Origin of the sequence: Mycobacterium sp. UM_WGJ (genome assembly GCF_000455125.1) — a bacterium.
Classification (GTDB): Bacteria; Actinomycetota; Actinomycetes; order Mycobacteriales; family Mycobacteriaceae; genus Mycobacterium.
Map to the genome: position 1 here is coordinate 56,021 of NZ_AUWR01000032.1, position 48,007 is coordinate 104,027.

The 48,007-nt window shown below is 64.9% G+C and carries 46 protein-coding genes (1 of these 46 only partly in view); 20 read left to right on the top strand and 26 right to left on the bottom strand.

Features of this window, described 5'->3' with window-relative positions:
- Nucleotides 1–465 carry the 3' portion of an SDR family oxidoreductase gene (locus tag N416_RS0111440; protein ID WP_024442243.1) on the top strand. Its footprint begins 444 nt before the window's first position, so only the last 465 of its 909 coding nucleotides appear in the window; the start codon falls outside the window, past its left edge; it ends in the stop codon at nucleotides 463–465.
- Here N416_RS0111440 and N416_RS22580 read toward each other — a convergent pair.
- Both N416_RS22580 and N416_RS0111445 read right to left on the bottom strand, forming a co-directional pair.
- Nucleotides 451–903, bottom strand: coding sequence for a hypothetical protein (locus N416_RS22580; protein WP_081654539.1), 453 nt, complete (start codon nucleotides 901–903; stop codon nucleotides 451–453). The genes N416_RS0111440 and N416_RS22580 overlap by 15 nt on opposite strands.
- A 46-nt stretch (nucleotides 904–949) precedes the next feature.
- Nucleotides 950–1,777 carry an SDR family NAD(P)-dependent oxidoreductase gene (locus N416_RS0111445; RefSeq protein ID WP_024442244.1) on the bottom strand — a complete coding sequence of 276 codons (828 nt, stop codon included), beginning with the start codon at nucleotides 1,775–1,777 and terminating at the stop codon, nucleotides 950–952.
- 207 nt (nucleotides 1,778–1,984) lie between these two features.
- Here N416_RS0111445 and N416_RS0111450 point away from each other — a divergent pair, with 207 nt between their 5' ends.
- Genes N416_RS0111450 through N416_RS0111485 form a run of 8 tightly spaced genes read left to right on the top strand, consistent with a single transcriptional unit; the run spans nucleotide 1,985 to nucleotide 11,201 of the window.
- Nucleotides 1,985–2,797, top strand: a complete 813-nt coding sequence (locus N416_RS0111450; protein WP_024442245.1) for an ABC transporter permease — start codon at nucleotides 1,985–1,987, stop codon at nucleotides 2,795–2,797.
- Between the two features lie 12 nt (nucleotides 2,798–2,809).
- Nucleotides 2,810–3,658: an ABC transporter permease gene (locus N416_RS0111455; protein ID WP_024442246.1), complete on the top strand. Its 849-nt coding sequence runs from the start codon at nucleotides 2,810–2,812 to the stop codon at nucleotides 3,656–3,658.
- Nucleotides 3,659–3,679: 21 nt separating this feature from the next.
- Nucleotides 3,680–4,867 (top strand): MCE family protein, encoded by a 1,188-nt coding sequence (locus N416_RS0111460; protein ID WP_081654543.1) that lies wholly within the window; start codon nucleotides 3,680–3,682, stop codon nucleotides 4,865–4,867.
- The gene (locus tag N416_RS0111465) at nucleotides 4,864–5,898 is read left to right on the top strand and encodes an MCE family protein (RefSeq protein WP_024442248.1); all 1,035 of its coding nucleotides are present in this window, start codon (nucleotides 4,864–4,866) and stop codon (nucleotides 5,896–5,898) included. The genes N416_RS0111460 and N416_RS0111465 overlap by 4 nt, the downstream gene beginning before the upstream one ends.
- Entirely contained in the window at nucleotides 5,898–6,980 is a 1,083-nt protein-coding gene (locus N416_RS0111470) for an MCE family protein (protein WP_024442249.1), read from the top strand. Before N416_RS0111465 ends, N416_RS0111470 begins: the two co-directional genes overlap by 1 nt.
- Nucleotides 6,977–8,440: an MCE family protein gene (locus N416_RS0111475; RefSeq protein WP_024442250.1), complete on the top strand. Its 1,464-nt coding sequence runs from the start codon at nucleotides 6,977–6,979 to the stop codon at nucleotides 8,438–8,440. The genes N416_RS0111470 and N416_RS0111475 overlap by 4 nt, the downstream gene beginning before the upstream one ends.
- An 8-nt stretch (nucleotides 8,441–8,448) precedes the next feature.
- Nucleotides 8,449–9,654, top strand: a complete 1,206-nt coding sequence (locus N416_RS0111480; RefSeq protein WP_024442251.1) for an MCE family protein — start codon at nucleotides 8,449–8,451, stop codon at nucleotides 9,652–9,654.
- The gene (locus N416_RS0111485; protein WP_024442252.1) at nucleotides 9,654–11,201 is read left to right on the top strand and encodes an MCE family protein; all 1,548 of its coding nucleotides are present in this window, start codon (nucleotides 9,654–9,656) and stop codon (nucleotides 11,199–11,201) included. Before N416_RS0111480 ends, N416_RS0111485 begins: the two co-directional genes overlap by 1 nt.
- Nucleotides 11,202–11,247: 46 nt before the next feature.
- Here N416_RS0111485 and N416_RS0111490 read toward each other — a convergent pair whose 3' ends face one another.
- Nucleotides 11,248–11,760 (bottom strand): hypothetical protein, encoded by a 513-nt coding sequence (locus N416_RS0111490; protein WP_024442253.1) that lies wholly within the window; start codon nucleotides 11,758–11,760, stop codon nucleotides 11,248–11,250.
- Nucleotides 11,761–11,920: 160 nt separating this feature from the next.
- Between N416_RS0111490 and N416_RS22585 the strand changes: the two genes are divergently transcribed.
- The 4 genes from N416_RS22585 (at nucleotide 11,921) to N416_RS0111505 (ending at nucleotide 14,244) form a co-directional block, all read left to right on the top strand.
- Nucleotides 11,921–12,298, top strand: coding sequence for a hypothetical protein (locus tag N416_RS22585; protein WP_155943354.1), 378 nt, complete (start codon nucleotides 11,921–11,923; stop codon nucleotides 12,296–12,298).
- Nucleotides 12,291–12,692, top strand: coding sequence for a hypothetical protein (locus N416_RS0111495; RefSeq protein ID WP_024442254.1), 402 nt, complete (start codon nucleotides 12,291–12,293; stop codon nucleotides 12,690–12,692). Before N416_RS22585 ends, N416_RS0111495 begins: the two co-directional genes overlap by 8 nt.
- A 146-nt stretch (nucleotides 12,693–12,838) precedes the next feature.
- Nucleotides 12,839–13,621, top strand: a complete 783-nt coding sequence (locus N416_RS0111500; RefSeq protein WP_024442255.1) for a hypothetical protein — start codon at nucleotides 12,839–12,841, stop codon at nucleotides 13,619–13,621.
- A complete protein-coding gene (locus tag N416_RS0111505) occupies nucleotides 13,618–14,244 on the top strand; it encodes a hypothetical protein (protein WP_231384172.1) in 627 nt (208 codons plus the stop codon). The genes N416_RS0111500 and N416_RS0111505 overlap by 4 nt, the downstream gene beginning before the upstream one ends.
- Nucleotides 14,245–14,252: 8 nt before the next feature.
- On the opposite strand, the gene N416_RS0111510 is transcribed toward N416_RS0111505, so the two are convergent.
- Genes N416_RS0111510 through N416_RS0111530 form a run of 5 tightly spaced genes read right to left on the bottom strand, consistent with a single transcriptional unit; the run spans nucleotide 14,253 to nucleotide 19,371 of the window.
- On the bottom strand, nucleotides 14,253–14,870 hold the full coding sequence (locus tag N416_RS0111510; protein WP_036457730.1) for a PaaI family thioesterase: 618 nt from the start codon (nucleotides 14,868–14,870) through the stop codon (nucleotides 14,253–14,255).
- Nucleotides 14,864–16,411: an FAD-binding protein gene (locus N416_RS0111515; RefSeq protein ID WP_024442258.1), complete on the bottom strand. Its 1,548-nt coding sequence runs from the start codon at nucleotides 16,409–16,411 to the stop codon at nucleotides 14,864–14,866. The genes N416_RS0111510 and N416_RS0111515 overlap by 7 nt, the downstream gene beginning before the upstream one ends.
- Nucleotides 16,404–16,931, bottom strand: a complete 528-nt coding sequence (locus N416_RS0111520) for a flavin reductase family protein (protein WP_024442259.1) — start codon at nucleotides 16,929–16,931, stop codon at nucleotides 16,404–16,406. The genes N416_RS0111515 and N416_RS0111520 overlap by 8 nt, the downstream gene beginning before the upstream one ends.
- Nucleotides 16,932–16,939: 8 nt before the next feature.
- Nucleotides 16,940–18,589 carry an FAD-binding protein gene (locus tag N416_RS0111525; protein ID WP_051190243.1) on the bottom strand — a complete coding sequence of 550 codons (1,650 nt, stop codon included), beginning with the start codon at nucleotides 18,587–18,589 and terminating at the stop codon, nucleotides 16,940–16,942.
- The gene (locus N416_RS0111530) at nucleotides 18,586–19,371 is read right to left on the bottom strand and encodes an SDR family oxidoreductase (RefSeq protein WP_024442261.1); all 786 of its coding nucleotides are present in this window, start codon (nucleotides 19,369–19,371) and stop codon (nucleotides 18,586–18,588) included. Before N416_RS0111530 ends, N416_RS0111525 begins: the two co-directional genes overlap by 4 nt.
- Before the next feature lie 228 nt (nucleotides 19,372–19,599).
- Between N416_RS0111530 and N416_RS0111535 the strand changes: the two genes are divergently transcribed.
- Nucleotides 19,600–20,268 carry a PadR family transcriptional regulator gene (locus N416_RS0111535; protein WP_024442262.1) on the top strand — a complete coding sequence of 223 codons (669 nt, stop codon included), beginning with the start codon at nucleotides 19,600–19,602 and terminating at the stop codon, nucleotides 20,266–20,268.
- A gap of 7 nt (nucleotides 20,269–20,275) precedes the next feature.
- On the opposite strand, the gene N416_RS0111540 is transcribed toward N416_RS0111535, so the two are convergent.
- Nucleotides 20,276–21,955 (bottom strand): 3-ketosteroid-delta-1-dehydrogenase, encoded by a 1,680-nt coding sequence (locus N416_RS0111540; protein ID WP_024442263.1) that lies wholly within the window; start codon nucleotides 21,953–21,955, stop codon nucleotides 20,276–20,278.
- A 135-nt stretch (nucleotides 21,956–22,090) separates the two neighbouring features.
- Between N416_RS0111540 and N416_RS0111545 the strand changes: the two genes are divergently transcribed.
- A complete protein-coding gene (locus N416_RS0111545) occupies nucleotides 22,091–23,263 on the top strand; it encodes a Rieske 2Fe-2S domain-containing protein (protein WP_024442264.1) in 1,173 nt (390 codons plus the stop codon).
- A 354-nt stretch (nucleotides 23,264–23,617) separates the two neighbouring features.
- Here the strand turns inward: N416_RS0111545 and N416_RS0111555 are convergent, their stop codons facing one another.
- The 10 genes from N416_RS0111555 to N416_RS0111600 form a co-directional block, all read right to left on the bottom strand.
- Nucleotides 23,618–24,694, bottom strand: a complete 1,077-nt coding sequence (locus tag N416_RS0111555) for a hypothetical protein (protein WP_024442266.1) — start codon at nucleotides 24,692–24,694, stop codon at nucleotides 23,618–23,620.
- A 145-nt stretch (nucleotides 24,695–24,839) separates the two neighbouring features.
- Nucleotides 24,840–25,796 (bottom strand): alpha/beta hydrolase fold domain-containing protein, encoded by a 957-nt coding sequence (locus tag N416_RS0111560; protein WP_024442267.1) that lies wholly within the window; start codon nucleotides 25,794–25,796, stop codon nucleotides 24,840–24,842.
- Nucleotides 25,797–25,806: 10 nt separating this feature from the next.
- On the bottom strand, nucleotides 25,807–26,682 hold the full coding sequence (locus N416_RS0111565) for an SDR family oxidoreductase (RefSeq protein WP_024442268.1): 876 nt from the start codon (nucleotides 26,680–26,682) through the stop codon (nucleotides 25,807–25,809).
- An 18-nt stretch (nucleotides 26,683–26,700) separates the two neighbouring features.
- Nucleotides 26,701–27,207 (bottom strand): nuclear transport factor 2 family protein, encoded by a 507-nt coding sequence (locus N416_RS0111570; protein WP_024442269.1) that lies wholly within the window; start codon nucleotides 27,205–27,207, stop codon nucleotides 26,701–26,703.
- A gap of 106 nt (nucleotides 27,208–27,313) precedes the next feature.
- On the bottom strand, nucleotides 27,314–28,351 hold the full coding sequence (locus N416_RS0111575) for an acyl-CoA dehydrogenase family protein (RefSeq protein ID WP_024442270.1): 1,038 nt from the start codon (nucleotides 28,349–28,351) through the stop codon (nucleotides 27,314–27,316).
- Nucleotides 28,348–29,499 carry an acyl-CoA dehydrogenase family protein gene (locus N416_RS0111580; protein WP_024442271.1) on the bottom strand — a complete coding sequence of 384 codons (1,152 nt, stop codon included), beginning with the start codon at nucleotides 29,497–29,499 and terminating at the stop codon, nucleotides 28,348–28,350. Before N416_RS0111580 ends, N416_RS0111575 begins: the two co-directional genes overlap by 4 nt.
- Nucleotides 29,499–30,278, bottom strand: coding sequence for a crotonase/enoyl-CoA hydratase family protein (locus N416_RS0111585; RefSeq protein ID WP_024442272.1), 780 nt, complete (start codon nucleotides 30,276–30,278; stop codon nucleotides 29,499–29,501). Before N416_RS0111585 ends, N416_RS0111580 begins: the two co-directional genes overlap by 1 nt.
- A gap of 55 nt (nucleotides 30,279–30,333) precedes the next feature.
- Nucleotides 30,334–31,758: an aldehyde dehydrogenase family protein gene (locus N416_RS0111590; protein ID WP_024442273.1), complete on the bottom strand. Its 1,425-nt coding sequence runs from the start codon at nucleotides 31,756–31,758 to the stop codon at nucleotides 30,334–30,336.
- Nucleotides 31,759–31,783: 25 nt separating this feature from the next.
- On the bottom strand, nucleotides 31,784–32,902 hold the full coding sequence (locus N416_RS0111595) for a zinc-binding dehydrogenase (protein WP_024442274.1): 1,119 nt from the start codon (nucleotides 32,900–32,902) through the stop codon (nucleotides 31,784–31,786).
- A 205-nt stretch (nucleotides 32,903–33,107) separates the two neighbouring features.
- A complete protein-coding gene (locus N416_RS0111600; protein WP_024442275.1) occupies nucleotides 33,108–34,715 on the bottom strand; it encodes an acyl-CoA synthetase in 1,608 nt (535 codons plus the stop codon).
- A gap of 118 nt (nucleotides 34,716–34,833) precedes the next feature.
- Between N416_RS0111600 and N416_RS0111605 the strand changes: the two genes are divergently transcribed.
- A complete protein-coding gene (locus N416_RS0111605; RefSeq protein WP_024442276.1) occupies nucleotides 34,834–36,756 on the top strand; it encodes an NAD(P)-binding domain-containing protein in 1,923 nt (640 codons plus the stop codon).
- The gene (locus tag N416_RS0111610; protein WP_024442277.1) at nucleotides 36,753–37,640 is read left to right on the top strand and encodes an SDR family NAD(P)-dependent oxidoreductase; all 888 of its coding nucleotides are present in this window, start codon (nucleotides 36,753–36,755) and stop codon (nucleotides 37,638–37,640) included. The genes N416_RS0111605 and N416_RS0111610 overlap by 4 nt, the downstream gene beginning before the upstream one ends.
- A 14-nt stretch (nucleotides 37,641–37,654) precedes the next feature.
- Here N416_RS0111610 and N416_RS0111615 read toward each other — a convergent pair whose 3' ends face one another.
- Entirely contained in the window at nucleotides 37,655–38,281 is a 627-nt protein-coding gene (locus N416_RS0111615; protein WP_024442278.1) for a Dabb family protein, read from the bottom strand.
- Nucleotides 38,274–38,636, bottom strand: a complete 363-nt coding sequence (locus N416_RS0111620) for a hypothetical protein (protein WP_024442279.1) — start codon at nucleotides 38,634–38,636, stop codon at nucleotides 38,274–38,276. Before N416_RS0111620 ends, N416_RS0111615 begins: the two co-directional genes overlap by 8 nt.
- 102 nt (nucleotides 38,637–38,738) lie before the next feature.
- Here N416_RS0111620 and N416_RS0111625 point away from each other — a divergent pair, with 102 nt between their 5' ends.
- Nucleotides 38,739–39,977 carry an NADH:flavin oxidoreductase gene (locus tag N416_RS0111625; protein WP_024442280.1) on the top strand — a complete coding sequence of 413 codons (1,239 nt, stop codon included), beginning with the start codon at nucleotides 38,739–38,741 and terminating at the stop codon, nucleotides 39,975–39,977.
- On the opposite strand, the gene N416_RS0111630 is transcribed toward N416_RS0111625, so the two are convergent.
- The 5 genes from N416_RS0111630 to N416_RS0111655 form a co-directional block, all read right to left on the bottom strand.
- Complete coding sequence (locus N416_RS0111630; protein ID WP_024442281.1) at nucleotides 39,967–40,914, bottom strand: alpha/beta hydrolase; 948 nt, start codon at nucleotides 40,912–40,914, stop codon at nucleotides 39,967–39,969. The genes N416_RS0111625 and N416_RS0111630 overlap by 11 nt on opposite strands.
- Nucleotides 40,911–41,792, bottom strand: coding sequence for an IclR family transcriptional regulator (locus tag N416_RS0111635; protein ID WP_024442282.1), 882 nt, complete (start codon nucleotides 41,790–41,792; stop codon nucleotides 40,911–40,913). Before N416_RS0111635 ends, N416_RS0111630 begins: the two co-directional genes overlap by 4 nt.
- A 425-nt stretch (nucleotides 41,793–42,217) precedes the next feature.
- Complete coding sequence (gene bphC, locus N416_RS0111645; protein WP_024442283.1) at nucleotides 42,218–43,126, bottom strand: biphenyl-2,3-diol 1,2-dioxygenase; 909 nt, start codon at nucleotides 43,124–43,126, stop codon at nucleotides 42,218–42,220.
- 10 nt (nucleotides 43,127–43,136) lie between these two features.
- Nucleotides 43,137–44,318: an acyl-CoA dehydrogenase family protein gene (locus N416_RS0111650; protein ID WP_024442284.1), complete on the bottom strand. Its 1,182-nt coding sequence runs from the start codon at nucleotides 44,316–44,318 to the stop codon at nucleotides 43,137–43,139.
- Nucleotides 44,319–44,393: 75 nt separating this feature from the next.
- The gene (locus N416_RS0111655) at nucleotides 44,394–45,455 is read right to left on the bottom strand and encodes a ferredoxin--NADP reductase (RefSeq protein WP_024442285.1); all 1,062 of its coding nucleotides are present in this window, start codon (nucleotides 45,453–45,455) and stop codon (nucleotides 44,394–44,396) included.
- 169 nt (nucleotides 45,456–45,624) lie between these two features.
- On the opposite strand from N416_RS0111655, the gene N416_RS0111660 reads away from it, so the two are divergent.
- On the top strand, nucleotides 45,625–47,199 hold the full coding sequence (locus N416_RS0111660) for an NAD(P)/FAD-dependent oxidoreductase (RefSeq protein ID WP_024442286.1): 1,575 nt from the start codon (nucleotides 45,625–45,627) through the stop codon (nucleotides 47,197–47,199).
- 109 nt (nucleotides 47,200–47,308) lie between these two features.
- Nucleotides 47,309–48,007: acetaldehyde dehydrogenase (acetylating) (locus N416_RS0111670; RefSeq protein WP_024442287.1), on the top strand; the 699-nt coding region annotated here is incomplete at its 3' end.

The window sequence follows — 48,007 nt, forward strand, 5'->3', positions numbered from 1 at the left end:
CCGGTCGCGCCGTCGTTCGCGTACGCCGCGTCGAAGATCGCGGTATCGCACTGGGTACGCCGTAACGCCGTCCAGCCGTCGTGGGCAGGGGCAGGTATCCGGCTCAACGCGCTGGCACCCGGAGCGATCCTGACGCCGTTGCTGGAAAAGCAGCTCGCCACACCGGCCCAGGAGAAGGCCGTCCGCAGCTTCCCGGTCCCGGTCGGCGGCTACGGGGATCCCGCCCAGTTGGCAGACTGGATGCTGTTCATGCTTTCCGAAGCCGCCGACTTCCTCTGTGGCAGTGTGGTATTCGTTGACGGTGGCTCGGACGCCTACTTCCGCGCCGACGACTGGCCGCGCAGTCTGGGCATCTCGCGGGTACCGCGCTACCTGCTGCGGATGAGGTCGTTCGCGAGGACGTCGAAACTCAAGCCGGTCGAGACGCAACGGCCGTCAGTCCCGGGTCCATCAGAGGCGAGTTAACGTAAACGGGTAGCTCAGCACTCCGCCGGGCGCTCCATTGCAGCCGACCTCAAACGAGGATGTCAAGGTGCCTTGCAGTGTCGCGGCGTCCCACGAGTACACGTCATGTGTGGGGATTACGGGACCGTAATAGACGTTACCGCAACGCAATCCATCAGGAATGTCGACAGCCAGCGTGTATCGGCCATCGGCGAGGCGGGCGTCGCCGGAGTATTCGAAAGCTTTGGCCACGGGCATCGGGACCGCTTGGATGTGGGCGCAGTCATCCGCTGCCGGCAAGCAGTGCGATACCGCCCAAGCCCAGGTGTGGAAGTCGTAGCGGTCGGGCAGGATGAGTTGGTAGTTCGCGAAGAACGGTTCGGCATTGCCTGGGGGGCAAGCGAGTGCCCCGGCTGTTGCCACCGCTGCGAGCGCGCACAGCAGACCTGTGGCCTTCATTCTGGTCCTCCGTCGGTTGTCACTGGCTGGCGCTGCGCGGCGTCCCTTACATATGGGCGCCGCCGTCGATCCGGACCTCGGTACCGGTGACGAAGTAGGCGTCGTCGCTGCCCAACATGGCCACCACGCTGGCGACCGCGTCGGGGTGGGCGAAGATCGCGCCCCCATCGAGCGGGAGCATCGGTGCGACCTTCCCGAACAGCGTGAAATCGGCGTCCTCAGGCAGGCCGGGCCCGACGCTTTGACGCGACGCACCCGATCCATCGGTCATTCCCGACGCAATCGAGCCGGGTTGCACGCAATTGAATCTGATGCCGGCTTTGGCGAACTCCATGGCCCAGGCGTGTGTCATCGACAGCACCCCGCCCTTGGACGCGGCGTAGGCGGCCATGTACGGGTGAGCGAACTGCGCGGACGTCGAGCTGAAGTTGACCACCGCCGGCCGGTTGCCTTCGTGCAGCGCGGCGATGGCTTCGCGGGTGACCAGGAAAGTGCCGACGAGGTTGATCCGAATCACTTCTTCGAAGTCGGCCAGGGTGGTCTGGGCCAAGTGGGACGAACGAAGGATTCCGGCGGCGTTGACCAGCGTGTCGAGGCCGCCCAGCGACTCGACGGCTTGGGCCACGCCGGTGCGGACCGACTGTTCGTCACCGATGTCCATCACCACTGTCGACAGGCGGTCTGCGAACTGGCCGGCTTTGGCGACGGTGTCGGTCAATCCGTCGGCACTGATGTCGGCGGCGGCCACCTGGCCGCCTTCGGCGAGAATCCGCAGCACGCAGGCCTGACCGATGCCGGACCCAGCCCCGGTGATCAGTACTCGACGGTGCCGGTAGCGCGAGAGGCCGGGTGGTGGCTCGGTGGGCAGTGACACAGGGAACTCCCGTCGCCGTGGTGGACCGTGATGCGTCTGAACAGCAGATTACGTTCCCGTCCGATCCGCTCCGCCGCCGCGCGGCTTCCCGGTAGATGGGACGCCGAGTGTCGGCGGACACGTTCGGCTGTCAACGTGTCTGTGGCCGCCGAGCGGGCGGACCGGTGACAGGGTTCGGTCGAACCACCAGTGAAGGGTTTGCGGTACATGGTCAACAGTGCCCAGGACCACTGGTCGTCCGGCTTGCGGGTGCTCGGTACAGGCGGGGCCGGAACCATGCAGGCAGTCGGCGGACTGCTGGCCATGTCTGCCGACGCGGTGAAGTTCCTGTTCCGGCGCCCCTTTCAAGGCCGAGAACTACTGGAGCAGTCCTGGTTTGTGGCCCGGGTGTCACTGATGCCCACCGTCCTGGTCGCCATCCCTTTCACCGTTTTGGTCAGCTTCACGCTGAACATCCTGTTGCGCGAGCTCGGCGCCGCGGACCTGTCCGGAGCGGGGGCGGCCTTCGGCGCGGTCACTCAAGTCGGACCGATGGTCACCGTGTTGATAGTGGCCGGAGCCGGGGCAACGGCGATGTGCGCGGACCTGGGCTCACGCACCATCCGTGAAGAGATCGATGCCATGGAGGTGCTCGGTATCAACCCGGTTCAGCGGCTGGTGGCGCCGCGGATGCTGGCCTCGGGCATCGTCGCCCTACTACTCAACAGCCTGGTGGTCATCATCGGGATCCTCGGCGGCTACACGTTCTCGATCTTCATTCAAGGTGTCAACCCCGGGGCATTCGCTGCCGGGATCACGCTGCTCACCGGGGTCCCGGAGGTGATCATCTCGTGCGTGAAGGCGGCACTGTTCGGCCTGATCGCCGGAGTGGTCGCCTGCTATCGCGGGCTGACCATCAGCGGAGGAGGGGCCAAAGCGGTGGGGAACGCCGTCAACGAGACGGTGGTGTACGCCTTTATGGCGCTGTTCGTGGTGAACGTGGTGGTGACCGCCATCGGCATCCAGATGACCTCGGACTAGCCGGACATGGCGATGGCTGGTTTACGAGTGCTGCACCCGCAGCTGACGCGTGAGCTGAACAGACCGGTCGAGGTCATCGGCCGGATCGGCGATCACACCGCGTTCTACGGGCGTGCTCTGGGCGGAGTTCCACACGCGGCGTCGGCCTACCGTCGTGAAGTGATCCGCCTGATCGCCGAGATCAGCATGGGGGCAGGAACATTGGCGATGATCGGCGGGACCGTCGTCATCGTCGGATTTCTCACGCTGGCCGCCGGCGGAACGTTGGCGGTTCAGGGTTACAGCTCGCTCGGTGACATCGGCATTGAAGCCCTGACCGGCTTTCTGGCCGCGTTCATCAACGTCCGGATATCGGCGCCGGTGGTGGCCGGAATCGGCCTGGCGGCCACGTTCGGTGCCGGCGTGACGGCTCAGTTGGGCGCCATGCGGATCAACGAAGAGGTCGACGCACTGGAGACCATGGGCATCCGTGCGGTCGAATACCTTGTCAGCACCCGCATTGCGGCCGGGATGGTGGCGATCGCGCCGCTGTATTCGATTGCCGTGATCTTGTCTTTCGTCGCCAGCAAGCTGACCACCGTGGTGATGTTCGGCCAATCGGCAGGCCTGTACAACCACTACTTCGCCACGTTCCTCAATCCGACGGATCTGTTGTGGTCGTTTCTGCAGGCGATCCTGATGGCTATCGCGGTCCTGCTGGTGCACACCTATTTCGGTTACTTCGCCTCCGGGGGGCCCTCGGGAGTAGGGGTGGCCGTGGGCACGGCCGTGCGCACCTCACTGGTCGTCGTGATCTCGGTGACCCTGTTGGTGTCGCTGGCGGTCTACGGCTCCGACGGCAACTTCAACCTGTCGGGCTAGGGCGGCGTAGCACTGATGGCGATGACTTCGAAGGCACGACGAATTCTGCTGGGGCTGGCTTCCGTTTCGGTGGTCGTGGCCACCGTCGCGGTAGCGCTGGGATTCTTCCGGGGCAGCTTCACCAGGACGGTGCCCGTCACCGTGCTGTCGCAGCGCGCCGGCCTGGTCATGGACACCGGCGCGAAGGTGAAACTCCATGGGGCCCAGGTTGGCTCGGTGAAGTCAATCGAATTGCTACCCGACGGCCGGGCCGCGCTGCATCTTGCTATGAACCCGTCCTACCTGGACGTCATTCCGGCAAACGTGCGCGTCGGCATCTCCTCTTCGACGGTGTTCGGGTCGAAGTTCGTCGATCTGGTTCCGCCGGACCAGCCCTCGGGACGCTCCTTGCAGACCGGCCAGGTGCTCGACGCCGACCATGTCACGGTCGAGGTCAATTCGGTCTTCGAGCGGCTGTCCTCGGTGTTGCAGAAGATCGAACCCACCAAACTCAACGAGACGCTGGGCGCGCTCGCCACCGCCCTGGACGGCCGGGGGGAGCGGATCGGTCAGATGATGAGCGACCTCGAGGGGTTCCTGGCGCGAACCGATCCGAGCCTGCCGGCAATGCGACGCGAACTCACCGTCGCGCCCGACGTGTTCAACGCCTATGCCGATGCGGCACCTGACCTGACCGCCACCGCCGGCGCAGCGACCCGGATGAGCCAGACGCTCGTCGGCGAACAGCACAACCTGGACACACTGCTGCTCAGCGCGATCGGCCTGGCCGACACGGGCAATGACGTTGTGGGTGGCAACCAGCAGGCGATCGCCGATGTCATGCACCTGCTCGGCCCGACCACCGACCTCACCAACCAGTACCATGAGGCGCTGACCTGTGGGCTGGGCGGTGCCGTGGAGCTCGCCAAGGCGCCGGGCACACCGGTGCCCGGCGGTCTGCTCCTGCAGACCGTGGTTTTCGGGCAAGAGCGCTACCGCTATCCGCAGAACCTGCCCAAGGTCGCCGCCACCGGCGGACCCCAGTGCACCGACCTTCCCAAGGTCGGCTTCCAGAAGCAGCCACCGTTCGTCATCACCGACGTCAACGCCAACCCCGCGCAATACGGCAACGAGGGGATTCTGCTGAACTCCGACGGACTCAAACAGTTGCTGTACGGGCCGATCGACGGACCACCACGAAACGGCGGACAGATCGGACAGCCCGGATGAGCGGCCTCGGAAAGACGTCCGTCAAGTTCGGTGCGTTCGGTGTGACCATGGTCATGCTCACCGCTGTTCTTCTCGCGATCTTCAGCCAGTACCGGTCGGGTTCCACCAACGCCTACTCGGCGGTCTTCCAGGACGCTTCCAGCCTCAAAGTGGGAAACTCGGTGCGCGTCGCCGGAATTCGCGTCGGCACCGTACGCAAGATCGCGTTGCAACCCGACAACACCGTTCTCGTGGCCTTCGACGCCGACGACACCGTGCGGCTGACCGAGAGCACCAAGGTCGCCGTGCGCTACCTGAACCTGGTCGGCGACCGCTACCTGGAACTCATCGACGATCCCGGATCAACCAAGATCCGGCCGGCGGGATCGCGCTTCGGCCTCGACCGGACCGAGCCGGCCCTGAACCTCGACCTGCTGCTCGGAGGTCTCAAGCCCGTCATTCAGGGCCTCAACTCTGACGACGTCAACTCCCTGACCAGTTCGTTGATCCAGATCCTCCAGGGCCAGGGTGGCGGTGACCTGGAGTCGTTGTTCAGCAGAACTTCTTCTTTCACAAATGCGTTGGCCGACAACGGACACATCGTGGAACAGCTCATCGCGAATCTCGACGACACGCTGGCGGTGCTGTCCAAGGACGGAAGGCAGTTCTCCGGTGCGGTCGATGGCCTCGAGCGCCTGGTGAGCGGTCTGGCCGCCGACCGCGACCCGATCGGCAGCGCAATCACCGCACTGGACAACGGGACCGCGTCGTTGGCCGGACTGTTGACCCAGGCCCGCCGGCCGCTGTCGGGAACGGTTGATCAGCTGACCCGACTGGCCCCGTTGGTGGCGAACGAAACCGACCTGGCCCGGCTCGACTTGCTGATGCAGAAGACTCCCCAGAACTACCGCAAGCTGGTTCGCCTCGGCTCGTACGGCAGTTGGCTCAACCTCTACATCTGCGGTGTCTCGCTTCGGGTGACCGATCTGCAGGGCCGTACCGCTCACTTCCCGTGGGTAATCCAGAACACCGGAAGGTGCGGAGAACCCTAATGCTCAAGTACCGTGAATCATCGCTTTTCCGTTTGGGATTCGTCGGCGTCGTACTGGTCGTGCTGATCATCATGGTCGGGCTGCAACCCAAGCAGCTCTTGGCGATGGCGACCTCGATCAGATATCAGGCACTGTTCGCCGAGGCCGGCGGGCTGTCTGCGGGCAACACTGTGAAGGTGTCGGGCGTCAATGTCGGCACGGTCTCCGGGGTCGCCCTGGATCACGGCAAGGCGCGGGTCAGCTTCGCCGTCGACAGCCGGGTCCGGCTCGGCGTGGACACCACAGCGCACATCGGCATTGCAACACTCCTTGGTGAGCGGGTCTTGGTCATCGAGCCGCGCGGTCCCGGCAGTATCGGTGCGCGCGGCGTCATCCCCTTGGCCCGCACCGCGTCGCCGTACTCGCTGACCGACGCGCTCGGGGAGTTCACCGCGAACACGGCGGCGACCGACACCGCGACCATCAACCAATCTCTGGACACGTTGTCGGCGACCATCGAGCGACTGGCACCTCAACTGGCCCCCACCTTCGACGGGGTGAGCCGATTGTCGAAGTCGCTGAACAACCGCAACGAATCGTTGAGCGGCTTGCTCGCGTCCGCCGCCAGTGTCACCGGAATCCTGTCCGAACGCAGCGAGCAGGTGAACCGGCTGATCCTCAATGCCGACGACCTGCTCGCTGTGTTGCAGGACCGCCGCCACGCGATCGTCGATCTGCTTGCCAATACGTCCGCGGTGGCACAACAGCTTTCCGGTCTCGTCGATGACAACGAGCAGGAACTGACGCCCACGCTCACGCAGCTCAACAAGGTCGCGCAGATGCTGGAACGCAACCGCGACAATCTGGAGAAGTCCCTCAAAGGCCTGGCCAAATACCAGCTGACGCAAGGCGAGGCCGTCAACAACGGGTTCTACTACAACGGATTTGCGTCCAATCTGCTCCCGGGGCCGGCGATCCAGCCGTTCCTGGACTACGCACTCGGATTCCGCCGCGGAGTCAATGCCGGACAGCCACCTGACAACGCCGGGCCGCGCGCCGAATTCCCGTTCCCCTACAACGGGATTCCCGGAGGATCACGATGAGTGTCAGGACACTGCTCGACAGTCGTGGAAAGAAGCTCATCGCCGGCGGTATCGCGCTACTGCTGGCCGTTGCTGTGGTGTTCGTCGGCTATCAGAGGCTGCTGGGTCCGAGGACGATCGTCGTCTACTTCAAATCGGCAACGGCTATCTATCCCGGTGACGACGTCCGCGTGGTGGGCGTGCGGGTGGGCACCATCAAATCCATCGAGCCGTTGGGAACTCGCGCCCGGGTAGTCCTCGCGGTGGACCGCAACGTGCTCGTTCCCGCCGAAGCGAAGGCGATCATTGTGGCGCCCAACCTGGTGTCGGCTCGCTATGTGCAGCTGACGCCTGCCTATGAGTCCAGTCCGGCCGCCAGTGGGGCCACCCTGCCCGACGGCGCCGAGATCGGCGAAGACCGGACCGCCGTCCCGGTCGAATGGGACGAGATCAAAGAGCAGCTCACCCGGCTCGCCTCTGACCTGGGTCCGTCCAGCGGCGTGTCGGGTACCTCGCTGGGACGTTTCATCGACACCGCCGCTGACGCCATGGCAGGCAACGGTGACAATTTGCGTCAGACCATCACGCAACTGGCGGACGTCGGCCGGGTGCTGGGTAAGGGCAGTGGCGACATCGTCGGGGTGATCACCAATCTCCAGACCTTTGTCGCCGCACTGCGTGACAGCAATACCCAGATCGTCGAGTTCCAGGATCGCCTCGCCGATGTGACGAGCGTGATCGACGGCAGCCGGTCGGATTTGGACTCGGCTATCACCGAGTTGTCGGCCGTCGTCGCAAAGATCCAGCGATTCATCGCGGGCTCGCGCGAGCAGACCGTCGAACAGATCGAGCGGCTGGCCAATGTGACGCAGGTGCTCTCCGACAACAGCATGGTGGTCAAAAACGTGCTGCACGCGGCGCCGAATGCTTTGGTCAATGGCTATAACATCTACAACCCGGACACCGGTGGTCCCCGGGGATCCTTTGCGATGAACAATTTCGCGAATCCCGTCGCGACGATCTGTTCGGCGATCGCGGCTGTCGAAAACGCCACGGCCGAGGCGTCGGGTAAGGCGTGCGCGCAATACCTAGGGCCGGCACTACGCCTGATGAACTTCAACTATCTGCCGCTGCCCTTCAACGCCTACCTGGGGCCCGCTCCGAAGAACGTGATCTATTCCGATCCCGCGCTGGCGCCCGGCGGCGGGGGAACCGACCGCGGACCGCAGGAGATTCCGCCGGCGGTGTCGGCCTACACCGGTACCGGCGACGTTCCCCCGCCACCGGGGTGGACCGACCCGGCGCATCAGCCGGGGGCCTACGCCCCCGACGGCCTGCCCGCGCATCGACATCCGGCCCTCTACCCGGGTGCGCCCATTCCGCCCGGGGTGCCGCCGCCACCGGTGCCGGCCGCATCGGATGTGACTGAGCTGCTGTTGCCGGCAGGAGCCGGCCTGTCAGCCCCGGGAGGTGCGCCGTGACGAAGACCATGTCGATCCGAAGGCTGGCCACCGCAGCCTGCTGCGCGGCTCTGATCACGTCCGGTTGTTCCTTCGACGGACTCAACTCGTTGCCGCTTCCGGGCACGGTCGGAACCGGTGCCGACGCAGTGATCTACCACGTCAAGGTCGCGAATATCGGTACCTTGGAGTCGAATTCACCGGTGATGGTCGGTGATGTGGTTGTCGGAGCGATCCGCAGGATGACCGTCGAGAATTGGCGGGCTGACGTCGAGATCTCGGTCCGGCCCGACGTAGTCATTCCGGCAAACGCGGTCGCGGCCGTGGGCCAGACCAGCCTGTTGGGATCAATGCACCTCGCCTTGGACCCGCCCCTGGGCGAGGCGCCCACCGGGCGGCTGGACCCGGGAGCGACCATTGCGTTGTCCAAGTCCTCGACATACCCATCGACCGAGCAGACCCTGTCGTCGCTGTCGATCGTGGTCAACGGCGGTGGCCTGACTCGGATCGGAGACATCGTCCACAACTTCAACGCGGCCCTCGACGGACGGCAAGTTCAGATCCGGGACCTGCTGACCCGGATGAACACGGTGGTGACGCTGCTGGACAGTCAGCACGACAACATCATCGCCACGATCTCGTCGCTGAACCGGATGGCCGCGACGTTCGCCGGCCAGCGCGACGTTCTGACCGGCGCACTGAATCGGATCCCTCCCGCACTCGAGGTGTTGAACAGACAACGGCCGCGGCTGGTCACTGCGCTGGACAAGCTGGGCGACTTCAGCTCTACCGCAAACCAACTCATCAACGAATCGCAGGCCGACATCGTCCGCAACTTGGAGAATCTCGAGCCGACGGTGCGCGCCCTGGCCGACATCGGGCCGGACCTGACCACCGCGATCTCCTACCTGCCCACCTACCCCTACACGCAGGAATTCATCGACCGTGGCATCCGCGGCGACTACATGAACCAGTTCATCGTGTTCGACTTCACCATTCCCCGCATGAAGAAGGGCATCCTGCTCGGAACCAGGTGGGGTGACGTGGGGGCATCTATGGTGCCGGCGCCCGGGGACCCGTGGTACTCGACTTATACGCGGGACCCGCTGCATGCACCCCTGGGACCGCCCCCCGCCGAGGTGGCAACCCTGCCACCTTTGACCACCGTTGAAACCGACGAATCACCCACACAAGACGACCAGGAGTCGTCCACACCGGCCCAGGGCGGAAGCTGATGCTGACCCGTTTCGTTCGTAGACAACTGATCATCTTCTCCATCGCCTCGGTGATCGGTGTCGGCTCGATGGTCTTCGTCTACATGCAGGCGCCGGTCCTGCTGGGTATCGGCCGCATCTCGGTGAAGCTTCAACTGCCGACCACCGGAGGCTTGTACAAATTCTCCAACGTGACCTACCGGGGCGTGGAGGTGGGCAAGGTCACCGACATCCGGCCCACCCGCCTCGGCGCCCAAGTGTCGATGTCGTTGAAATCCTCGCCGAGGATTCCGGCAGATCTGCAGGCCAATGTGCGAAGCGTATCGGCGGTAGGCGAGCAGTACGTGGACCTGGTGCCGCGCACTGACGCCGGCCCCTACCTCGAAAACGGTTCCACCATCACCGCTGAGAACGTATCGTTGCCGAGGCCGGTCGGTCCGATGCTCGATCAGATGAGCGAGTTGGTGGGCAGCATCCCCACCGGCACGCTGGGGGTTGTGCTCGACGAATCCTTCAAGGCACTCAACGGAACCGGCAACGACCTCAGCGCACTGTTCGAGTCGTCGAGCACATTGGCCGCCCGGCTCGACGCGGCCGCTGACAGCACGCGCAGGTTGATCGACGACAGCCGGCCGCTGCTGGAGGGCCAACTCGAGAGTGCAGATGCGATCCGGACCTGGGCGCGCAGCCTGGCGGGGATCACGCGACAGGTGGATGCTCGTGATTCCGAAGTGCGGACCATACTTCGCGACGGATCTGGCGCAGCCGACGAAGCGTCTCGGCTGTTGTCCGAGATCAAGCCGACACTGCCGCTGCTGTTGGCCAATCTCACCACTGTCGGCCAGATCGGCCTCGTCTACCATCGATCGATCGAGCAGCTGCTCGTGCTGTTGCCGCCGTATCTGGCCGCCACCCAGTCCTACGGGTCTTCCCTGAACAACCCGACGGGCATGGCACTTTCGGAGTTCAGCCTCACTCTCGGCGACCCGCCGGCATGCACGGTGGGCTTCTTACCGCCGTCGTCATGGCGTTCGCCGGCGGACCTCAGCGATGTGGATACGCCGGACGGGCTGTACTGCAAACTGCCGCAGGATTCGGCCATTGGGGTTCGTGGTGCCAGGAACTTCCCCTGTATGGCTCAGCCCGGCAAGCGCGCACCGACAGTCGAGATCTGTGAGAGCGACAAGCCATTTGAGCCGCTGGCCATGCGTCAGCACGTCACCGGGCCGTACCCGATCGATCCTGCGCTGATCGCTCAGGGTATTCCCCCGGATGACCGGATCACCTTCGGGGACCAGATCTTCGGCCCTGCCGAAGCCCCCGCGGTGACCGCTCCGGGCGCCCCCCAGGGTGACCCGGCGCCACCGGCTGAAAAACCCGCTTCCCCGGAGGGAGGCGTCCCTGCTGCACCGAGCGGCTACGCCGCGGACACCAGCGGCCCCGCTGTGGCGTTTGCCACCTACAACCCGCGGACCGGGCAGTATGCGGCACCCGACGGCAAGGTGTACCGCCAATCAGACCTGGTCCGTCCGGTGCCGCAGAGTTGGGAAGACATGCTGCCGAGATGAGGTGGCGCCCACCGGGAGCGGTGGGAGATCACTGCGACCGGACGATTCAACCGATCTTGGTGAGTTTGAACGGCATGTTGATGTACACCGGCTTACTCGCGCCACACGCGCCGCTGGGGCCGGTGGTGGTGTCTTCACCGACCAGCATGGTCGACGTTGGATCGGCGTTCGCGCCTTCGGGCGTCATCGCCTTGAATCGGAAGGTCTGCAGTCCCGGCGCGGTGCTGCCGTCCGGACAGGGGACCCAGTTGTCGATGGGGCGTTTGACATACCACACCGAACTTCTCTGGTAGATGGGCGCTGTCCAGCTCTCGTCGCTACGCACCGTCCCGGTGCACTCACCCGGGTAGCTGCATTGGGTGCTGATGGTCCAGATGCTGCGACGGCTGGCCTGATCGTAGAAAACCTCGTTCTTGCGCGCCCATTCGCCGTTGGAGGTGGCGGTGTAGGTGCCGTTGAGGCTCCAATCGGGGTGATCGGCCTGCGCGACGGCAACGGAACCCGTGCCGGCGAGGGCCACTGCAGTGACGGTGACCGCGATGGCGGGCCCACGGGACATACCCTGCTCCTCGGATTGGTCTGGGGTACCCAGACTTCGGCGTCCGAAGTAAACCCCGTTCCCAGACGGTGGCACGTCAGTATGTCCGCTGAGTGGACCATCAACATCTCGCAACGGCAGCGCCCTGACAAAGTGGTCAAGCATGCGGGGAATAGCGCTGATGGCCGCGGCGGCCTCGGTCGTGGCATTGACGGCAACGGTCCCCGCCGGGGCAGATCCCGTCTCCTGTGATGACCCGTCGTGCGTACCCGGCCTGGCTACGGGCGTCGTCCTGGGCCAGCCGTGCCACGACACCGCCTACTACGTCTTCGGGACTGCTGTCGCGGGACCCTCCATTCAGCCGGACCGGCTGGTGTTCTGTGGATCGCCGCGACGCTACGAGCCGCGATACTTCCGGTCGCCCTCGATGGCGGGCGTCAAAGAACTGGGTTCAAGCTGTGCCGGATACGAGAGCTGGGTGGCTCAGGCACCTGACGGACTGTTTCTGAGCTGTCAGTCGAGGAACGGCGCCCCGCGATGGAGCCGCGGTGATGGCTAAGAAGGTGTTGGGGGTAGCCCTGGCGGTATTCGGCCTTCTCGGCGCGCCCGCCCACGCGGACCCGCCTGTTGCCCACGAGGTCGTCTACACCGTGACCACACGATCGCCGGTGGTCGCCGACATCTACTATCGCGACACCGAACCTCCGACGTGGGCGGACTACAGCCACAACCCCTATGAGTTCAGCCCTAAGGTCCGCGTCGAAGTGGGCCCGTCACACCCGTGGGTGCTGCATACCAGCCTGACCGACCCGCAGCGGTGGGCGATGGTGACGGCCACGAGCGGCCGTTCGGCGGCCGAGCCGATGTTTCGCTGCGAGTTGACCGTGGACGGGGTCGTGGTCGCCACCGCAGACGGCCCGAAGGGCGCACTGTGCGCGTTGCGCCACTGGTGATCGACTACCGAACAGTCCCGGCCCCGGTCGGGTGAACCCGCCCACTGGGTGGGAGAGCGTCACCGCGGCGGCGGCGGCCGGACTTAATGTGGCGATGTCGGCCGCAATCGGCCCGGTCCGGCGATGAAGGGAAACCGGTGGGCGCTATGTCGAAGACCGAGATCATGCGGGGTGGGGTTGAGTCCCCCGCACCGCACCCGGGCGTCGATTCCGGTGAATCGCCTGCCGAGGACGTCGTCGCACTTGTGGAACAAGCCGAAGCCGAGGCCGCCGCGGCAGAGGCCGTGGCAGCCCAAGCGCGCGCCCACGCCATCCGATTGCAGCAGCAAGCGCGGAATCTCGACCCGGTCTCTGAGACCGTGCCACCTCCCGCGCCACGCGTGGAGGCCGCTGCCGTTGAAGGCAATCCGTGGTGGCCGACGCGCACCCGAGCTCTGCTCTCCGGGCTCCGGCAAGGACAGCTGGCCACCGCCGGCATCGTGCTGTGTGCGTGCGTCCTGCTCGCGGCGAGCGCCTGGATGCTCAGCTCGCAGCGGACGGCGCAGGCGCATGAGCGCAACCGTGCAGAGTTCGTCGCCGCGGCGCGCCAAGCTGTGGTGACCTTGATGTCGATCGACTTCAACGACCCCCAGGGCAGTGTGCAGCGAATCGTCGACAACTCGACCGGCCCCTTCCGAGATGAATTCCTGAGCGCTGCAGACGACTTCAGTAGCGTCGCCAAGGACGCAAAGGTGACCACCAAAGCTACGGCGACGGCGGCCGCAGTCGAATCGATGACCTCGGACTCCGCTGTGGTCCTGGTGTCGGCCTCGTCCACTGTGACCAACGCCGCCGGTGCCGAGGAATCTCCCCGAAGGTGGCGTCTGACCGTCGACCTGCGGCGCGAAGGAGACCAGATCAAGATGTCAAAAGTGGAGTTCGTACCGTGACGGTTGACCAGGGCGCCGTTGCCGAGGTCGCCGAGGAAGGCGATATTCGGCCACCCACCGATGCACCGCTGAGCGCGGAGGATCACATCGACACCATCGCGCCGGACCCCTCAGTGGTCGGCGGAGCCAAGGCAATGTTCACCGCACGCCGCAAGCTGTTTTTCCTCGGTCTCATCCTGGCGGTGGCAGCACTGCTGGCGACCGTGCTCTATGTGACCACCTACCGTCCGATTCAGCAGTCCGGTGATGCGGCGGGCGACGCAGCCGTTCGCGCTGCGTCATCGGCGACGGTGGCGTTGCTGTCGTATGCACCCGAGACTCTCGATCAGGACATCGAACGGTCCCGCGGCCTGATGTTCGGCGACTTTCTGACCTACTACAGCAAGTTCACCACCGATGTGGTTGCACCGGCCGTACGCACCAAGGGAATCAAGGCGGCCGCCCAGGTGGTGAATGCGGGCCTGATGGAAATCCGGCCGAACGACGCGAAGGTGCTGGTGTTCCTCAATCAGGAGACGGTCAGCCGTGATCGTCCCGAGCCTGCGCTCACCGCCAGTAGTGTGGTGGTCAGCCTGGCCAAAGTCGATGCGAAATGGTTGATTTCGGCGCTTGACCCGGTGTGAATCTGCAGTCAGGCCTTGGGCTTGGGCCTGATGAAGACCCCCGCGGCATGAACAGTGACGCGGCCTTGCGGATCGAGGAGATGCCCTTCGGCGAACGTCTTCCCGCCGTCTTCGCGCTCCACCCAGGATTCCGCTCGTAATCTGCCCAGCGGCGTCGGCGCTAGGTAGCGAAGAGTCAAGGTGCCGGTGAAGGCGGGCTGTCCGGCCCGATGGGCGGTCGCACCCAATAGGTGGTCGAGTACGAGCGCGCACATGCCCCCGTGTACCTGTCCCGGTGGGCCCTCGTAGGCGGCACCCAGCACCAGATCGGCTGTCGCGCGCTGTCCCGATTCGTCAAGCTCGACGCGCAGCGGCGGTGCGATGGCGTTGCGCATGCCGATCGCCACATTGCCCCAGGCCAATGCCTGCCCGTCCGTCGCATTGCGTACCCCGAACGGTGCGGGGTCCAACCGAGATCCCAATATCTCACTGGCCTGTTGAATCAGTGCGTGCGCCCTGCGCACGTCAGACGCGTCGGCGCGGCTGCGGATGGTCACGTCGATGAGTCCACGCAGTGACTGGGTCAACGGTTCGAAGACGGCCTGCGCGCGCTGGACGTCGTCCGGTGTGATCGGTTCGCTCAGCATTCCTGCTCCTTTTCCGCCATGTCCAGCGCGGCAAGATGACTGAACAACATGGAGGCCCCGATCGGGTTGCCCCCGCCCGGATAGGTGGTTCCACTGACGGCCGCCATGGTGTTCCCAGCGGCGTAGAGCCCGGGTATGACGGAATCGTCATCGGTCAGCACCCTGGCATGGACGTCGGTCCGCAATCCGCCTTTGGTACCCAGATCCGAGACGCCGAATGCGGCGGCGTGGTACGGCGGCGTGTCGATGGGGACCAGCGGCGAGGCGCCCTCGGTGAACACCCGGTCGTAGGCTTCGCCGCCTCGACCGAAGTCCTCATCGACACCGGCTGCAGCCTGCTTGTTGAATCGCTCGATCGTCGCCGTCAGGTGTGCGCTGGGGACGCCGATGGCCTCGGCGAGACCGTCCAGAGTGTCCGCCGTATGCCACAGGCCGGCGAGGTGGTAGTCGGCGGCGTCGACCATCGACACATTGGTGGCGCCGACGGGGGGAATGCCGTCGGTCCGGTTGTCGTAGATCATCCAGAACGGCAACGACATCTTGCCGGCATCGATCTGCGCCAGCACGTCGCGCCCGAGCCGATCGTAGGGGGCCGATTCATTGACGAATCGGCGGCCATCCTGGTTGACGAAGACGCCACCGGTGAACCAGAGCGCGAACGCGGCCCGTCCATCGGGGTGAATCATCCCCGGTGACCACCATGCCTGATCCATCAGATCGACGTCTGCCCCTACCTCGATGGCGGCCCGGTGTGCGGTTCCGACATTGCCCGGTGCGCCCATGGTGTCCCGTGCGCTGCCGGGCACGCGGTACTGCGCACGCATGGCCGCGTTCTGCTCGAAACCTCCTGCGGCAAGCAGCACCCCGCGGGTGGCCCGAACCCGTACGGGTTTGCCGTCGTGCTCGACCACCGCACCGACCACGGTGCCGTCCTCGACGATCAACTCGGTGAGCGGGGCATTTCGCCAGCACACAGCGTTCGGGAATCTACCGAGTGCGGCCAGGAAGCGTCCGACCAGTGCGCGGCCGCCGGTAAGCAGGTCTGGGGCGGGGCTGTCGAGGCGCTCGGCATCGAGGGGCCCGCGCACCGACCCGCGGTGGCCGCCGAGTTCTTGATCGGGCAGCGGCACCGGGACGGTGTGACGGAAGCCGTCGGCGCGGGCGCCGGGAACCGACCCGTAGTAGTCCGGCCAGGGGAAGGCCGCGAACTCGAATCCCGGGTCCTGTTCCAGGTATTCGATCAATCCCGCACCACCGCGGACGTAGGCCTCCTGAAGGTCGTGCGGAGTGCGGTCGCCGACGACCGCATGGAAGTAACGCAGGGCCTCTTCGATCGTGTCGTCGGCGCCGGCACGTTGCAGCGCGGGATTGCACGGGTACCAGACCCCACCGCCACCGGAGTACGCGGTGGTGCCGCCGAACCGGTCGGTGGCCTCTACCAGCAGCACCGAAAGACCTTCGCGTGCTGCGGTGTAGGCGCCCGCCAAGCCTCCGCCGGAACCCGCGACGACCACATCGAAGACCGAATCGAAGTCAGTCATGCCACGCACCGTCGAATCTGCCGTATCCGCCGCGGTAGAACAGCAATGGACCACCTTCCTCGTGGGCGTGCAGTGCGGTGACACGTGCCACCACGATGGTATGGTCGCCGGCCGCGTGTTCGAATTCCATGTCAGCTTCGATCGAAGCCAGGGCTCCCCGCAGCGCGGGCGCCCCGTTTGCGCCCGGCAGCCAACTCACTCCCGCGAACTTGTCACTTCCGCGGGTGGCGAACTGTGTGCACACGTCTTGCTGGTACGCGGACAGGACGTTGACACACAGCGTGCCGACCTCCCGGATCCTGGGCCAGCTGCTTGATGTGTTGGCGGGGCAGAATGAGATATACGGCGGGTCCAGTGACACTGAGGTCACCGACTGGCAGGTGAAACCGAGCGGGCGCTGTCCGTCATGAGCGGTGATGACGGCGACTCCGGTGCAGAAGTGGCCCAGAACGCGGCGCATCTCCGGTGCGAGCGGTGCCTGCAGTTGACCGGTCGGGGTACTGGTGGCGTTGTCGGGCATAGGTCTCCTTAAGAGTCGTCCTCAGCGGCCAGGTTGAGCTCGGCGGCGGCATGCCCACCGGCTCGGCGTCCGCTGAAGACGCAGTCGGCGATCGAGAGCCCGCTGACGTAGCTGTTCGAGCAGATCCCGACGGCATTGCGGCCGGCCGCATAGAGACCGGGCACCGATTCTCCGTTGCGACGTTTCACCGCCCCGGTAGCTTCGTCCACGACGAGGCCCCCCAACGTCAGACCCGGAATCGGATAGAACATTGAGGAGTTCGCGGAGATGTTGATCGAATAGTAGGGCCCGGTCCGAAGCGGCGGACACAAAGAGGGGTCCTTGTGGGCGGGATCGCCAGTGCCCGAGTCGATTCCCCGGTTGTAGGCATCGACGGTCTTGCGTAAACCGCCGCCATCGATACCGTTCGCCCGGGCGATCCCGTCGAGGGATGCGGCCTTTTTGTGACCGGTGGTGAACAGATACAGCAGTTGCAGCCGCTGAAACATCTTGGTCTGCTCACGGACCTGGGTCTTGATCTTCTTCCACGTGGCCCGATCGTAGATCGCCCACCCGGTACCGCCGAACTCGCGCATCAATACGTTGCCGTGGGTGGCGCCGTAGAGGTCTTCGTTCGCGATGCGTCGCCCGTCCGCGCCGACGGTCAAACCTTCCAGAAATCCGCTGGGGGGCGCCAGAAAACGCCACGCGGTGACGTTGCCCATTTTGTCTGTCACACCGCCGGCGCTCAGTCCCAACGCGATCCCCGAACCGTCGTCGCCGCTGGTACCCAGGGGCGAGATGCCCATGAAATCGGGCGCGAACTCCTGCATCCACGTCCGGTTGTACACGAACCCGCCGGCCGCCAAAATAACTGCACTGCAACGCGCCTCTTGCTCTACCGCGGCCTTCGCCCACAATCGCTCGGCTCGCGCGACGGGGCGGCGGACCAGATGGGGCATCCAGTTGCCGATCTTGGCGGTGAGCTTGGTGAGCGCGGCATGCTCGCGCTTGCGGCGATGTGTGATGTCCATGGCACGGAAGCGAACACCCGCGACGCGGCCACTGTCATCCCTGATGAGAGCGTCTACGCGTGCGAGCGGGATGAAGTGCACACCTTTCGACATCGCGGACTGCCGTAAGTGCTCGAAGAGAACCTTGCCCGAACTCATGCCGGATGCCACCGTTCGGTGTCCCCGCGGCGCGGGCCGGGCGTGCTGCGCGTGGGGATACGCCTTCTCGTTTCCGGAGTAGTAGAGGTAGAACTCGTCGGTGGGGTAGGAGGTCTTATACGACGACACCGCACCGCCCCTGAAAGGGACTCCTTGTGCTTTGAGCCACTTGATCATCGCCGGACTTTCCCGACAGAACCGTGTGAGCGTGTCGTCACCGACCGCGTCGCCCACCTCTTGTTTGAGGTAGGCGAACATCATCTCCGGGCTGTCTGAATAGCCGCCGGCGTGTTGTTCGTCGGTGCCACCGCCGGCGTAGACGATTCCCCCCGAGAGTGCTGTAGCGCCGCCGCCGTAACTGCGGTCCAGCACCAGGACGCGCGCACCGCGATCGGCGGCCTCGATCGCAGCGCATGCGCCCGCAGCGCCGAAACCCACCACTATGACGTCGTAGTCGAGTGTCGGCGACAATGGCTTTCCTGCCGGGGTGTGGGAGTCAGCGGTCATAGCACGGACTTGATCTGCCTGGCGACCAGCTCGGTGGTGCGTCCGGGTGAGATCCGGCTCAGCGCACTGAGAATGGCCGCGTCGGTACCGACGAGCACCCGGAATCGGTTCTTCACGATGCCATCGATGATCTTCTTCGCCGCGGAAGCCGGGGTGGTAGAACGCACCTTTCGGCCGCCGGCATCGAGCATGTCGACACCAGAGTTCCCGGCCAGGTTGGTCGAGATGTTGCCTGGATAAACCGTCACGACATGAACATTGGTGTCACACAGCTCGGCATAGAGGCCTTCGCTGAACTGCTTGACGGCCCCCTTGCTCGCGCTGTAGAGCGTTTGGCTCGCGAAGGGCAGCAGCGCCGCCAGGCTTGACATGTTGGTCAAGTTGGCTTCGGGCCGATCCAGCAGGAGCGGCAGAAATGCGCGACACATATTGACCGTGCCGTTGAAGTTGACGGCCCAAACCCGGTCGATGTCATCAACGGCCAGATTCGTGAACGGCGCGAACTTGTGGATGATGCCGGCGATGTTGACGACACCGTCGATGTGACGGTGCGCCGCGGCCACCTCGCCTGGCAGCGCAGCGACGGCGAGTCGGTCAGTGATGTCCACCTTGTGGGTCGAGAATCCGGCTGAGCCGGCGACTTCAGCGGTGTCGGCCAACCCCGCTTCGTCGATGTCGACGGCGGCTACCCGCGCGCCGCGGCGAGCAAGGCCGACAGCGACCTGCCTTCCCATGCCATTTCCCGCTCCGGACACGACGAAGGTTCTTCCTTCGATCTGCATCCCCACTCCTCGTCTGATGTCCGGCTGGCGATCCGCGCCTGACCGCACGGTCGGTGCCGACGGTCGCTTGACCACCATCGAGTGTTGCAACGCATGAGAGCGGCAACAGACCCGTTTCCCGGCCAGCGGGCGGAACGTCGGCCCCCGGGTTCTCTCGGCGCAACGCAGGTTCCCGATCAGCGGTAGTTGCGGCATCTTGCGGGTGCCGGAGGTTGTTAGCCTTGTGAAGTGAGCGAAGCGACCGACAATGTCCCCGCCGGGCTGAGTGTGTCACCCACCGGATGGGCGTTGCTGGGGATGCTGTCGGGCGGGGACGAGCTGTCCGGTTATGACATCAAGAAGTGGTTCAATTGGACGGTCCGGTTCTTCTACTCCAGTCCGGCATACAGCCAGATCTATTCAGAGCTGAAGCGGCTTGAGCAGCATGGTTTGGTCACATCCCGCGTCGACGCCGGGGTACGCAGTCGGCGGATGTACCAGATCACCGATCCGGGGCTGACCGCGGTGACAAGGTGGGCCAACGAGGAGCCCGTGGAGCCCCCCACTCTCAAGCACAACCCGTTGCTGCGGGTCATTTTCGGTCACCTGATGAACCCCGGCCGGCTGCGGGAGGTACTTGACGCTCACGTCGCTCACGTCGAGCAGATGCACCAGGCCGCGGCCACCGAGGCTCGGTGGACTGGAGAGGAGCCGGCCTGGTCCTACGCGCGACTGGCGTTGCGGTGGTCCGAGGACTACTACGCGGCTGAACGGGATCTGGCGCTGCAGATGATCAAGGACTTGGACGAGGTCGACGAGATCTTCGCCAAGGGCGGCGAAGACGTCACCAAATTCCCGATGCGCGACTACTGGTACGAGGTCGAACGGCGTATCGCCGCCGAAGACGACCCGGCATAGGGACGGCTCAGTCGAGTCTGCCGGCCGCGTGCAGTGCCGCGATGTATCCGAAGACCAGGCCCTGTCCGATCGTCGCACCGGCCCCCGGATAGCTTGCGCCGAACGCGTTGGCGGCGGTGTTTCCGATGGCGTAGAGGCCGTCGACGGCAGATCCGTCCTCGCGCAACACCTGCCCGCGGACGTCGGTGCGCAGTCCGCCGCAGGTGCCCAGGTCGCTGAGAACCACCTTCACGGCGTAGAACGGCCCCGAGCCGACGCGACGCATGTTGGGATTCGGGGCGATCGTCGGGTCGCCGTAGTAGCGGTCGTATGCACTCGCGCCTCGGCCGAAGTCCGTATCAACGCCTGCGTCGGCCATCCGGTTGAAGCGATCGAGCGTGGCAGCCAAGGTCGACGGATCAACGCCGATCGCACGCGCAAGTCCCGGCATATCGTCGGCCCGGTGCGCGATACCCGCGTCGTACCACGTGGTGGGGATCGGCATCCGAGGGAACAGTTCTGCGGCCATCACATAGCTGTTGCGGTACTTCTGATCAAAGATCATCCACATTTCTTCGACGGGGTTGCCCGCGCGTTCACGTTCGAGCAGCTGCTGTCCAAAAGACATGTAGTCGATGGCTTCGTTGACGAATCGCTGCCCGTTCTGGTCGACGAGTAGGCAACCGGGAAGGGAACGTTCGGCGAGCATCACCGTCGGCTCGCCGCCAGGCAACGGCGCGAAGGCCGGAAACCACCATGCCTGGTCCATCAACGCGATGCTGGCGTCGCAGGACTCTTGGGCGAGGCGAATGCCGTCGCCGACATTGCCCTCGGCGCCGAGGCTGGCATGCTCGGCGAGCCGTTCGGACTGAAACTTGTGTCGCCAGTCCATCCGATGGTCGAAACCGCCGGCCGCCAGCACGACACCACGCCGAGTCGTAACGGTCACCGTGCTGCCGTTGCGGTTCACCACCGCACCGACAACGTGGCCGTCCTCGACAAGCAGCTCGGAGACCGGCGAGTCGGTCCACACCGGGATCCCGGCACGCACGACGCCGGCGAACATGCCTGCGGCCAATGCCTGGCCGCCCGCGGCGTATCGCCTGCGCAAAGCGAGCCCCCCGATGCCCTGGAAGGCACGAAGCAGGATTCGGGGCCACGACTTTCGTGGCACGCGGACCATCAGGTTGAGCCAACGATAGTCAGCGCCGGTCACTGGCATGGGAAACGACGACTTCATCACGCCGGGGCGCAGCCGTGCCAACTCCGGACCGAGTACGGCGGTGTTGAACGGGCGGCATTCGCAGGTCCGCCCGATTGCGCTGCCGCCCGGCCTCTCCGGGTGGTAGTCCGAATAGTCCTTGGCCCACTGGAATTTCATCGGGGTGGTGCGCCGCAACATCTGAACCGTCGGCCCGCCGTAGTAAAGGAACGTGTGTGCCCGCTCGTGAGCTGACGCATCCCCGATAACCGAGTCGAGATAGGTGCGCCCCGCGGCCAGCGTGTCGTCGGAACCCGACTCGGCAAGTATCGGGTTGGCCGGCATCCAGAACGCGCCACCCGAACGCGCCGTCGACCCCCCGACGTAAGAGGTCTTCTCCACGATCAGTGTCGACAGGCCCGCCTCGTGTGCGGCAAGTGCCGCCGCCATTCCGGTACCAGAACCAACGATGAGTAGATCGACAGTGATGTCGTGTGGATCGGTCACCGGCCGATTGTCGGCCTGATGGCTGCGAAATATCGTCGCTCTGCCCGGTCAGTGGAACGCTGCTCGGTTCATCACATCGCGCGGTGCTAGAACGAGAAGGGTTCCTGCAGGCGATGAACAGCGAGGATGGCCGGAATGACACCGTCAGGGCACGACTGCTCCGAAGAGGTCCGTGAGATCGAGGCGCAGGCGGCGCCGGAACGGTATGCGCGAGGTTGGCATTGCCTGGGTCTGACCCGTGATCTGGGCGACGGGAAACCGCACTCGATCAACGCCTTCGGCGGCAAGTTGGTGGTTTTCCGCGGCGAGGACGGCAAGATCAATGTACTGGACGCCTACTGCCGGCACATGGGTGGCGATCTGTCCGACGGGGAGGTCAAGGGCAACGAGATCGCCTGTCCGTTCCACGACTGGCGCTGGGGCGGCGACGGCCGGTGCAAGAAGATTCCCTACAGCCGAAGGGTTCCCAAGCTGGCCCGTACGGCAACCTGGCCAACCATGGAGCAGGACGGCATGCTGTTCGCCTGGAACGACCCGGAGAAGAAGGCGCCGCCCCCCGAGGTGACGATTCCGCGCATCGACGGCGTCGGGGGCGATCGGTGGACCGATTGGCATTGGTACAGCACGGTGGTCCACACCAATTGCCGTGAAATCATCGACAACATCGTCGACATGGCGCACTTCTTCTACATTCACGGGGGCCTTCCGACCGCCTTCAAGAACGTGTTCGAGGGGCACATCGCCACCCAGTACTACAAGAGTGAAGCGCGACCGGACCTTGGCTCGGGTGAGGGTGCCGCGATCCTCGGAACGACATCGGTGGCGTCCTACTACGGTCCCTCGTTCATGATCGACGATCTGACCTACCACTACGAGCACAGCGACCAACGAACGGTCCTGCTCAACTGCCATTATCCGATTGACGCGAATTCATTTGTCCTGCAATACGGCATCACCGTGGAGAAATCGGAGGGTCTGCCGGAGGACGCTGCGATGCAGATGGCCATCGCGCTCGGTGATTTCGTGAAGATGGGCTTCGAACAGGATGTGGCCATCTGGCGACGTAAAGCCCGGATCGACAATCCGCTGCTGTGCGAAGAAGACGGACCCGTCTACCAGGTGCGCCGGTGGTACGAGCAGTTCTATGTCGACGTCGACGACGTCACCAGTGACATGGTTGATCGATTCGAGTTCGAGATCGATACCACCCGTCCGCGCGAGGCGTGGATGACCGAGGTGCAGGACAACATCGCTGCCAATCGGCTGCCTCGCCTGGTAGGTCTGACACCCGCAGATCATGCGTCCTGACAACCGGTTGAGCGACGCGCCGATGACTCCGGTGATATGCGGATCATGCGGCGCGCGCGTCCTGGCTCGCAAGAGCAGCTGGGAACAGACCAGTGTGCAATGGAACGGCGCTGCCATAGCCCGGTGTCAGGAACGGTGGAGCGCGCATCCCTCGGTCCACGGAACGGACCTGAGGCCGGGCACCTTCCTGGCGTGCGAACGCTTGCGCACCTCGATCGACGAGGCTGTCGGCACGGGTTCGTTACCGGTGTTCGACGGGCTCTGATCGCCGCCGGCCGTCGTGGCCTCCACTGGTGACCGATTGTGGTGTGGTCCCGCCGACTGAGGCGGGACCACACCGGAAAGCCCTACAGCTCAGGTGAATTGGAATGCGCTCAACGGCGCTTCCTGCGGATACACCGCGGGCCCGCCGAGGTCATAGCCTGCGTTGAGTGCGCCGATGAACGCGGCGTCGTGCAGTGGCTCGCTCGGGATGTCGAGTTTGTAACCCCGCTTGCTCAAGTCATCCACCATCATGTCGATGGCCTTGTCGACGGTCAGATCGTCGGAGTGGTCCATGTTCTTCTTCAGCTCGTCGTAGTCCCGGTAGACCTCAGAGGACCAGTGCACCAGGAAGCGGAGTTCGCTGGTGTGATGGCGCGCGATGACGTCCTCGCCGTTCTTGAGCACCCAGTGATCGCGAGAGGCCGGGTCGCCGTCGAACATCGTGTCGAATGCCAGTTCGGCAGGCACCTGCTGTTCGATCGGGCCGTTCGCCTCGCCCCGGTGTACCAGCATCTCGTTCTGCACCACGACGCCCCGGTTGTACACCGGCGGCTGAATACGTTTGGGCGCCTTGAGCGGGCCGTCGGGCCAATAGGTGAACCCGCTAGCCTCGTCCAGCGAGAACCAGGTGATGACCTGTGCCATCTTGATCAGGTAGTCGGCGAACAGGCCGGACTTGCCCATCACGCTGACCAGCCAGGTCGGGGCGTTTTCGTAACGCACTCCGCGGAAGCTCGGCGAATCGATGTGGCCCGGGTCGCGATTGGCGCACGGGCCATTGATGTTGAACAACATCATCTGGGGCTTGGCGTACTCGGCCTGCCAGTATGACTTGGCCATTTCGAGGAAGTCGGCCTTGTAGAAGCAATCGTGTAGCTCCGGGTAGAGCACTGTCCCGTGGTTCGCCAGAAAGCCGCGAAAGGTGGGCGTCAAGAACAGATCCAGGGTGGGAGTGAAACCCTCTGGAAACTTGCCGCTCATGGTGGCGATGAGTTCCTCGGGGGAAGCGAAGTGCTGGGCGATGATCAGACTCCACGGCCCGTCTTTGCGTACGACGTCCAGGAGGCGCTCACGCTGGTCCTCGGTGTAGACATCGGCAATCTCGCGGGGTGGCGAAGCGGGGCGCAGGATGTCGGAAAGCTCCATCCGCCGCTCTTCGGTGAGCATCACAGGGACTCCTCTTCTGTAGTTCCGGCGCTGAACCACACGCCCATTGCTGAACTCGATTGTGTGCCGCGCCACCGTTTTCCCGAACCCCTGGTGTCCGATCATCGGGACGTTAGTCGGGCACCCGGATACCGAGCTGAACCGCCTAAAACGGCATGGGGTAGGCGAATTTGGCGCGCAGCAGCGCCCCGATCTCTGCCATTGCCAACCGCCCTCGAGCGGTCGCATCCGACCGCATCAGAAAGCCGTGGTAAATGCCCGGGTAGCGGGTGATCGTGGTCTGCACTCCCGCATCGCGCAGGCGGCCGGCATAGCGCTCACCCCAGTCGGCGATCGGGTCGAGCTCAGCGGTGACGACGATGGCCTGGGGCAGGCCGCGCAGGTCGGTTGCGTAGGCCGGGACGCGGCGGACATCATGAGCGGAACCCGCGCCCTGGTCTGCCAGTTCATGCAGGTAGACGATGTCGTCGTGGGTCAGCATCGGCGCCGTCACGTCGCGCAGCACCGAGGAGGCCGCCATGTCGCGGTCCACGCCGGGATACATCAGAAGCTGAGCGAAGATCGGCGGGCCACCATGGTCACGCACCGCCAGGGCGACGGCTGCGGCGACACCGCCGCCGGCGCTGTCGCCGGAGATGACCAGTCTGTGCCGGTCCAGGTCCAGATCGGTCGCGTGGGCAGCGGTCCACTCGAGGGCTGCCAGCGCGTCCTCGAACTGTGCGGGCGGGGGATTCTCCGGAGCCAGTCGATAGTCGACGGCCACCACCACCGCACCGCTCGCGGCCGCCATCGCCCGGGCCATCGGCTCGAATGAGTGGTTCGAACCCATGACCAGTCCGCCGCCATGAAGGTGGACGATCACCGGCGACGGAGCCTCATCGAGCTGCGGACGGTAGACCCGCAGCGGAATAGGGCCGCCCGGCCCGGCGGCTGTGGCGTCGATAATGTCGGACATCTCCGGCATATCGGGAGGTAGCGGTGCGGATTCCAAAGACGCGCGCACCGCGTCGAGGCCACGGTCTCGAATCGGTGTCGGCGGGCCGAATGCCGCAACCCTGGCGGCGGCATCGGGGTCCAACGCGGGGATGTGCGGCCCGTTCACGGTGGGGCTCCTAGTGTTTGGCGGGATCGAAGCGACGTTTATCCCGCAAAGCCGGCGGCACCAGGGTGCGCAGCGCTTCGGCCCGCTCGGCCATCGCCGAACGCACATAGTCGGGCTGCGTCAACACATAGAACGCGCCTTGAGCAGATTGTTCGAAAATCACTTCGGCGGCTTCGAGGGGGTCCATCGCCCCGGCCTTGATCGCCAACATCGCGTCGCGTTGGGCGTCGGCGGCAGCGACATCGGCGCCGTCGAGGTCGGTACTGACACCGCCTGCCGCCTCGAAGATGTTGGACTTCACAGCTCCGGGCAGCACCGCCTGGACATGAATGTGGTCATCATGTCCGGCCAACTGGACTTCCAGACGCAGACACTCGGTCAGTGCCAGGACCGCGTGCTTGCTGACGATGTAGGGGGTCTGCAGCGGGACGGCTGCCACGCCGCCGATTGACGACAGGTTCCAGATCCAGGCCGGTCCCCCCGCGGCGATCATCGTGGGCAGAAAGGCCCGGACGCCGTGGAATACCCCGCTGACGTTGATGTCCATCACGCGGTTCCAGTTGGCTACCGGTGTATCCCAGAGATATCCGAACTGCTCTACACCGGCATTGTTGACCAGCAGTCGTACCGGTCCGACGTCGCGATAAGTGCGCTCCGCCAGGGCGGCCACCGCTTCGGGGTCGCGGACGTCGCAAACCACATCGACCGCCGAACCGCCGTCGGCGACGATCTCGTCGCGCAACGCCGCAATGGCAGCGCCGTCGACATCGGCCATGACCAACGACATGCCCAGCCGGTGAGCGTGACGGGCCAGGCCGGCACCGATGCCGGCGCCGGCTCCGGTGATGACGGCGACTCCGCCGCCGAAGACGTCGCGTGCGTTCAAGGCACTTATGCCCACCGGTCAGGTGCTCGCCGAGGCGTTCTCGGCGCCGGGAAGCCCGCTGCCGACCAACGGTTCGGAGTTCGTGACATCGAGGATCACCGACATCGTGGTGAATTCAAGCCCGCTGGGACTGCTGCCCCCACGGCGAACGCCGACCTCGGTGACTCCGCTGGACACCGCGAACGGAACGAAGTTGGTGACCTGATTGACGAAGATGTAGAAGCGCGCGTAGGTGACGTCACCCTCGTGGTGGGTGATGTGCAGGTTGGTGGTGTGGTGACGCAGGGGGTATGGGCTGGCATTGCGGTGTTCGATAAGCCACGGCACAACCTTCGCCGCACCGGTGAGGTTCGCGGCGAGGGATTCTTCGAAGGGGCATGCTCCGGAGTCACTTCGGCTGAGGTAGGTGGCATCCTCGGCGAAAGCGGCGCCCATCTTCGGGTAGTCAGCCTGGTCGTAGTGGTACCAGAATTCGCCGATGAAGTTCTGCAGCGCGTCCAGCGCGATGCTGTTGTCGGTGCTCACGTGACATGTCTCCCAAGTATTGGCGTGCGGAAACCAAGTGCTCCTTGGAGTCAACCGCCGATCGGCCGGGTGCGACACGGTGGTAACCGGTCAGTGGAACATCGGGTCAGTCGGTTATCACGCTCCACAGACCCGACGACCCGGCGGCGACCGCAGCACGCGTCACCTCCTCGTCCCAGTGACGGACGGATCCGAACTCCGAACGCCAGGCCAGTGCGGCCCGGGTGTACTCGTGCAGCCGGTGCTCGACGGTAGTGCCGATGGCGCCGAAGATCTGGTGGCCGTTTCGAACTGCCACGGAGCTGGCGTGCCCGGCGCATGATCGCGCCACCGCGACCAGGAATCCCAAGCCTGGTGCCGACCAGTCGCTGCCGACCGCCGCTGCCAGGGCGGCTTCGGTGGCCGCGCGGGCGAGTGCGGATTCCGCGGCGATATCGGCGATCAGATGCTGGATCGCCTGGAACTTCGACAGGGGCCGTCCGAATTGGATTCGTGCCGTGGCGAACTCGACGGACAACTCAAGAATGCTGTCCAGTGCTGCACAGACCTGGATCGCTCGCACCAATGCAGACTTCAGCCGCAGCTGTGCAACCAGCTCAGCGGAGACCGCTGATCCGCTCAGCGCGGCGACGTCGGCGGTGACGGTGTCGCGAGGCTCTCCGATGAGGTTGACGCCCGGCGTGATCCGCAGGACCGTGGCATCCACATCAGCCATCTGATAGCCCGGTCCGTCAGGCCAGACCACCACGATCCGGTCGGCCGTCGACGCCCACGGCACCAGGGTCGCGGTGCCGGACCCATCGAGAATGCAGACGGTGCGCGCGGCTGCGTCGACCGGATCGCCGACGGCTTCGAGAAGCCAGCAGGCCAACACATCATGTTCGGCCAACGGAGCGCGCACACCGTGGCGAACCGCCGCGGTGATCAGCTCAGCGGCCTCGTACCAGCCCGCACCGCTTCCCCCGGACTGTTCCGAACCCGACAGCCGGACCAGCCCTAATTGGTCCAGGCTCGACCACAATCCGGCGTCGCGGGTGATCGGTGCACCGTGCGGATGGGTTTCGCGGTGTTCGGCCAACACCGCATCGATCATCTTGACCAGGTCGAGGTCGATGGTGGTGTCCTTGGCTTGCGAGTTGGTCATCGTAGCCCCAATCCGCGCGCGATCACGCCGCGCAGTACCTCGTTCGTGCCGCCACGCAGTGTGAAGCCGGGGCGTTGATCCACCGCGGATCGGATCAGTTCGCGGTACCGGGACCCGCTGGGGGAGTCATCGCCGGTGTGCAGGTCGCTGAAGTCAGCGATGTCGCCTTCGGTGGTCGTGCCGAGCACCTTGACCACCGCGGCTGCGACGTCGGCGGGCTCACGTCGTTCCAGTGCTCCTGCGACGGCAGCCGACATCCGGTGCAACCCTGCGACCCTGGCTACCAGGCGGCCCAGATCGGCGTCGCGGTGGATCGTTTTGCCGGCCATACCTTCCGCGGAAGCGGCCAACAGAGGGAAGGTGGAGAGCAGTCGCTCGGGCCCGCTTCTTTCGAAGCTGAGTTCGGAGGTGACTTGGTGCCACCCGTCACCGATACCACCGAACACCATGGTGTCGGGCACGAATGCGTCGTCGAGGATGACTTCGTTGAAGTGGTGGCCGCCGTTCATCGAGATGATGGGCCGTACTTCGACGCCGGGGCCGTCAAGCCTGACGATGAATTGGCTGAGTCCGGCGTGACGGTGGGCAGGATCGACCGGGGCGGTGCGGGCAAGCACGATGAATGCGTGGGCGCGGTGTGCTCCCGAGGTCCAGACCTTTGTTCCGGTCAATTCCCAGCCGCCGTCGGTCTGTACCGCCCGGGTGCGCACGCTGGCGAGATCCGAGCCGGAGTCTGGCTCGCTCATTCCGATGCCGAAGAAGCACGTACCGGCGGTGATCTTCGGTAGGAACTCGCGTTTCTGCGCTTCGGTGCCGTACTTCAGCAGTGCGGGTACGATCTGCCGATCTGCGATCCAGTGTGCGGCTACCGGCGCTCCTGCTGCCAACAGCTCCTCGGTGACGACGAATCGCTCCAGAAACGACCGTCCGTGTCCGCCATATTCTTTCGGCACAGTCATGCCCAGCCAACCCCGCGCCGCCAGCGCCGCGGTGAAGGTTTCGTCCCAGCCGCACAGCCAGGCGTCGACCGTCGGGGTGAAGCTGCCTGCGGCGAGCTGTTCGGCGAGGAACATCCGGACTTCCGATCGCAGCGCCGCGGTGTCCGCTGACTCCGAGGCGGCTGCGGGGACGAGTCGGGGGAGTGCCATCAGACGCTCCGCCACTTAGCGATGCGCCGCTCATGCTCGGCGTCGCGATGCGCCAGGGGTTGCATCGCAGCGGCCATGGCCAGCGTGGATTCCAGTGCACCGGTTCGGGACTCCTGCAGTAGGCGCTTGGCCATTCGCAGGGCATGCGGTGGGTTCTTGGCGATCCGCTCTGCGAGATCCCTTGCCGCGGTCATGAGTTCGTCGTGGGGAACCACTCGACTGACCAGCCCCCAGGAGTGCGCGGTCTCCGCGTCGATGCGGTCGCCGGTCAGTGTCATCTCGGCGGCCCGCTCGTAGCCGATGGCCCGTTGCAGAAACCAGGTGCCGCCATCGCCGGGAACGAGGCCGATCTGCACGAAACTCTCGGCGAAGGACGCGCGTTCGGAGGCGACCCGGATATCGCACATCGTGGCCAGGTCGCAGCCGGCGCCGACCGCCGCGCCGTTGACCGCCGCGATGATCGGGACCTCGAGGCGGGCCAGCGCTCTTGGCAGGCGCTGTATTCCGTCGACGTAGGCGTGACGTTGCTCGATCGGTTCGAGGCCGAACATGCCCTCACGGTTGGCCATGTCCTTGACGTTGCCGCCGGCTGAGAAGATCTTTCCTTCACCGGTGAGGATCACCGCCCTGACGCTGGTATCGGAATTGGCGGAATCGACTGCGCCCTCGAAAGCAGTGATGAAGTCGTGGTCGGTGATGGCATTGCCGAGGTGTGGCAGGTTGATGGTCCAAACCTGCACGGCGCCTTCGGATGTGATGGCCAACGGCCCGGCAGTCATGGTCATGATCGGAGTACCTCTGTTCTTACTGGGGCGCGCTGTGGGTGGCGTCGGGCTAGGGCAGCTGCAGTGACTTGATCTGTAGGTACTCCTCGAACCCGATACGACCCAGCTCCCGTCCTATCCCGGACTTCTTGTAGCCGCCGAATGGTGCTGCGGGGTTGTACTTGCCGCCGTTGATATCGATCTGACCGGACTCTACCTCGCGGGCGAAAGCCATCGCAGTGTCGTCGTCGGCGGCCCACACGGCACCGGACAGGCCGTAGGGCGTGCCGTTGGCGATGCTCAGCGCCTCGTCGGTGTCGCGGAACGGAATGACGGCCAGCACCGGCCCGAATACCTCTTCCTGGCCCAGTTCGGAGTCTGGGTGGACGTCGGCGAAGGCGGTGGGGGCGACGTAGTAGCCCACATCGCGCAGCTTCTGGCTGCCGCCGGTCACCAGCCGGGCGCCGTCCCGCGGCGCCCGCTCGATGAAGCCGAGCACCGATCGGTACTGAGCTTCCGACGCCGACGGACCGAGCCGGGTGGCCGGATCCCACGGGTCCCCGACTGTGTACTTCGACACCGCTGCCTGCACCAGCTCCAACGCTTCGCTGTAGCGGGACAGCGGCACCAGCATCCGGGTCCAAGCCATGCAGGTCTGGCCGCCGTTGAGGAAGGCATTCCCGACACCCACCTTGACCGCGGTGGCTAAATCGGCGCCGTCGAGGATCACATTGGCGGACTTGCCGCCGAGCTCCAGAGCCACCTTCTTGATGGATTTACCGGCCAGTTCCCCGACCCGGCTGCCCACGGCGGTGGAGCCGGTGAAAGAGACCAAGTCCACATCGGAATGGGCCGACATCCGCTCGCCGATGATCCGGCCCGGTCCGGATACCAGGTTGACCACACCTGGTGGCAGCCCGGCTTCCGCGATGGCGTCGACGAACTCGAACACCGACAGGGGCGCTTCGTTGCTGGGTTTGAGTACGACGGTGCAACCGGCCGCGATGGCGGGCAGGACCTTGGCGACCACCTGGTAGAGCGGATAGTTCCATGGCGTGATCGCCGCGACCACACCATAAGGCTCGCGAACCACCAGGGAGTTGCCGATCCGCTCCTCGAAGTCGAACGTGGCCAAGGCGTCGGCGAATCCGCGGGCGACGGCAAGAGGCACCTGGGTCTGCACGCTCTGCGCGATCCGGATCGGGGCTCCCATTTCGCGCGTGATGGTTTCGGCGATATCGGGCAGCCGCTTTTCCATGGCGGTGATCACCGCGTCGAGACGCTCGCGTCGTTCGGCGACGCTGATCAGCGGATCGAACGCTGCGCGCGCTGCGGTGACCGCGGCGTCCACGTCGGATTCGGAACCGTTGGGGACACAGCCGCAGACCATTTCCGTTGCGGGATCGACGACATCGATCGTGCCCGTGCCGTCGGGGTCGACCCACTGCCCGTCGATGAAGAGCTTGGTGCGCGTGTAGACGTGGTTGTAGCTCATGTTTGCTCTCCGCTCAGCTGTGGTTCTACAGGACGATGCTGGCCCGGACATCGCGTTTGTCTTCTGCGGCGGCGAAGGCATCGTTGATGTCGTCGAGTGAGTAGCAGGCGGTGGCGAGCCGTTCGAACGGCAACTTGTGCTGATATGTCGCCAGGAAGTCCAGGGCCCGAGATAGCACGGCCGGGTCGTAGAGCGATACCCCGACCATGGACTTGTTGCCGAACACGAAACGCGATGGATCGAACTCGAAGGACTTGCCGATGTTGATATTGCCGATCTCGACATAACGGCCGAACTGACCGAGCAGCTTGAGGCCCTCGTCGATCGCCGAGGGGTGGCCGACCACCTCGACCACCACGTCGGCGCCGTGCCCATCAGTGAGCTTGCGGACCAGCTTGGCCCGTTCCTTCTCCGTGGTGACCTCGGTGATGTCGATGACGACGTCAGCCCCGAACGCCTTGGCCAATTCGAGTCGCTCCGGGACGCCGTCGATGGCGATCACCCGGGCGGCGCCACGGGCCTTGGCCACTGCGACGGCATACAGACCGAGCGCACCGGCTCCCTGGACCACTACGTATTCGCCCAGTTGCTGATCGACCCGTTCCAGGCCGTACATCACCTGCGACAGAGCGCAGTTGGCGCCGGCAGCGATCTCGTCGGAGACGGAGTCCGGGACGGTGTAGACCACCGCGCCGGCCGGTAGCAGGAAGTAGTCGCCGTAGCCGCCGACGAAGTACGGTGGTTCATCGGCGCGGCCCAGCATCGCCATCTTCAGGTTCAGGCAAGCGTTGCGGCGACCGGCCAGACAGTTGCGGCAGGTGTGGCAGCAGAAGAAGTAGGGAAACACCACTCGCGTGCCGACACTGAGCTGTTTGCCGTTGGAGTCGGCGGTGACGCCATCGCCGAGTTCTGCCACCGATCCGACCATCTCATGGCCGAGAACGGTGGGAAGTTGCCCACCGAGGCCGCGGGTGGCGAACGTTCCGTGCCAGGCGTGGACATCGGAACCGCAGATGTTGGCCCGGGTCACTTTGATCAGGATCTGGCCGGGACCGACTTCGGGGACCGGGACGGTGTCTAGTTGGAACGGCTTTCCGGGTTCGTCGAAGCGTGCGATGCGTCCGGTGTCGTGGTGTGGACTCACAGCTGAGTTCCTCTCATGCGAAACAAGATTCAATGTCAGTCGACCGAATCGGTGGTTGCGCCGCTGCCACAAGCGGCGCAGCGCCCATTGCGGCAGGCTATGCGGCTCGCGGACCACGGCCCAGGGCGCTTCCCGCCCAGCGGTCAGTGCGGATCTCGCACCGCGATGGTGACGGTCTTCGAGCGGACGCGTTGCGTACTGCGTCCTATCGGGCTGGACGAGGAGCCACTGCTTCCACCACCATCTCCTGGGCGCTGAACCGCTCGCGCAACAGGCGCTTCAGCAGTTTTCCACTCGGATTTTTGGGTAGCGATTCGACGAAGAACAACCGCTTGGGTGTTTTGAATCCGGCCAGATGCGTGCGGCAATGGCGTAGAAGTTCGCTTTCGGTGAGCGCGACGCCTTCGCGGACCACCACGGCGGCGACCACCGCCTCCACCCATCGTGGGTCGGGCAGACCGAATACCGCAACCTCCTCGACGCCCGGGTGACGGTAGAGGACCTCTTCGACTTCCCGGCTGGCGACATTCTCGCCGCCGCTCTTGATCATGTCCTTCTTGCGGTCCACCACGTGTAGCAGCCCGTGGGTGTCGTAGTAGCCGAGGTCCCCGGAGTGGAACCAGCTGCCGCGGAAAGCGTCCGCGGTCTTCGCCATATCGTCGAGGTAGCCCAGCATCAGGTGCGGGCTTCGATGGACGATCTCGCCCACCACGCCGGCGTCCACCGGGGTCCCCTCGTCGTCGACGATCGCGGTTTCCACGTTGATCACCGGTCGGCCCGCCGAACCGGCGTGTGCGTCCTGATCTTGTGGTCCGAGTGCCGATGCTAGCGGTGCCATCTCGGTCTGGCCGTAGAAGTTCCACAGACGCAGTTCGGGAAGTCGCTCACGCATTTCGGCCAGGATCTCGGCCGGCATCGCCGAGGCGCCGTAGTATCCCTTGACCAGCGTGGAGAGGTCCACAGAATCGAAGAGCGGGGACCGCAGTAGCGAGATCCACACCGTCGGTGGGGCAAAATAGCTTGTGGCACCATAATTTTCGATGGTGTGCAACACCAGTTCTGGCTCCGGTCGGGGAAGAATGACACTGGTGGCGCCGAGGTAGGCAGCGGGGATCAAGAAGTTGTCGAGTTGCGCACAGTGATACAACGGCAGCGAGTGGACGGCGATGTCGGTGCCCTCCATCGAACCGGCGATGATCGAGCTGATGTAGTTGCCCATCAGGCTGCGAGTCGAGTGCATCGCGCCCTTGGGATGCGCCTCGGTCCCGCTGGTGTACATCAGCCGGATCATCTGGTCGTCGGCGACATACGGAGCGGGAGCCACCGAAGCGGTTGCCAGCCAGCGGTCGAAGTCATCCCAGCCGGGCGGCGACGTCTGGCCGGGCAGCACGATCGCCGCAGTGGTGCGCACGCTCCCGCCGAGCTGCATCGCGGTGAGGGCGGTGGGCACCAGATCGGCTTCGACGATCATGCCGGCGACTTGGCTGTGCTCCAGGATGAACGAGATCTCTTCGGCGGTCAGCATGAAGTTGATCGGCACCAGCACGACGGCGGCGCGAGCGGTCGCGAACGCCAGCACCGCGTACTGCCAGCAGTTGTGGGCCAAGACCGCGACGCGGTCGCCGGGTCCGAAGCCGTTGTCCTGCAACGCGGCCGTCGCGCGATCGACCAGCCCCTCGAATTCGGCGAAAGTCAGACACACATCGCCGTCGATCACGGCGATCTTGCCCGGTTCTTTGCGGGCCGAGCGGCGGGGGATGTCACCGAGCGCGTGACTGCGCGTCGACCTCAGGACGGCATCGAGCTCGTTCATGTCCCGGACTGTAGGCCGGCGGCGCCGGTTGCGGGCACGCCGCGTCCCGCTGAGTAGACACGGCCCGGACGGATCGCCGGCGACGGCCACATACTCGGGGCACAAGCAAGGAGGTTCGATGACGACCGATGCGACCGTGACGGCAGACCACACGGGCTCGGATCCCGCCGAGCTGCGCTCTTACCTGCGTCAGGCCGACGCCGGGGTGTTGGTTGCGGTGTTGGCCCAGCTGACCGGCGATCCCGCCGTCGTCGACCGGTTCGCCGAGAAGATCTCGTTCGAACCCGACCCGCCGGAGCAGATCGGTGTCACCGACGACGAAACCCGCGAGGCGCTGGTGGAAGCGGTGATGATCGCACTCGACCAACCACGTCCGGCCGGTGCACTGCCGATCGATGACCCGGCGCTGTTCGCCCGGATCGCACCGCTGGCGCTCGGGACCGAGGTGGCCGGCGAGTATGTGGGCCTGCTGCTGGAACAGGGTGGGTTCCACCCGTCGCAGCCGGTGCTGCCTCGGACCGCTGAGCTTCCGACGGACTTCAAAGTGGTCATCATCGGCGCCGGGATCGCGGGGATGGCTGCGGCGCTGGAATGCGCTGATGCCGGAATCAGTTACGAGATCATCGACCGCAACGACGAGGTGGGTGGTACCTGGTACACCGCCGTCTACCCGGGCATCGGTGTCGACACACCCTCGGCCTACTATTCGCTGTCGCGCGACATCAACGCTGGGTGGTCGAGCTACTACCCGCAAGGCGCTGAGTACCAGAAGTACCTGGAGTCGGTCGCCACCCAGAACAATCTGCGGGACCACACCCGATTCAGCACCGAGGTGGAGGCGCTGTGGTGGGACGAGGACCGTCAGCTGTGGCAGATCCACGCTGTCGGTCGCGACGGCACCCGTGATGTCAGCTATGCCAATGTGGTGATTCCGGCCGTCGGCTACCTCAACCGCCCGCGGTGGCCGGAACTGGCGTGCAGGGAATCCTTCGCCGGTGTGAGCATCCATTCCGCCGAGTGGGATCCGGACTTGGATTTGCGTGGCAAGAAGGTGGCGATCATCGGTGCCGGATGCACCGCGGTGCAGATCGTCGACGCCTGCGTCGGCGAAGTCGAGCACCTCACGGTGTTCCAGCGTCAGCCGCATTGGGTAGCGCCGCGCAAGCGACTCACCGACGATGTGCCCGAATACCGTCGATGGCTCAACACCCACATCCCGTTCTACGCCAACTGGAATCGGCTCAAGTCGTTTTGGGGTACCGCCGACAACAACTATCCGGTGATCGTGCGAGATCCGGAATGGGCGGCTCACCACCTGTCGATCTCGCCGGCCAACGATGTGTTGCTGCGGATGTGCCTGGATTACATCGACCGGATGTTCGGGGCCGGTTCGGACTTGGCCAAGAAGGTCACTCCTGACTTCGCGCCGTACGGCAAGCGCATCATTCGCGACCCCGGAGGCTACTACGCTGCGCTGACCAAGCCGCATGTCGATGTGGAGGCCAGCGAGCCCGCGCGGGTCAACGAGCGTGGGATCGTCACCCAGGACGGCCGGCAGATCGATCTGGACGTCATCATCTACGCGACCGGCTATTACCTCGATTTCTTGTCGACGGTCGATATCCGGGGCCGCGGCGGCATCAAGCTCAGAGACGTCTGGGGAGACAGTCCGAGTGCCTACCGCGGCGGCATGGTCCCCGGTTTCCCAAACATGTTCATCTCCTCGGCACCCAACTACAGCCCGGGTCACGGGGGCGGGCACAACTTCGGTGTGGAGGTGATGGTGCACTACGTGATGGAATGCCTCCAGCTGATGGCGCAGCGGGGCGTGCCGACCATCGAGGTCACCCCGGAGGCGTTCGAGAGCTACGTCGGCGAGATCGATCGGGCGATGGCGGACACCGTCTGGTGTCACACGCCCACCGCACACACCTACTACCGTTCCGGCGGAGGACGAATAGTCACCGCCTTCCCGTTCCGGCTGATCGAGGTGTGGCAGAGCCACCGCGCTCCGATCGAGGAGGATCTCATCCTCCGATGACCGGATTACTCAGCGGGAAAACCGTATTGGTGACCGGAAGCAGCCGAGGAATCGGGCGGGCAGTCGCTCAGCGACTGGCCTCCGAAGGGGCGACGGTAGCGGTGACCGCGCGCTCTCATCAGCCGTCGCCGTCGACTCGTGCGGGCCACACGGAGGCTCTGCCAGGCACTATCGCCGAAACCGTCGAACTGATCGAGGCTTCCGGTGGCACGGCATTCGGCATCGCCGCCGATCTGGAGGACGCCGACCAGCGGGCCGGCTTGATCGGGGAGGTGGTCGAGCGGACGGGCCGCATCGACATCTTGGTCAACAACGCCGGATACGCCGACTACTCGGTGATCGAGGCCATGCCTATTCAGACCTTCGACCGCACCGTCGATCACTATATGCGGACACCGTTTGTGCTGATTCAGCAGGCAATTCCGCACATGCGACGGCAAGGTGCGGGCTGGATCGTCAACATCGGATCCGTCACCGGCCTCTCTCCGGCGCGCCCCTACCGCGAGTACAACAAGTCGTCCGGAGACGTGATCTACGCGTCGATGAAGGCGGCACTGCACCGGCTCACCCAAGGTGTTGCTGCTGAACTGCTGGACTCCAACATCGCCGTCAACGTCGTGGGACCGTCCAGCGCGATCCGGACACCGGGCGCAGACAGCCTCATACCCGATTCTTTCCCGACCGAGCCGGTGGAGTATCTGGCGGAAACAGTCTTGGCGATGTGCCACCTACCAGCCGCCGAGCGCACCGGTCTCGTCGCGTTCAGCCTGCACTATCCCTGGTCGCAGCAGCTCGCCGTGCACAGCCTGGATGGCGCCACAGTGCTCCCGCCACTGGAACCGCCCACGGCCGCCAATCCCAACATTCTGCCCGCCGGAATGTGATGTAAGGCGCGCCGTCACGGCTGTAGGACGGTGCGGTCGATTGCGCAGAAGCTGTGGCACACCCGATCGCGAACGATCACCTCGGTGGTCTCCGGGTCGAACCACCGGTCCACCACGGCCCAGTGAATCGGGTGCATGAGGTAGGGGCCCATCAACCCCGCCGTATCAGTGAATTCCTGCTCGAAGACGTGCGTCCATTCGGTGTCGCCCGTCGGTTCGGTCACGCGGCTCAGCTGCCACGCACAGATGGTGGGGACATAGCCGGGCATCGACTTGAGCTCCGACTCGAACCGAGCCAGCGTCTGCGGTGATGTGCCCGGCTGAACCCTCAGCAGGAGCGTCCGGTACAACGTCGCGGGATTGCCGGTACCGATCGGCGCGCCCTCGTACGTAGCGCCGTTGATTCGGGTGATCGCCGGGTCGGTCAGCGCTGCCGCCAGCCGCGCTTCGGCGATATGCCACGCTGATTCGTCCGGGAAACGCAGGTGCACCAACACATCCCCGCCGTTGCGTGACCCGCTTTCGGTCGGTTCGACGATCCATCGCAGCGCCCCGCTGTGGTCGGCCACCGCGCGGATGTCGTTGAGCAGCCGATCGCGTTCGCCGGGTTCGACATCGAGTAGTCGCGTGACGTTAAACATCGGTCGCAGTCATCTCGCAGAGTGTGTCGACGTCATCTGCCGCGGCCGCCACCGAGCGGCTGCGTTCGACCACCAATTCTTCGATAGCCGACCACCATTGCCCCAATTCGGGATCCGGACGTCCCTTCCAGGTCATCCGCCACCAGCTCAGCGGGTCGGGCAGTGACCAGGTGATCGTGATGGTGTTCGACTCGCCGGCGAACCAAATGGGTGGACTGACGAGCACACTCTGCAAAGTCATTCCGCGTGCCCTGGCGCCGGGCGCGTACTCCGCGAGATAGCGATCGACGAATCGTCGCGCCAGCCCGGGCCTGGTCACGATCCGGTCGATGACGAAGACTTCACCGCCAGCCATGCAGACGAGGCTAGGGGCAGCCCGGTCGTGAGACCGGCTACAGTCCCGGACATCGGGAGACAGCCGTTGACGGACACCGTTGGCAGCGAGGACGGTTAGCCGATGAACGATCTCAGCATGAATCCGTTCGCCCCGGCTCAGCTCGGTCCGGTCCGATTGCGCAATCGCGTCATCAAGGCCGCGACCTCGGAAGGCCGTTCGCCCGACGGATTGGTCACCGACGATCTGATCGACTTCCACCTGAGCTTCGCCAGGGGCGGTGTCGGCATGACCACCGTCGCGTACTGCTGCGTGTCCCCGCAGGGAGCCAGCGCGCCCGGGCAGATCGTGATGGACACCAAGGCGCTCCCCGGTCTCAAGAAGCTCACCGACGCGGTGCACGACACGGGTGCGGCTATCTCCGCACAACTCGGCCACGCCGGCGTCGTCGCACAGAAGAAGCTCACCGGTGTTTCCGCGATCGCGCCGAGCCGCTTCATCAATCCCAGCTCGTTCGCCTACTGCCGCGAGATTCGACGCGACGAAATATTCGCTGTCATCGATCAGTTCGGTGCGGCGGCACAGGTGGCCGTCGCCGCCGGCTTTGACGCTGTGGAACTACATTTCGGCCACCTCTATCTGCCGAGCTCGTTTCTGTCTCCGCTGATCAACCGGCGTAAGGACGAGTACGGCGGAGACATCGACGGCCGTTCACGATTCGTACGGGAGATCGCGCAGCGAGTTCGCGACGTCGTGGGCAAGCGGATCGCGGTGATCGCCAAGTTGGATATGGACGATGGCCTGCCAGGCAGCATCTGGATCGACGAGGCGCTGCGTACCGCACAGTTGTTGGACGCCGACGCGACGCTGGATGCCATCGAGCTGACGCAGGGCTCGTCGGTGTTCAAACCGATGTACCTGTTCCGGGGTGATGTACCGGTGCGCGAATTCGCCCGGGTGATGCCGCCGGCGCTGCGCCCCGGGGTGCGGGTGATGGGGAAGTGGGCGATGGGCAGCTATCCCTATGAGGATCTCTACATGCTTTCCGCTGCCCGTCAGTTCGTTCCGATCATGGGCAACACCAAGTTGATTCTTCTCGGTGGCATCACAAACCGCGACCATCTGGTGACCGGGATGCGTGAGGGCTTCGACTTCATGGCGATGGGCAGGGCACTGCTGCGTGAGCCGGATCTGGTCAACAAAATGATCGGGGATCCCGAGGTGCGTAGCCGCTGCGACCACAACAACAAGTGCATGGTGACCGTCTTCAAGCGCACGCACTGCGTCCTCGACCCGCACCAGCGCTATGGCCACGTAGAGCCCATGACGGTGCCGTCCGAAGGACCGCCGGCTACGTCGTGACCGGCGGACCCAGGAGTTCAGTCAGTGACGCGCATGCCTGGGCCCTGGCCCGCCCGCAGATGTCGAGCGTGGGCATGGTCATGAAGCCGTGCACGCCGCCTTCGAAGTAACGCACCGCGGTGGGAACGCCCGCACGGCGGAGCGCCTCGGCGTAAGCGCGGCCCTCGTCACGCAACGGGTCGTGGCCCGCTATCACCGCGACCGTCGGCGGCAGACCGGACAGGTCCGGGGCGTGCAGGGGGGACGCGTAAGGGTGGGACCGATCAGCCACGGTAGGCACGTATTGATCCCAGTACCACTGCAATGCGGGCTTTGGGTTGTAGTAGCCGCGGCCGAACTGGCGATAGGACGGCGTGTCGAAGTCGGCGCCGATCACCGGGTACAGCAGCAGCTGACCGCTCAGGTGCGGCCGCCCGCGGTCACGGGCCATCAATGCAGTGACGGCGGCAAGGTTGCCGCCGGCACTGTCGCCGCCCACCAGCAGCCTGTTCGGGTCGCCACCGAGCTCGGCGATATGGTCTGCTGCCCAAACGGTGGCCGCGTAGACGTCCTCGGCCGCGGCGGGCCACTGTCCTTCTTCCGGCGCCCGCCGGTAGTGCACGGAAACCACCACGGCGGAAAGTTGATTCGCAAAGTCGCGGCACAGGTCGTCGTGGCTGTCCAAGTCGCAGAACACCCAGCCGCCGCCATGGGCCCATACCAGGGTCGGGACCGCGTCGGTGTCTACGGCCCACGGGCGGTAGACACGGACCTGGAGTGGGCCTTCCGGGCCGGCGATGATTCGGTCGTACACCTGCGCCACGGGCCTGGGGTCGGCGGCCGCCGTGAAACGTGCGCGGATGGCGGCTCGGGCTTCGGCCCCGGTCATCGTATGCACCGGCGGGAATCCCGCGTTCAGGGCTTCGATGATTTTTGCGATCTGCGAATCCAGGATCATGCGAGCTTGAGTGCCCCGGTACGAGCTGCCGGTCGCGCGGCAGGCCCTGCGCGCAGCGGTCGCATCTGCTGCAGAGTGGGGGACACTCGAACGGGGCCGCAGTCGACCGCTTGCCAAATGCCCATCGCGGCGATCCGCACCGGAGCGACCAACCGCTGGTCCAGCTTGATCCGGTTCATCGGCCCGCAGACCGAGATCGCGGCGACCGCCTCGCCCGGGTCGCCGATGGGGGCGGCGACGCAGCCGAAGCCGGGCAGTGACTCTTCCCGGTCGAACGCGAAGCCGTGAGTGCGGACTTTGAGCAGTTCGCTGCGAAGTTGGGCGTGGGTGGAGATCGAGTACTTGGTCCGCCGGGGCAGTCCATCGGAGTTCAAGACGTCGATGTCACCCTCGTCGGCAAACGCCAGCATTGCCTTCCCCACCGCGGTGCAGTGCGCCAGTTGGCGGCCACCGACGCGGGTCGGAATTGCCGCGGTCATGCGATCGCCGACCTTGTCCATGTAGACGACGTCGGGTCCGTCAAGGACGGCGAGGTGCACCACCAGGCCGGTCGCGGCGTGGAGTTCGTGCAGTTTGCGGAGCGCGGCCTTGTGCAGGCGATCCTGGTGCACCGCCAGGGATCCCAACTCGACGAGGCGCATGCCCAGTTCGTAGTCCCGGCCGCTGCGGCGCAGCCAGCGCAGCTGGACGAGACGCTCGAGCATGCGGTGCGCTGACGAGCGGGGAAGCCCGGTCCGGCGCACGATCTGGGCCAGCGTCAGGCGGCCCGGCCCGTCGAAAGCGTCGAGGACCAGGGATACCCGGTCAATGACGGCGCTGGGAGTTTCGTTCGGCGCATCCTTGGCGGCGGTCACGGGTAATGCGGCTGTCGCGGGCATGGGGATCCTCCGGGGTACATGCCTATTAGGCATATGACTAATGGTCATATCTCTACCACATCGGTGTTGCTGTTGTCACACTTCCGCTCGAATTCGAGTGCGCGCACGACCGTCGGCCTGCACGCCGCCGGTCTCACCAGCAACGCGGCATGGCATAACGGGGCTGCGCGTCCGGGTTCACGCCGTGCGCGGTGCGCGCGTTAAAGGACGCCGCCGTGGCCCGCAGCGCACCGGGCGCCGACCCCGTCTCTCTCCAGATCAACGACGGTGTCGGCGACCCAGGTGGACGGATGCATCATCAGTTTTCGATGATCAGAAACGCCTTGTTGTCAGTGGTTGGCGTCAGCTGCCCGACTCGAGGGCACGCCGCAGTCGAGCGGCCGATCGACGCCGGCGGGTGGCCGGCCGGAAGGGGAAGCCAGGGATTACGGCCGCATCGCCGCAGGCAGGTCGTCAACCCACCGGTGGCCCCAGTAACTGTCTGCCGTGATCTCTTCGGCGGTGTAGTGGGTGTCATCGACCCGCATGCCGTCGGTGCCGAACTCGATGTCCCAATCTCCCGGTGCGCGAACGTAGAACGACACCATCTTGTCGTTGGTATGCCGCCCCAGTGTCGACGACAGCTGAAAGCCGTCCTTGGCGACTCGGTCAAGCGCCTGGCCGACGCTGTCGAGGCTGTCGACTTCGACCATGAGATGGATCAACCCGGGGTCGCGCAGCGTTGCCGCAGGGCACAGGGCCAGGCTGTGATGGCGCTCGTTGACACCTAGGAAGCGCACGCGTACCGGTCCGAACTCCGGGGGAACAGGCACCCGGAAGGCGCCGCGTGACTTGAACCCCAACACCTCGGTGTAGAACTCGAACAAGCCCGCGACATCGAGGGCCGGCAACACCACATGCCCCAGGCCCTGGTCGCCCGTCACGAACTTTGCGCCGAATGGCGTGATGACCGGGCTGTGATCGAGAACCGGGCCGTGGAAGACCTCAAGCGACGTACCGGCGGGGTCTTCGAACGCGATGGCCTCTTCAACACGGCGGATGTCGGCCTCGGCCAGTGACAACTGCCGGTAGGAGACGCCGGCGGCCGCAAGGGAGTGCGCGACCGTCTGCAGGTCTGCGTGGTCGCGCACCTCCCAGCCGATGGTGGTGATCTTGTCGGTGTCGCCGGGGGATACCACGATTCGGGCGGTGCGTTCGTCCATCCGCAGGTACAGCGAATCCGGATCGGGGCCGCTACCTTCGGCGAAACCCAGTACGCCGAAGGCGAAGTGACGCCACTTCTCGATGTCGGTGGCTTGTACCGTGACGTAGCCGAGGCTCTTGATCGGGCTCACTGGGCGACCCTTAGATCATTGCCCGTAGCGGGCCCTGCGGGTCCACGCCGAGCGAGCTCAATGCCGAGGCGTGGTAGACCGTTCCCGGGGCGTGGATCGCATGCACCTGTCCGACGTGGACGTCGCGCCAGTAGCGCTGCAGTGGCTTGTCCATCCGTGTGGCATTGCCGCCACACCGGGCGAAGAGCTCGTCGACCGCCGAGACGGCGCGCCATACCGCGCGAATCTGAGTGCGGCGCCCAGCCGCTCGGTCCTCGAATGAGACGTCCTTGCCGGCGTCGACCATGTCGTAGATCCGGTCGGCGTTGGCCAGGAGCTCTTGACGAGCGGCGTTGATGTCGGCGGCGGCCTCACCGATCGCGAACATCACATAGGGGTCGTCTTTGATCGCAACACCGCTGGAATTCACCCGAGAGCGCTGGTAGTCCAGCGCAGCGGCCAAAGCGCCTTCGGCGATGCCGATCGTCGCCGACGAGATGCCCAGCGGGAACATCGTCGACCAGGGCATCAAATAAAGCGGCTCGGTCATCCCGGCCTCGCGTTGCGCGGTGCCGTCCATAACCTGCAAAGCATCCATCGTGCGGTAGCTCGGCACGAACGCATCGGAGACGATGACGTCCTTGGAACCGGTGCCTCGCAATCCCACGACGTCCCAGGAATCCTCGACGATCTGGTAGTCCTTGCGCGGCAGAATCATGTGCAACATCTGCGGGGGCATCAAGGGCTTGCCCTCGGCGTCACCGATCATGGCGCCCAGAATGATCCAGTCGCAATGGTCGGTGCCCGAACTGAACTGCCAACGCCCGTTGAAGAGGTAACCACCGTCAACCGGCTTGGCGACGCCTTGCGGTGCGTAGGGCGACGCCACCCAGGTGTCGACGTCGTCGGCCCAGATCTCGTCGCCGACTCGAGGATCGGCGTAGGCGAGCTGGTAGGGGTGCACGCCGACGACACCGTTGATCCATCCCGCGGACGGGTCCAGCGCGGCGGTCGCCATCACCGTTTCGGCGAACTCACGCGGGTGCACCTCCAGCCCGCCGTGCTTCCGCGACTGCAACAGCCGAATACTGCCGATCTCCTTCATCGACTTGACTGTGTTGTCAGTCAGCTTGCCGATCTTCTCGGCTTCCTCGGCTTGCTCGCGCAGTTGGTCGGCCAGCTCCGCGACGCGGTCGATCACCCGTTTAGTCATGTCAACGATGGTGGACGCGGGGAGCGGGCGGTCGCCGGCCTCGTCCCGGTGAGCGGACGACATTCATCGTCGACATCAGAACTCGACATTCAGCTTGTCGGACAGCGGGCGCGCCTGGCAGGCCAGGAACAACCCCTCGGCGATGTCTTCGGGTTCGAGGATCGCAGCATTGCCCAAATCGACCTGACCCTCGACCACCGTCGCCGCACACGAGCCGCAGTTGCCCTCCCGGCAGGAGAACGGAGCGTCGATGCCCGCAGCGAGCATCACATCAATCAGGTTGCGGGACTTGGGCCAGCAGAGGCGATGGGTCTTCCCGTCGATGCGGACCTGCACGTCGGCCGCCTCAGCGTCGCCGCCGAAGTCTTCGATCGGGACGTCGGCAAACGGATCACCGGTGAGCGACTGGAACACTTCGAGGCGGATGTTCTCGCGTGGTACGCCGGCCTCACGCAACGCCTCTTTCACCACTGCCATAAACGGCTCGGGGCCGCACACGAATGACTGGTAGCTGGTGAACATCCGGGCGAAGCCGCCCAACTGAGCGCGGGTAGGCAGACCCTGGATCGACTCGAGCCAGTGCAGAACCGTGAACCGACCGGCATACCGCGCAGCCAGTTCGCGCAGCTCGGCCGCGAAGATGACCGAACTCTCGTCACGGTTGGCGTAGCACAGCACTACCCGTCCGGTGCCGGCGGCGAGCGCCGACTTGAGGATCGACATCACTGGGGTGACCCCGCTCCCTGCCGCCCATAACAGAAAATCCGCATCCAGATCCGCCGGCGTGAACTGTCCGGACGGCGGGAGGGCTTCGAGAGTGTCACCGACGGAAACGTTGTCGCACAGCCAGTTCGACACGTAGCCGCCATTCGTACGCTTGACGGTGACCTTATGCACGGCATCGGTGTGCGGAGAACTCGCCAGCGAGTAGCAACGGGCGGCCGACCCGGTCAGGTCGCTTGGTACGCGCACCGTCAGGAACTGCCCCGGCCGGTAGCTGAATCGGTTCTGATACTCGTCGGGAATCGCCAGCACCACCGACTTCGCGTCGTGGCTCTCCTCGATGACGGCTGTGACGGTCAGTGCTACGGCGCGTGCGCCGTCCCCGGCTCGGCCGGCAGATCCTGCATCGGTCATGGCCGACATTGTGAGCGGCCGAGCGAACTGGCCGGGCCGCTCTCACCGGTGGCCGGGAGAAATTTCCTGATGCCCGTTGACCGGGAAGTTTTGACGCCAAAATCCTCGGTGACTGCCTACGGTAGCCGCCGTGAGCAGCCCGACCGAAAGCAATGTTGACGTCATCGTGGTGGGTGCCGGGTTCGCTGGCCTGTATGCCCTGCACAAGTTCCGGCAACAGGGGCTGTCGGTGCGCGTCTTCGAAGCGGCACCCGAAGTCGGAGGTACCTGGTACTTCAACCGGTACCCGGGAGCGCGCTGCGATGTCGAGAGCCTGGACTACTGTTACTCGTTCTCCGATGAGTTGCAACAGGAGTGGACCTGGACCGAGAAGTACGCCACCCAGTCCGAGATCCTCGACTACATCAAGTGGGTCGCCGACAGGCTCGATCTGCGACCGGGGATCACGTTCAACACCAGGGTGGTCTCGGCTGTTCTCGACGAGGACGTGATGCGGTGGACGATCGCCACCGACAGTGGAGAAACGGTCGTCGCGCGGTTCGTGGTGATGGCCACCGGGCCGCTGTCCTCGCCCTTGACTCCGGACATCCCGGGACTGGACACCTTTGGCGGCGAGATCTATCACACCGCGCATTGGCCGCACGAGGGTGTGGACTTCACCGGAAAGCGGGTCGGCGTCATCGGGACCGGTTCGTCTGGTGTGCAATCGATTCCACTCATCGCCGAACAGGCCGCACAGCTGGTGGTGTTCCAACGCACCCCTAACTACAGCGTGCCCGCGGGTAACCGCCCGTTGACCGCCGAGGAGATCGCTCACGCCAAGGCGACCTACGACGAACGGCGCCAGATGTCCTGGCGCAGTGGCGGCGGGTCACCGCATGTCGCCCATCCGAAGCTGACCATGCAAGCCACGCCCGAAGAGCGCTACGCGGCCTTCGAGGAACGGTGGCAGCTGGGCGGGGTGTTGTTCTCCAAGACCTTCGCCGACCAGATGACCGACATCGAGGCCAATGAGGAAGCCCGAAAGTTCTACGAAGGCAAGATTCGTGCGGTGATCGACGACCCCGAAGTCGCCGAACTGCTGATCCCCAATGATCATCCGATCGGCACCAAGCGAATCTGCACTGACACCAACTATTTCCAGACATTCAATCGCCCCAACGTCACATTGGTCAGTGTTCGCAAGACTCCGATCGAGGCGATCGACGAATCGGGCATCGAGACCTCCGAGGGGCACTACGACCTCGATGCCATCGTCTTGGCGACTGGCTTCGACGCCATGACCGGCACTCTGGCCAAGATCGACATCGTCGGTCGCGGGGGGCGCAAGCTGGTCGAGGATTGGTCACACGGGCCCCGCACCTACCTCGGGCTCGGTGTCGACGGATTCCCCAATCTGTTCCTGGTATCCGGGCCCGGCGCACCGGCGGTCCTGGCCAATATGGTTCTGCACGCCGAGGCGCACATCCAGTGGATCTCCGAGGCCATCGCCTATCTGGACCAGCATGGCTACGCGGCCATGGAAGCCAACGCCGGTGCCGTCGACGCCTGGGTTGCCGAATGTAATCAGCGAGCCGACGCCACCCTCTTTCCCAGAGCTAACTCGTGGTACGTGGGTGCCAACGTTCCCGGAAAGCCCCGCGTGTTCATGCTTTTCATCGGCGGCTTCGCCACCTACCTCGATATCTGTGCAGAGGTCGCCGACGCGGGATACAAGGGATTCACCCTGCTCAAGACGTCCTGATGCCGAGCCTGGTCATCGATGTACATGCCGGTGACGACTGTGTTGCCGAGTTCTCCGGGCTGGGTTCGGTCCGGCTGGTTTTCGCATAGATTCGAATTGAGGAGCGTTCATGGCTGCTAAGGCCTCAGTGGCGATTGTCGGGTCGGGCAATATCAGCACTGATCTGTTGTACAAGTTGTTGCGTTCGCAGTGGCTGGAGCCGCGCTGGATGATCGGCATCGATCCGGAGTCTGAGGGCTTGGCTCGGGCGCGCAAGCTGGGTTTGGAGACCTCGGCCGAGGGGGCGGACTGGCTGTTGGGGTTGGATGAGAAGCCGGATTTCGTGTTCGAGGCCACCAGTGCTTATGTGCACAAGGCGTATGCGCCCAAGTATGAGGCCGCTGGTATCCGGGCGATCGATTTGACTCCGGCCGCGGTGGGTCCGGCGGTGATTCCGCCGGCAAACCTGCACGAGCACGTCGACGCGCCGAACGTGAACATGATCACTTGTGGTGGTCAGGCCACCATTCCGATCGTGTATGCGGTGACCCGCGCGGTCAAGGAGCAGGGCGGCACGGTGCCTTATGCCGAGATCGTGGCCAGTGTTGCCAGTGTGTCGGCCGGCCCGGGCACCCGGGCCAATATCGATGAGTTCACTAAGACCACCTCGCGTGGGGTGGAGGTCATCGGTGGTGCGCAGCGGGGTAAGGCGATCATTATCTTGAATCCGGCTGATCCGCCGATGATTATGCGCGACACCATTTTCTGCCAGATCCCTGAGGACGCTGATCGGGATGCGATCACCGCGTCGATCAAGGACGTGGTGGCG

What these genes read in the sequence shown, in the direction of transcription:
- N416_RS0111450 (WP_024442245.1), top strand. Translation starts at nt 1,985, where the DNA reads ATGGTCAACAGTGCCCAGGACCACTGGTCGTCCGGCTTGCGGGTGCTC.
- N416_RS22580 (WP_081654539.1), bottom strand. Translation starts at nt 903, where the DNA reads ATGAAGGCCACAGGTCTGCTGTGCGCGCTCGCAGCGGTGGCAACAGCC.
- N416_RS0111575 (WP_024442270.1), bottom strand. Translation starts at nt 28,351, where the DNA reads ATGACCAACTCGCAAGCCAAGGACACCACCATCGACCTCGACCTGGTC.
- N416_RS0111625 (WP_024442280.1), top strand. Translation starts at nt 38,739, where the DNA reads ATGAACGATCTCAGCATGAATCCGTTCGCCCCGGCTCAGCTCGGTCCG.
- N416_RS0111510 (WP_036457730.1), bottom strand. Translation starts at nt 14,870, where the DNA reads ATGCTGAGCGAACCGATCACACCGGACGACGTCCAGCGCGCGCAGGCC.
- N416_RS0111630 (WP_024442281.1), bottom strand. Translation starts at nt 40,914, where the DNA reads ATGATCCTGGATTCGCAGATCGCAAAAATCATCGAAGCCCTGAACGCG.
- N416_RS0111485 (WP_024442252.1), top strand. Translation starts at nt 9,654, where the DNA reads ATGCTGACCCGTTTCGTTCGTAGACAACTGATCATCTTCTCCATCGCC.
- N416_RS0111515 (WP_024442258.1), bottom strand. Translation starts at nt 16,411, where the DNA reads ATGACTGACTTCGATTCGGTCTTCGATGTGGTCGTCGCGGGTTCCGGC.
- N416_RS0111655 (WP_024442285.1), bottom strand. Translation starts at nt 45,455, where the DNA reads ATGACCGATGCAGGATCTGCCGGCCGAGCCGGGGACGGCGCACGCGCC.
- N416_RS0111455 (WP_024442246.1), top strand. Translation starts at nt 2,810, where the DNA reads ATGGCTGGTTTACGAGTGCTGCACCCGCAGCTGACGCGTGAGCTGAAC.
- N416_RS0111530 (WP_024442261.1), bottom strand. Translation starts at nt 19,371, where the DNA reads ATGCAGATCGAAGGAAGAACCTTCGTCGTGTCCGGAGCGGGAAATGGC.
- N416_RS0111580 (WP_024442271.1), bottom strand. Translation starts at nt 29,499, where the DNA reads ATGGCACTCCCCCGACTCGTCCCCGCAGCCGCCTCGGAGTCAGCGGAC.
- N416_RS0111480 (WP_024442251.1), top strand. Translation starts at nt 8,449, where the DNA reads ATGTCGATCCGAAGGCTGGCCACCGCAGCCTGCTGCGCGGCTCTGATC.
- N416_RS22585 (WP_155943354.1), top strand. Translation starts at nt 11,921, where the DNA reads ATGGCCGCGGCGGCCTCGGTCGTGGCATTGACGGCAACGGTCCCCGCC.
- N416_RS0111545 (WP_024442264.1), top strand. Translation starts at nt 22,091, where the DNA reads ATGACACCGTCAGGGCACGACTGCTCCGAAGAGGTCCGTGAGATCGAG.
- N416_RS0111470 (WP_024442249.1), top strand. Translation starts at nt 5,898, where the DNA reads ATGCTCAAGTACCGTGAATCATCGCTTTTCCGTTTGGGATTCGTCGGC.
- N416_RS0111650 (WP_024442284.1), bottom strand. Translation starts at nt 44,318, where the DNA reads ATGACTAAACGGGTGATCGACCGCGTCGCGGAGCTGGCCGACCAACTG.
- N416_RS0111525 (WP_051190243.1), bottom strand. Translation starts at nt 18,589, where the DNA reads ATGACCGCTGACTCCCACACCCCGGCAGGAAAGCCATTGTCGCCGACA.
- N416_RS0111500 (WP_024442255.1), top strand. Translation starts at nt 12,839, where the DNA reads ATGTCGAAGACCGAGATCATGCGGGGTGGGGTTGAGTCCCCCGCACCG.
- N416_RS0111555 (WP_024442266.1), bottom strand. Translation starts at nt 24,694, where the DNA reads ATGCTCACCGAAGAGCGGCGGATGGAGCTTTCCGACATCCTGCGCCCC.
- N416_RS0111465 (WP_024442248.1), top strand. Translation starts at nt 4,864, where the DNA reads ATGAGCGGCCTCGGAAAGACGTCCGTCAAGTTCGGTGCGTTCGGTGTG.
- N416_RS0111615 (WP_024442278.1), bottom strand. Translation starts at nt 38,281, where the DNA reads ATGTTTAACGTCACGCGACTACTCGATGTCGAACCCGGCGAACGCGAT.
- N416_RS0111495 (WP_024442254.1), top strand. Translation starts at nt 12,291, where the DNA reads ATGGCTAAGAAGGTGTTGGGGGTAGCCCTGGCGGTATTCGGCCTTCTC.
- N416_RS0111520 (WP_024442259.1), bottom strand. Translation starts at nt 16,931, where the DNA reads ATGCCCGACAACGCCACCAGTACCCCGACCGGTCAACTGCAGGCACCG.
- N416_RS0111490 (WP_024442253.1), bottom strand. Translation starts at nt 11,760, where the DNA reads ATGTCCCGTGGGCCCGCCATCGCGGTCACCGTCACTGCAGTGGCCCTC.
- N416_RS0111590 (WP_024442273.1), bottom strand. Translation starts at nt 31,758, where the DNA reads ATGAGCTACAACCACGTCTACACGCGCACCAAGCTCTTCATCGACGGG.
- N416_RS0111460 (WP_081654543.1), top strand. Translation starts at nt 3,680, where the DNA reads ATGACTTCGAAGGCACGACGAATTCTGCTGGGGCTGGCTTCCGTTTCG.
- N416_RS0111635 (WP_024442282.1), bottom strand. Translation starts at nt 41,792, where the DNA reads ATGCCCGCGACAGCCGCATTACCCGTGACCGCCGCCAAGGATGCGCCG.
- N416_RS0111585 (WP_024442272.1), bottom strand. Translation starts at nt 30,278, where the DNA reads ATGACTGCCGGGCCGTTGGCCATCACATCCGAAGGCGCCGTGCAGGTT.
- N416_RS0111610 (WP_024442277.1), top strand. Translation starts at nt 36,753, where the DNA reads ATGACCGGATTACTCAGCGGGAAAACCGTATTGGTGACCGGAAGCAGC.
- N416_RS0111620 (WP_024442279.1), bottom strand. Translation starts at nt 38,636, where the DNA reads ATGGCTGGCGGTGAAGTCTTCGTCATCGACCGGATCGTGACCAGGCCC.
- N416_RS0111605 (WP_024442276.1), top strand. Translation starts at nt 34,834, where the DNA reads ATGACGACCGATGCGACCGTGACGGCAGACCACACGGGCTCGGATCCC.
- N416_RS0111600 (WP_024442275.1), bottom strand. Translation starts at nt 34,715, where the DNA reads ATGAACGAGCTCGATGCCGTCCTGAGGTCGACGCGCAGTCACGCGCTC.
- N416_RS0111475 (WP_024442250.1), top strand. Translation starts at nt 6,977, where the DNA reads ATGAGTGTCAGGACACTGCTCGACAGTCGTGGAAAGAAGCTCATCGCC.